This window comes from Fibrobacter sp. UWR3 (assembly GCF_900143055.1).
GTDB lineage: Bacteria > Fibrobacterota > Fibrobacteria > Fibrobacterales > Fibrobacteraceae > Fibrobacter.
In genome coordinates this window covers 1-57,671 of record NZ_FRCW01000015.1, presented here as the reverse complement: position 1 = coordinate 57,671, position 57,671 = coordinate 1, and the positions used below count along the sequence as shown (strand labels likewise).

General features: G+C 55.3%; 44 protein-coding genes and 1 pseudogene (1 of these 45 running past the window's edge). 18 read left to right on the top strand and 27 right to left on the bottom strand.

Going from position 1 to position 57,671, the window contains the following annotated elements; translation table 11 throughout:
* Positions 1-2,007 carry the beginning of a T9SS type A sorting domain-containing protein gene (locus BUA44_RS14640; RefSeq protein WP_072813521.1) on the bottom strand. It extends 4,038 nt beyond the left edge of the window, so only the first 2,007 of its 6,045 coding nucleotides appear in the window; its start codon is at positions 2,005-2,007; the stop codon falls past the left edge of the window.
* Positions 2,008-2,224: 217 nt separating this feature from the next.
* Positions 2,225-2,506: a hypothetical protein gene (locus BUA44_RS15770; protein WP_072813519.1), complete on the bottom strand. Its 282-nt coding sequence runs from the start codon at positions 2,504-2,506 to the stop codon at positions 2,225-2,227.
* Here BUA44_RS15770 and BUA44_RS14630 point away from each other — a divergent pair.
* Both BUA44_RS14630 and BUA44_RS14625 read left to right on the top strand, forming a co-directional pair.
* Positions 2,499-3,329, top strand: a complete 831-nt coding sequence (locus tag BUA44_RS14630; RefSeq protein WP_072813517.1) for a transporter — start codon at positions 2,499-2,501, stop codon at positions 3,327-3,329. The two genes, BUA44_RS15770 and BUA44_RS14630, sit on opposite strands and share 8 nt — an antisense overlap.
* 184 nt (positions 3,330-3,513) lie before the next feature.
* Positions 3,514-4,092 (top strand): porin family protein, encoded by a 579-nt coding sequence (locus BUA44_RS14625; RefSeq protein ID WP_072813515.1) that lies wholly within the window; start codon positions 3,514-3,516, stop codon positions 4,090-4,092.
* A gap of 360 nt (positions 4,093-4,452) precedes the next feature.
* Here BUA44_RS14625 and BUA44_RS14620 read toward each other — a convergent pair whose 3' ends face one another.
* From BUA44_RS14620 to BUA44_RS14565, 12 genes are all read right to left on the bottom strand, one after another.
* The gene (locus tag BUA44_RS14620; protein ID WP_072813513.1) at positions 4,453-6,261 is read right to left on the bottom strand and encodes an extracellular solute-binding protein; all 1,809 of its coding nucleotides are present in this window, start codon (positions 6,259-6,261) and stop codon (positions 4,453-4,455) included.
* Between the two features lie 20 nt (positions 6,262-6,281).
* Complete coding sequence (locus BUA44_RS14615; RefSeq protein ID WP_072813511.1) at positions 6,282-6,647, bottom strand: GIY-YIG nuclease family protein; 366 nt, start codon at positions 6,645-6,647, stop codon at positions 6,282-6,284.
* A gap of 99 nt (positions 6,648-6,746) precedes the next feature.
* Positions 6,747-7,565: a ribonuclease III gene (rnc, locus tag BUA44_RS14610; protein ID WP_072813509.1), complete on the bottom strand. Its 819-nt coding sequence runs from the start codon at positions 7,563-7,565 to the stop codon at positions 6,747-6,749.
* Positions 7,566-7,636: 71 nt separating this feature from the next.
* Positions 7,637-7,876, bottom strand: a complete 240-nt coding sequence (gene acpP, locus BUA44_RS14605) for an acyl carrier protein (RefSeq protein ID WP_072813566.1) — start codon at positions 7,874-7,876, stop codon at positions 7,637-7,639.
* Positions 7,877-7,927: 51 nt separating this feature from the next.
* Positions 7,928-8,668 (bottom strand): 3-oxoacyl-[acyl-carrier-protein] reductase, encoded by a 741-nt coding sequence (gene fabG, locus BUA44_RS14600; RefSeq protein WP_072813507.1) that lies wholly within the window; start codon positions 8,666-8,668, stop codon positions 7,928-7,930.
* Between the two features lie 105 nt (positions 8,669-8,773).
* Entirely contained in the window at positions 8,774-9,694 is a 921-nt protein-coding gene (gene fabD, locus BUA44_RS14595; RefSeq protein ID WP_072813505.1) for an ACP S-malonyltransferase, read from the bottom strand.
* 375 nt (positions 9,695-10,069) lie between these two features.
* The gene (gene plsX / locus BUA44_RS14590) at positions 10,070-11,053 is read right to left on the bottom strand and encodes a phosphate acyltransferase PlsX (protein ID WP_072813564.1); all 984 of its coding nucleotides are present in this window, start codon (positions 11,051-11,053) and stop codon (positions 10,070-10,072) included.
* Between the two features lie 36 nt (positions 11,054-11,089).
* Positions 11,090-11,278, bottom strand: a complete 189-nt coding sequence (gene rpmF, locus BUA44_RS14585; protein ID WP_072813504.1) for a 50S ribosomal protein L32 — start codon at positions 11,276-11,278, stop codon at positions 11,090-11,092.
* A 2-nt stretch (positions 11,279-11,280) separates the two neighbouring features.
* Complete coding sequence (locus tag BUA44_RS14580) at positions 11,281-11,811, bottom strand: YceD family protein (protein WP_072813501.1); 531 nt, start codon at positions 11,809-11,811, stop codon at positions 11,281-11,283.
* 106 nt (positions 11,812-11,917) lie between these two features.
* Positions 11,918-12,385 (bottom strand): hypothetical protein, encoded by a 468-nt coding sequence (locus BUA44_RS14575; protein ID WP_072813499.1) that lies wholly within the window; start codon positions 12,383-12,385, stop codon positions 11,918-11,920.
* On the bottom strand, positions 12,382-12,750 hold the full coding sequence (locus tag BUA44_RS14570; protein WP_072813497.1) for a hypothetical protein: 369 nt from the start codon (positions 12,748-12,750) through the stop codon (positions 12,382-12,384). Before BUA44_RS14570 ends, BUA44_RS14575 begins: the two co-directional genes overlap by 4 nt.
* A 15-nt stretch (positions 12,751-12,765) precedes the next feature.
* The gene (locus BUA44_RS14565; RefSeq protein ID WP_072813495.1) at positions 12,766-14,082 is read right to left on the bottom strand and encodes a GntR family transcriptional regulator; all 1,317 of its coding nucleotides are present in this window, start codon (positions 14,080-14,082) and stop codon (positions 12,766-12,768) included.
* A gap of 175 nt (positions 14,083-14,257) precedes the next feature.
* On the opposite strand from BUA44_RS14565, the gene BUA44_RS14560 reads away from it, so the two are divergent.
* The 6 genes from BUA44_RS14560 (at position 14,258) to BUA44_RS14535 (ending at position 21,487) form a co-directional block, all read left to right on the top strand.
* Positions 14,258-15,118 carry a glycoside hydrolase family 26 protein gene (locus BUA44_RS14560; RefSeq protein ID WP_072813492.1) on the top strand — a complete coding sequence of 287 codons (861 nt, stop codon included), beginning with the start codon at positions 14,258-14,260 and terminating at the stop codon, positions 15,116-15,118.
* A gap of 107 nt (positions 15,119-15,225) precedes the next feature.
* Positions 15,226-15,702: a preQ(1) synthase gene (gene queF / locus BUA44_RS14555; RefSeq protein ID WP_072813490.1), complete on the top strand. Its 477-nt coding sequence runs from the start codon at positions 15,226-15,228 to the stop codon at positions 15,700-15,702.
* Between the two features lie 2 nt (positions 15,703-15,704).
* Positions 15,705-16,415 (top strand): queuosine precursor transporter, encoded by a 711-nt coding sequence (locus tag BUA44_RS14550; RefSeq protein ID WP_072813488.1) that lies wholly within the window; start codon positions 15,705-15,707, stop codon positions 16,413-16,415.
* Between the two features lie 156 nt (positions 16,416-16,571).
* Entirely contained in the window at positions 16,572-17,705 is a 1,134-nt protein-coding gene (locus tag BUA44_RS14545; RefSeq protein WP_072813486.1) for a glycosyltransferase, read from the top strand.
* Between the two features lie 2 nt (positions 17,706-17,707).
* Positions 17,708-20,239 carry a DNA topoisomerase III gene (locus tag BUA44_RS14540; protein ID WP_072813484.1) on the top strand — a complete coding sequence of 844 codons (2,532 nt, stop codon included), beginning with the start codon at positions 17,708-17,710 and terminating at the stop codon, positions 20,237-20,239.
* A 162-nt stretch (positions 20,240-20,401) separates the two neighbouring features.
* Positions 20,402-21,487 (top strand): glycoside hydrolase family 3 protein, encoded by a 1,086-nt coding sequence (locus BUA44_RS14535; protein WP_178348807.1) that lies wholly within the window; start codon positions 20,402-20,404, stop codon positions 21,485-21,487.
* A gap of 94 nt (positions 21,488-21,581) precedes the next feature.
* Here BUA44_RS14535 and BUA44_RS14530 read toward each other — a convergent pair whose 3' ends face one another.
* Entirely contained in the window at positions 21,582-22,178 is a 597-nt protein-coding gene (locus tag BUA44_RS14530; protein WP_072813480.1) for a 3'-5' exonuclease, read from the bottom strand.
* A complete protein-coding gene (locus BUA44_RS14525) occupies positions 22,178-22,768 on the bottom strand; it encodes a hypothetical protein (RefSeq protein WP_072813477.1) in 591 nt (196 codons plus the stop codon). Before BUA44_RS14525 ends, BUA44_RS14530 begins: the two co-directional genes overlap by 1 nt.
* A gap of 156 nt (positions 22,769-22,924) precedes the next feature.
* Between BUA44_RS14525 and BUA44_RS14520 the strand changes: the two genes are divergently transcribed.
* Positions 22,925-23,875, top strand: a complete 951-nt coding sequence (locus BUA44_RS14520; protein WP_072813475.1) for a glutamate--tRNA ligase family protein — start codon at positions 22,925-22,927, stop codon at positions 23,873-23,875.
* A 36-nt stretch (positions 23,876-23,911) separates the two neighbouring features.
* Complete coding sequence (locus tag BUA44_RS14515) at positions 23,912-28,003, top strand: hypothetical protein (protein WP_072813473.1); 4,092 nt, start codon at positions 23,912-23,914, stop codon at positions 28,001-28,003.
* A gap of 159 nt (positions 28,004-28,162) precedes the next feature.
* Here the strand turns inward: BUA44_RS14515 and BUA44_RS14510 are convergent, their stop codons facing one another.
* The 3 genes from BUA44_RS14510 to BUA44_RS14500 form a co-directional block, all read right to left on the bottom strand.
* Positions 28,163-28,576 (bottom strand): SPOR domain-containing protein, encoded by a 414-nt coding sequence (locus tag BUA44_RS14510; protein WP_072813471.1) that lies wholly within the window; start codon positions 28,574-28,576, stop codon positions 28,163-28,165.
* 42 nt (positions 28,577-28,618) lie between these two features.
* Complete coding sequence (locus BUA44_RS14505; protein ID WP_083579656.1) at positions 28,619-32,989, bottom strand: fibro-slime domain-containing protein; 4,371 nt, start codon at positions 32,987-32,989, stop codon at positions 28,619-28,621.
* 166 nt (positions 32,990-33,155) lie between these two features.
* A complete protein-coding gene (locus tag BUA44_RS14500) occupies positions 33,156-37,715 on the bottom strand; it encodes a fibro-slime domain-containing protein (RefSeq protein WP_083579655.1) in 4,560 nt (1,519 codons plus the stop codon).
* Between the two features lie 315 nt (positions 37,716-38,030).
* Here BUA44_RS14500 and BUA44_RS14495 point away from each other — a divergent pair, with 315 nt between their 5' ends.
* Both BUA44_RS14495 and BUA44_RS14490 read left to right on the top strand, forming a co-directional pair.
* Positions 38,031-38,918 (top strand): GGDEF domain-containing protein, encoded by an 888-nt coding sequence (locus BUA44_RS14495; RefSeq protein WP_072813465.1) that lies wholly within the window; start codon positions 38,031-38,033, stop codon positions 38,916-38,918.
* 104 nt (positions 38,919-39,022) lie between these two features.
* Positions 39,023-40,408 carry an MATE family efflux transporter gene (locus BUA44_RS14490; RefSeq protein WP_072813563.1) on the top strand — a complete coding sequence of 462 codons (1,386 nt, stop codon included), beginning with the start codon at positions 39,023-39,025 and terminating at the stop codon, positions 40,406-40,408.
* On the opposite strand, the gene BUA44_RS14485 is transcribed toward BUA44_RS14490, so the two are convergent.
* The 3 genes from BUA44_RS14485 to BUA44_RS14475 all read right to left on the bottom strand — a co-directional run bounded on the left by BUA44_RS14485 (position 40,409) and on the right by BUA44_RS14475 (position 43,941).
* Entirely contained in the window at positions 40,409-42,466 is a 2,058-nt protein-coding gene (locus tag BUA44_RS14485; RefSeq protein ID WP_072813463.1) for a fibro-slime domain-containing protein, read from the bottom strand.
* 72 nt (positions 42,467-42,538) lie between these two features.
* A complete protein-coding gene (locus BUA44_RS14480) occupies positions 42,539-43,024 on the bottom strand; it encodes a hypothetical protein (protein WP_072813460.1) in 486 nt (161 codons plus the stop codon).
* A gap of 98 nt (positions 43,025-43,122) precedes the next feature.
* A complete protein-coding gene (locus tag BUA44_RS14475; protein WP_072813457.1) occupies positions 43,123-43,941 on the bottom strand; it encodes a hypothetical protein in 819 nt (272 codons plus the stop codon).
* Positions 43,942-44,052: 111 nt separating this feature from the next.
* On the opposite strand from BUA44_RS14475, the gene BUA44_RS14470 reads away from it, so the two are divergent.
* Positions 44,053-44,964 carry a hypothetical protein gene (locus BUA44_RS14470; protein ID WP_072813560.1) on the top strand — a complete coding sequence of 304 codons (912 nt, stop codon included), beginning with the start codon at positions 44,053-44,055 and terminating at the stop codon, positions 44,962-44,964.
* Here BUA44_RS14470 and BUA44_RS14465 read toward each other — a convergent pair.
* Together BUA44_RS14465 and BUA44_RS14460 are read right to left on the bottom strand one after the other, a co-directional pair.
* Positions 44,945-45,808 (bottom strand): GRP family sugar transporter, encoded by an 864-nt coding sequence (locus tag BUA44_RS14465; RefSeq protein ID WP_255370582.1) that lies wholly within the window; start codon positions 45,806-45,808, stop codon positions 44,945-44,947. The genes BUA44_RS14470 and BUA44_RS14465 overlap by 20 nt on opposite strands.
* The gene (locus BUA44_RS14460; protein ID WP_083579659.1) at positions 45,798-47,333 is read right to left on the bottom strand and encodes a tRNA modification GTPase; all 1,536 of its coding nucleotides are present in this window, start codon (positions 47,331-47,333) and stop codon (positions 45,798-45,800) included. The genes BUA44_RS14465 and BUA44_RS14460 overlap by 11 nt, the downstream gene beginning before the upstream one ends.
* 127 nt (positions 47,334-47,460) lie before the next feature.
* Here BUA44_RS14460 and BUA44_RS14455 point away from each other — a divergent pair, with 127 nt between their 5' ends.
* Positions 47,461-48,468 carry an aldose 1-epimerase gene (locus tag BUA44_RS14455; protein WP_072813453.1) on the top strand — a complete coding sequence of 336 codons (1,008 nt, stop codon included), beginning with the start codon at positions 47,461-47,463 and terminating at the stop codon, positions 48,466-48,468.
* 31 nt (positions 48,469-48,499) lie between these two features.
* Here BUA44_RS14455 and purF read toward each other — a convergent pair whose 3' ends face one another.
* The gene (purF, locus tag BUA44_RS14450) at positions 48,500-49,885 is read right to left on the bottom strand and encodes an amidophosphoribosyltransferase (RefSeq protein ID WP_072813450.1); all 1,386 of its coding nucleotides are present in this window, start codon (positions 49,883-49,885) and stop codon (positions 48,500-48,502) included.
* Positions 49,886-50,079: 194 nt separating this feature from the next.
* Between purF and BUA44_RS15450 the strand changes: the two genes are divergently transcribed.
* From BUA44_RS15450 to carB, 4 genes and pseudogenes are all read left to right on the top strand, one after another.
* Entirely contained in the window at positions 50,080-50,310 is a 231-nt protein-coding gene (locus tag BUA44_RS15450; RefSeq protein WP_143152026.1) for a hypothetical protein, read from the top strand.
* 78 nt (positions 50,311-50,388) lie between these two features.
* Positions 50,389-51,585, top strand: a complete 1,197-nt coding sequence (gene carA / locus BUA44_RS14440; RefSeq protein WP_083579653.1) for a glutamine-hydrolyzing carbamoyl-phosphate synthase small subunit — start codon at positions 50,389-50,391, stop codon at positions 51,583-51,585.
* Positions 51,578-53,251, top strand: a pseudogene (locus BUA44_RS14435) (CTP synthase); the annotation flags it as partial. The gene carA and the pseudogene BUA44_RS14435, both read left to right, overlap by 8 nt.
* A 67-nt stretch (positions 53,252-53,318) precedes the next feature.
* Positions 53,319-56,582, top strand: a complete 3,264-nt coding sequence (gene carB, locus BUA44_RS14430) for a carbamoyl-phosphate synthase large subunit (RefSeq protein WP_072813446.1) — start codon at positions 53,319-53,321, stop codon at positions 56,580-56,582.
* A gap of 128 nt (positions 56,583-56,710) precedes the next feature.
* Here carB and BUA44_RS14425 read toward each other — a convergent pair whose 3' ends face one another.
* Positions 56,711-56,899 carry a hypothetical protein gene (locus BUA44_RS14425; RefSeq protein ID WP_072813443.1) on the bottom strand — a complete coding sequence of 63 codons (189 nt, stop codon included), beginning with the start codon at positions 56,897-56,899 and terminating at the stop codon, positions 56,711-56,713.
* Positions 56,886-57,443, bottom strand: a complete 558-nt coding sequence (locus BUA44_RS14420; RefSeq protein ID WP_072813441.1) for a hypothetical protein — start codon at positions 57,441-57,443, stop codon at positions 56,886-56,888. Before BUA44_RS14420 ends, BUA44_RS14425 begins: the two co-directional genes overlap by 14 nt.
* Between the last annotated feature and the right edge of the window lie 228 nt (positions 57,444-57,671).

Genomic DNA, 57,671 nt, shown 5'->3' with positions numbered 1-57,671 from the left:
GCATACAAGACCCGTATCAAGTAAGCCCCGATCCTGTTGTGAGCAGCCAGGCATTTCGTTCATGACATACGCAAGCTGTCTCGACTTTATCGTTTTGTCATCCAGAACGCCATCGAGCAGGGATTCATCGAATGTTCCCGTAGGCTGAAGCACGATATTTCCCGATTCAATAGAATTACGGTAGTTGTAAATGACACTATACTTGAATCCCTCGAACTCAGATGGACCCTGATTCCAGTCCGTTACTTGAGTATACACCCCCTGATTAAGTATTTGCATCAAACCTAAAGGCGATTTCGCGTCCGCATCCTGCGAACCATAATGGACATTCGCAATAATTTTCATGCCATAGGTATCGTCCCTTGTACCAACGTGCCTACCCACAACAAAGCCCGTATTTTCGACATTCGAAAGCATGTCACCACGGCTTAGGTTATCATAAACGATCGTTCTCGAGGCAATTACATCGCCAATCAGCCCACCCACGGCACTAGAATCCGCATACCGTTCTGCAACAATATCTATATCGCCTTCGACCAGATACCTGCGGATTTCATTGGTAGCCTTCGGAGACACGATTTTTCCGGCGCACCCTCCAGCATAGACAAGCTTCATATTCTTGGAGGACAGCCTTATGAGATCCTTTCCGGCAGGAGCCTTGACCTGCATCGAGAACGAGCGCAGTCCGCCGATATAGTCGAGTTCCTCAGTTTCGGCATTGATATAGCCAACGACACCACCCGCATAAACGGTTCCAGAAGATGCGGCCTCCATCGAAACCGTTACACTACCCGAATCGGCATAGACGATTCCATAGTACGTACCTCCACTAGTCGTAGCAGCTGATGCCACCAATCCACCCATGGCCACTTCTATCTCGTCAGTTCCCGAACTAGCAATAGACGCATTTACATCACTTCTCACTATGGTAGGTGCATCCGAAGGAATTCCCTGAACATCGCCGATAACACCACCGAGGCGCTGGCGCCGGCTACCGGCGGCAACAAGACGCGCATCGACGGTCTCGTTTGCGAACCGCATACTTTTGGCATTTTGCGCTAATCCGAACTCGCCACCCGCTGCAACGACGCCGTCGCCTGAGCCCTTCGCAGCAATAACCGCATGAATCTTATTCAATGAATCCGTAACAGCGACATTCTCAAACGACCCCATCCCGACTAGGCCACCCGCATAGGCGATATACCCCGTCGAATTTACGGAGATGTCGATTATATTGCCCAGGTTAAGCATTTCAACAGACCGGCTCGCATCATACAGGAAATTTCCAACAAGGCCACCCGCTACAACAGTGGTTGCTCCATTCGGCATCACAAGCGTAACGGTATCGTTGCTGAACACGATATTCGCATCTCTCATGGTAAATTGCCCCGCAAAGCCACCAGCAGCTACTGAATCCTCGCCCACAGCGTATACTTCTATATCGACAGAAATATTTGAAACAGAGCTAGCCATTTCTGCACTAGCAAAAATGGCTTCCCCGAACAGGCCACCGACATGCACACCTCGCAAGACGGCATCCACATGCACAGATGTTATATCATCGTATGCAGTCTCGTAATTACCGACAAGTCCACCAGCAGTATGTGAAGCACTTATAACGGAATTAGCAACCGAGACATTGTTAAAAGCAATTCCATACGACTGTTCCGCAAGCACCGCCGCACGCGCACCATCACCCGTCGCCTTTACATAGGCCCCATCAAAATGGAGGTCGTTGAACTGAGCATTCTGAACGGCAACAATACTTTCACCAGTTCTTCCAAAGTTTTCAACCCCCTTGAAAAACGATTTATTCCCTTCACCGATATCACAATAGCCCTTGATTGTATTGCCATTGCCATTTATCTTCAAGACATAGTCTACAGGAATAAGCACCGGGTCAAAAGTGTTCACGCATACCGTATCACCGTTAGAGACTTCGAAACCGCCCAAGTCTATAGAGGTTTCAAAATCAATGCTAATGCCAGTGCAGGAATTCGGATCCATTTCACAATTCTGAGCACTAGTCACAAGGCTACCAGTCAGTTGCGCAACAAGATCACTCCACGAATCAAAGATTTCTGAATCAGTATAGTTATGGGCAACAGCTTCGTCCACATCATCGAACTGGCTAATTTTACAAATGTAGGGACCATTTTGAATATAAACAGGATCATCCGGATCAGGTTCCGGAATATATTGGGAACAGCGAAATGCCACCGGTTTAATCGCGGCAAACGATTCGACCGTTGTGGCAAAGGCAAAAAATGCCACCAATACTAAAGAACTCGAGTTCAACTTCATAGATGCCTCGCTTTTTTCTAACAAGATAAATAAAAAAAAGACAGCTCGGTAAAAATTCTTTTGCCGTTGTGCCCGAATTCACATTCAAAGCCTCCAATAAAGTGTTAAAGCGCACATTTTGCCCCGACAACCAGGCAAGGACGTCCCATTTTTCTAAATTTTCGGCGGTTTTGAACCATTTCCAAGGAGTCAGGATGTTCAAGAAAATTATTCTCGCGCTCGCAGTGCTCGCCTGTGCAAGTTTTGCCACATGGGACTACTATCCCATCCCGCAAAACAAGAACGGAGGCGCAGAAGCGGGCCTCTACTACGACAAGGACCACCGCTGGTCTCAGGCCGGCCTCAAGATGGGCGCACGCTTTACCATGATCAAGGGTCTCGAAATCGCCCTGACCAGCTGGGGCTACCAATTCTGGAACGAGGAAGACTGCTCGGGCTGCGTGAACGGCGGCGACGGACTTCGCGACCTCACCATCGGCGGGCGTTTCGAAATCGCCCCGATGATTACCGCCTTCCTCGACTTCAACCTCCCCGTAGGTGACGACGAGTACGACGGTGCGGGCACGAACCCGCCCTCCAACGGAGAATTCTCCATCTACGCAGGTGCGCAGTTCTCGGCCCCGACCAAGATGGACGGGCTCCTGTTCGGCACGGAAGCGGGCTTCCTCTGGGGTTTCGAGCACGACAACCACGAACGCGGGCTCGACATCCATGTGGGCGCCGAAGTGGGTTACACCATCCCGAAAGTCGGCCTTACTCCCTATATCGGCATGCTCCTCAAGTTCCGCCTCAGCGAGAGCGTATGGTACGATGGCAACGATACCGAACACGGCTATGCCGATCGCAGGTCCCGCCAATACAACCTCTGGATGGGCATCGCCTACGACATCACGCCGATGATTACCGTGAAGGGACAGTTTATCTTCCGCAACGAGAAGTATAAGGGCGTTTGGACTGACGGGAACCCGCACCACCTTGGCGGCGACGCCAACGGGCTCTACATGGCGGCAGTCTTCAATTTCTAGCCCTTTTCGCACAATTTAACAGCGAACTACGAATTATTTAGAAAGTATTAGGACGACGCGGGCAAAATCCGCGTCGTTTTTATTTTTGGGGAAAATCACATTTTTCGGAACCTGCACACTTTTTTGTTGCAAACGTGCGTTTTTTATATTATCTTAGTATAAAACCCTCAACAAAGGAATCACAATGTTCAAGAAAATCCTCCTGGCTGCAGTCCTCGCGGCAACAGCCTCTTTCGCACAGATTAACTTCGGTGTCCATGCTGGCGTCGACATGAACACCCTCTGGGGCGACGACGCCGAAGATTTCGGTACCAGCGTCGGTTTCAATGCCGGTGTCGGTATGAAGATTTCTCTCCCGTTGCTCCCGATTACGCTTGCCCCGGAAGTGTTGATCGACATGCGTAACTTCAGCATCGAAAGATCCGGTGAAGACCTGGGCGTGACGACCTGGGCCCTGGATATTCCGGTTCTCGTCCGTTTCTCCCTGCTCCCCATCCTCTACCTCGAAGGTGGCCCGCAGTTCGCTTTCAACCTAAGCACTGATTCCGAAAAGGTTGGTGGAACCTCTATCGCAGACTGGATGGACTTCAATACCTTCGAATTTGACCTGGTGTTCGGTGTCGGTACCGGCATCGTCCCGCTGGTCGACATCGACTTCCGCGTGGTTCTCGGCATGACCAACTTCCTTGCCGACCCGGAGATTGGCGATCCGCTCGATGTTTCGAACATGCAGTTCATGCTCGGCGCAACCTACTGGTTCTAGTCGAAACTGCTAGCGCATAGCATTTAAAAAGACGTGCAGCGATGCACGTCTCTTTTATTTGCTCATTGTCACCCTCGCGCAGGCCAATGCTGTCATCCTGGAGCCCTGTCAAGGGCGATAGGATCCATTACAATTTAAAGAACAAGTCATCCCATTCAGGATTCATCGACTGTATCAGGTCAATCTTCTTTTCTCGGAGTAAATTCTTCATTGACTTTTCACGTTCTATAGCATGCCGCATATCCGTATATCCTTTCTTCTGCATAAGCGGGAAAGTACAAAAAAGACCATTGAAAAACAATGGCTTTAAATGGCATGGATTCTATCGGCCCCGAAGGGGCCTCCAGAATGACAAGAAGGTTATCTCACGTCATACACCGGGACCGGCAAACTCTCGCCAGCCTTCATCGCGGCGTCAAGTTTTTTGGACTTCTCCGGGTCAAGCCACCAGTAGACGGGAATGGCGTCTTCGCGGTTGAAATGGTCCAACACCTTCTCGGGAGTGCCATAGCGGTTCCAGTAGAGGATGCGGTGGTGGTCGCACTGCCACATGAGCACGTACGGCACGATTTCTGCGAGGCGGTTATCGAGCGCCTTCAGGATTTCGTTGCGCTTGGCCAAATCGAATTCCGTCTTCTGCAAGTTGATTAAGCTATCGACCACCTTGTCTTGCACGCCGGCCAAGTTGTTCGTGCCCTTCTGGAGAGCGGTCGCAGAATGCCAGCTCGCTTCGGGGTCGCGGAGGCGGCCAGCGCCCCAGTTCACCCAGTAAAGGTCAAAGTCGGCATCGTCCAGACGCTTGCGCAAGGTGCTCTGGCTCATCTGCTCAATGGTCGCCACCACGCCCACCTTCTTCAGGTCTTCCTGGAACAGCGTGAGGTGGCGCAGGTCTTCCTGGCTCGTGATGAAGTTAATCGCAAACGGCTTGCCATCCTTCTCGAGCACCCCCTGGTCGTTCACCTTGTAGCCCGCCTCAGCAAAGAGGGCGCGGGCGCTATCCGGGTTGAACGTGTAGAGCGGCGCCGTCGGGTTCTTGTTGCCTTCCCACAAGTCGGGGTAGTAGCTGTTCAGCAAGAAGTACTGGCCAAACATGTACTTCTCGTTCATCGCCTCGCGGTTCAGGAGCATCGAAAGGGCGCGGCGGACGCGCACATCCTGGAACTGCGGCTTGCGCAGGTTGATGGCCATGCCCTGGAATCCGATGGGCTCCTTGTTAAAGATACGCTGCTTCACGGCCCATCCCTTCTTCACGGCGTCGAAGTCAGTCTGCTTCATCCAAATACTGCTGGTGTAGATGGCGTAGGCGTTGAAATCCTGCTTCTTGAAGGCTTCGAGCGCCTTCGTCTGGTCGTTCATGAAGCGGTAGCGGATTTTCTGGAAGTTGTACTTGCCGCGGTTCCAGTTCTTATGGAAGCCCCACCAGTCGGCGCGACGTTCCAGTTCCACATAGCGGTCTTCGCGGAAGGTCTTGATCTTGTACGGGCCCGAGACGACCGGGAACTCGTAGCGGATCTGGTTGAAGTCCTTCCCTGCCCAGGCGTGCTTCGGGAAAGCGAGCATGCCCGCGGCTTCCCAGAAGTTACCCCAGTGCGATTCCTTCGCGGTCATCTTCACCGTGAGGCTGTCGACCACCTCCGGGCGGTCGAAACGGCTAAGCCCGACCTTGAAAATCGGCGTGAGGTTCTTCTCGTCCATGATGACGTCGTAGTAGTACTGCACGTCCTCGGCGGTGACGGGCTTGCCGTCGCTCCACCGGGCCCGCGCATCTACGTGGAAGGTGAACGTCTTGCCGTCTTCCGATACGCTCCAGCTGTCGGCGAGAATGCCCACTTCGCGGTCCTCGGTGGAGTGCAGACTCACGAGCGGTTCGAACATCATGCCCATGAGCTCGGCAGAGAAGCTGTTGTAGTCTTCCCACATGTTGAACGACTTCGGCATCGCAGAGCCCCAGAGCGTAATCGTTCCGCAGGGGCGTGCATCCTTAGAAGCGACCGGGTCGAACTCGCCTGTGGCGGTGGAATCGACCGGCAGTTCCGGGCAGTTCAACTCGGCGTTCTTGCCCGCAGGCTTCGCGCCCGCAGAGCCCTGCTCGTTGCAGGCGGTAAGGAATAAAGTCAATGCCGCAGTCAAAGACACGGCGCAAATGCGAACAATAGAATACTTCTTCATGCTACGAAAGATAGATAAAACTAGCATTGTCTTCCCGGGCTTGTCCCGGGAACGCCGATTCCATTACGAGCAGACTCAATTATCTTCTTTGTAACGCCAATAGATTCCGACAGGTCATTCCATTCAGCATTCATCGACGCAATAAGATGAGCCTTCCATGTACGTGGGTAACGTTTTAGTTGCTTTTCCCTTTTGATGGCTTCATCAACATTATGAAACAGTTCATAATAAACAAGTTTTGTGATGTTGTATTTGTCTGTAAATCCCTTGTTTAAATGGACTTTATGTTCTACGATTCTACGGACAAGATCATTTGTAACTCCCGTATAAAAGACGGAATTGTCACTTGTAGTTAGAAGGTAGACATAGTAGTTATGAAACCGCATACGACGAATATACACAAAACGGCTTTAAAAAACAAATGCCTAACGCAGGCATAGAAACGACGACCCCGGCACTGGGGCCGGGGTGACATTCTGGATAATCTACGGTCTAAAATACCTTTTCGGCTTGACCGGTTTCTCGCCGGAGGGCTGCGGGGCGTTCTTCTCGCGCTCCGCCTCCTCAGCCTTGAGCATTTCGAGCGTCGTGCGGGCCGCTTCCTGTTCGGCCTTCTTCTTGTTCGGGCCCGTCCCGCGGCCGTAGACCTTGCCGTTCACATGGACCTCGGCAGTGAACACCTTCTCGTGTTCCGGCCCCGACTCGTCCACAATCTTGTATTCCGGCGCCACGTGAATAGAGCTCCCCTGGGTGTATTCCAGCAGGGCGCTCTTGTAGTTCACAAAGTCCTCGGCGCTCATGATTTCCGCCACCCGCGGGAAATGGAACCGGTTGAGAATCGCCCGGACCTCGTCGAGCCCGCCATCCAGGTAAACCGCCCCGAGAACCGCCTCGTAGGCGTCGGCCAGGATGCTTTCCTTGCCCCGACCGCCCATCTTGGCCTCGGACTTGCCTATCTTGACGTACTCGCCCAAATCCCATTCCTTCGAGGACTGCGCGCAGGCGTGCCCCGAGACGATGGCGCTCTTCCGCTTTGAGAGTTCGCCCTCCGGGTCGTTCGGGAAGGCCTTGTACAGGTACTCCGTGGTGAGCATGTTCAGCACGGAATCGCCCAAAAACTCGAGCCGTTCGTTGTTGCTCGTGTACGAGATGTCCTTCCCCATCAGGTAGGACCGGTGGACCAGGGCGTGGGCCAGCAGTTCCGGTTCGCGGAACCGGTACCCGAGCTTCGCCTCAAGCCCGTCACCGGACTTCTGGCGAAACCAGAGTTTTAAGACTTTATGCAAAAGAGTTTGATTTTCCATAGGCGGTAAAGAAAAAGGGCAACCCGTCCGGGGTCACCCTATTTAGTCCTGTTTTCGAAGAACCCGGCTAATTAAGCCTTCTTGGCTTCGATGAAGGCGACCACGTCAGCAACCTTCTGGAACTTTTCGGCGTCAGAATCGAGGATTTCGACTTCGAATTCGTCTTCGATAGCCATCACGAGTTCGACGCGATCGAGAGAGTCAGCACCGAGATCGTTGCCGAATTCGGATTCGGGCTTCACGTCTTCGGCCTTAACGCCCAGCTTGTCAACGATAACAGCGGTGACCTTCTTGAAAATTTCTTCGTTCATTGTAATCTCCATTTGGATTGATTGTTTGACTTAAAATTTAGTAAAAAACGCCTAGGCGTTCAACCCCCCGTCAACCCCCAGAATCTGGCCTGTGATGTAGCAGGCATCGTCAGAAGCCAAAAAAGCGACCGCATTGGCCACATCTTCGGGCTTTCCGATACGTCCGAGGGGGATCTGGGCTGCATATTTTTCCTTGGTGGCATCGTCCATGGCGGCAGTCATGTCCGTCCCGATAAAGCCGGGGGCGATGGCGTTCACCGTAATACCGCGGGAGGCAAATTCCCTGGAATTCGAGCGGGTCATGCCGATGATACCCGCCTTGGCGGCGGCGTAGTTCGCCTGTCCGGCCTGGCCACGCAGGGCATTGATGCTCGAAATATTGATGATTCGGCCGGTGCGCTTGCCCATCATGGTGCGGGCGACCGCGCGGGTGCAAAGGAACACGGAACGCAGGTTCGTGGCAATCACGGCGTCAAATTCCTCGTCCTTCATGCGCATCAGGAGGCCGTCACGGGTAATACCGGCGTTGTTCACCAGGATATCGACCGTACCCATGTCGGCAATAATCTGCTTGAACACGTTCTGCACCGTTTCGGAGTCGGCCACGTTGCATGCGTAGCTCTTGACCTGCACCCCAAGTTCGGCGGAAAGTTTGGCGGCCAATTCTTCCTTGACCGAGGTGGAAAGGATGGCGACGTCAGCACCTTCGCTGGCGAGCTTGGTTGCAATGGCAAGACCGATACCGCGGGAAGCGCCAGTCACGATGGCTTTTTTACCTGTAAGTTTACCCATAATAGTCCCTAGTCATTAGTTGTTAGTTATTAGTTTCATGTTTGGCGGCACAGCCGCGATTATAAAAGGCTAATGACCATTGACCAATGACCAATAGCCATTAATTTATCCCTTAAGTGCCTGGAACGCCTCGATGGTTTCTACCGGAGTGACCTTCACGTCGCGGCTAATCTTGCGCATGAGGCCCATGAGCACCTTGCCCGAGCCCACTTCCACGCCCTGGGTAACCCCGAGGGAGATGGCCTTGTTCATGCAATCGTTCCAGCGGACCGGAGACACCAGTTGGCGCACCAGCAGGTCGGCAATTTCGGAACCCTTCGTGACCGGTTCGGCAATCACGTTGGCAATGACCGGCTTTTCGACATCGTTGAACTTGGTCTTGGCAATCGCTTCGGCAAGGCCAGCCTGTGCGAACTGCATGAGCGGGCTGTGGAAGGCGCCAGACACGGCGAGCGGAATGGCCTTGATGCCTGCAGCAGCGCAGTTTTCAACGAGCTTGTTCACGCCGGCGACCGCACCGGACACCACGATCTGGCCCGGGCAGTTGATGTTTGCCGGAACCACGACACCTTCGGCCTTCACGGCTTCGCAAAGTTCAAGAATCTTGGCTTCGTCCTGGCCCATGATGGCAGCCATGGCGCCCGGGTTCTTGCTACCGGCGCTAGCCATAAGTTCGCCACGGGTACGCACCAGGCGGAGGCCGTCTTCAAAACTGAAACCGCCGGCAGCATAGATGGCGGAATATTCACCGAGGGAATGCCCTGCCACGTAGTCGAACGCGAAACCTTCGGACTTAAGGAGTTCCATCACCATTGCAGAGACTGTAAAGAGGGCCGGCTGCGTATTGTCGGTGCTCTTCAGAACTTCTTCGGGACCTTCGGCCATGAGCTTCGAGAGTGAGAAACCGAGAATTTCGTCGGCCTGCATCATGAGCTTCTTGGCCGGTTCGAACGTGGAAGCGAGGGTCTGGCCCATGCCCACGTACTGGGCGCCCTGACCCGGGAAAAGCAAAATCGTCTTAGACATTATATACATACCTCTGCGGTTAGCCCGCAATTTTTGTTTCCCCCAAATTTAAAAAAGAACGGGGGGATTTCTAGAGCCGCCGGGCAAAAACCGTGCAATCCCCGCAAATGAAAGGAAAATAGAATGTTTTTGTAACAAGGAGACGGATTGGCAGGGAGATCCCCGCCTGCGCGGGGATGACAGTAGGATCCATAATTAAGCCTTCGACATAGTGCCGAGATCCCCGCCTTGGTTCGGCGACGCTCACCACAGGTCGCGGGGATGACAGCGTGAACTCTTCCCTAGCCCTAAGCCCCTCCCTAGTCAAAAAAACAGGAACGGAACCTTGCGGTTCCGTCCCTAAAAGCCTTTTGCAGACAAACTAACGAAAGCCGATTACTTGGCTTCGGCGGGTTCGTCCTTGATGGCGAGCAAGCGTTCGTTGACGTTCTTCGAGACACCCTTCTCGGCGTACTTGGCGGCAACTTCCACAGCCTTCTCGATAGCGAGAGCGTCGGAGCGGCCGTGGGCGATGATGCCCGTACCGTTGAGGCCGAGGAGCAGGGCGCCACCCGTCATGCGGTAGTCCCACATCTCGTCGAAACGGCGTCCGTTGGGAGTATCGATGACACCGAACATCTTCTTGTGCAGTTCGTAGAAGCCTTCAAGCATCTTCAAGACAACGTTGCCCGTAAAGCCGGAGGTAACCACCACGTCGGCGACACCTTCGATAAGCGTTTCGCCTTCGATGTTGCCGATGAAGTTCACCGGGGCGGACTTCAACAGCTGGTGCGCTTCCTGGAGCACTGCCGGACCCTTGTGTTCTTCTTCGCCCATGTTGAGGAGGCCGACCTTCGGCTTCTCGTAACCGAAGTAGGTCTCGGCGAAGGCGGAACCCGCGATGGCGAAATCCACCAGCGTGGAGGCGCGTTCATCGACGTTCGCACCGGCATCGACCAAGATGATCGGACGGTCGGCGGTCGGGATGACGCAGCCGATAGGCGGACGGCTGAACTTGTCGGTCGTACGGCCCAGAAGCATGAGGCAGCTAGCCATCATGGCGCCGGAGTTACCGGCACTCACGGAAGCATCGACCATGCCCTTCTTCTGCAGGGCCACACAGGTCACCAGGCCGGAGTGCGGCTTGGTCTTGAGAACCTGAACGGGGTGTTCGTCCATGGCGACCGGATCCGGTGCATCGACCACGGAAATGCCTTTGCCAGCATAGCCAAGCTTTTCGAGCTTAGCCTTGACCACGGCCTCCGGTCCGCACAGGACCACGTGCAGGTTGGCGTTCTTATTGACTGCGTTTACCGCACCTTCAACAACGACGTCGGGGGCGAAATCGCCACCCAGAGCATCAAGAGCAACTTTTACCATGAACATCTCCTTGCAACTGAACGCTGCATCAACAAATTAGGCTTCGGCGTCCTTCATGTTGACAACTTCGACACCATTGTAGTAGCCACAAACCGGGCACACGCGGTGCGGGCGCTTTGCAGAACCGCAGTGGTCGCAGGTAGCCATCGCGGGCACTTCCATCTTCCAATGGGTGCGGCGCTTGTCACGACGGGCGGTCGAGGTTTTTCTTTTAGGTACTGCCATTTTTAACTCCTATTTTCCATTTTGCTCTTTAGAGCCTTGAGTTTCTCCCAGCGCGGGTCCATGGGCTTTGTGGCCTCGTCGGAACCTTCGTCGGGCGGATTGTTTGATACAAAGATAAAATCTTCGTCAGGATTTTTCACGGGCGCGACCGGTTCTTGCAGTAAAACCAGCTGTCGGATGCACTCGGATACATCTACGAAGTCCTGCCCCTGGGGAATCTTGTAGGCGAAGACATCTGCATCGTCCTCGTCCAGCTCCTGCTTTGCGATGGGGAGCCTCTCGACCTCCGCCACGATTTCGGTCGTAAACGGGCGGTCGAACAAGTCCAGCGTCCTGGAACAGGTCAGAGTTTGCACTCCGGAGAGCGTACCGGTCACGAGACACTTACCGGGGCCTTCGGGGCTCACCAGCACCTCGGCTACCAGATCGCCCTTGAGGTGCAGTTCGTCGAAGATTTCGGGAGCGTCGGCATGGGACCAGACTGCTCGGCGGTCTTCGGGTTCAGTAAGTTTCTGTGCGATATCGATTCTCAAAGTGGCCCAAATTTAATAAAAACTAGACTTGATTTCAATATTCTGAATGTTACATTCGGGCTTAAACAACATGCGGGAGGGGCCCCAGCTCGGAGTTTTAGCCGTTCTATTTGCTCGGGTCGGGCTGGTCCCAGGGGTACTTTTCGCCGGTTTCGGGCGGCATCACGGGTATCATGACCTCAGTCGGGAAGTATTCCGTAGTCGTGGTGATGTATTCCAGAGGCAGCAACGCTCCGGCAGCAATGCCCATCGGCGTCCCCAACGCCTTGACCGCGACCTTGGTCGCGCCCTCGGTCGTCCCCTTGCGCAAAATGGTCTGCGTGCTATACCCGCCATCGCCACGGTGTATTACCGCCTCCCCATACACGACGCCGTTCTTTTCGGCCTCGAAGTACATCTCGTCGCCTCCGGCAACCGGGACATTGCAGTTCCTAGAGTCGTCGCAAACCTTCTTGCCGTTACAGTATATGGCATACCCCTCGCGGGCATCGTCCACCTCGACCTTCACGGTCGCACAGCCGGCAAGCATCGCGGGCACAACGCCACACGCCGCCACAAGGAGAATCTTCTTCATCGGATTTTCTCCTTCGAGACGCGACTCACTATGGGGATGAATTCGTTCGGGTCGTACGCAATGTGGCGGTAAACCCATATAAGGGAATTGTCCTTCGACTTGCGCATCTCGAACACGACAACGACGCCCGCCGTATCGCGGACCAGCTGCAGTTGCAGTTTCCGGTTGCTCTGCTGTTCGTCCTCGACCAGCGTCACGTTGTCATCGATGATTACATACTGCTTGGTCAGCACGCGCAGGCGCTCGCCGTAATCCGGGTGTACTCCTTCTACTTGCACCGGGGGCATGTACACCTTGGAACACCCGCAAAGCATTGCGGCGCAAAGCAGCATAGCCATAAAACCACAGCGAACGAACAAATTCATAGACTTCAATATAAATTATTTCTCCACGACGTTGCCCGAGAGTTCGCGGAAGTCGTCCTTCTTGTAGAGCGTCACCCCGGGCGACACGATGTGGAACACCGACTGCTCGGCAAGCGTATCGAGGTTGAACCTGAAGGAATCCAGACGGATGCGGTAGCTGTCCACCGTATTGTCGAACGAGACCACATAGGGCGGGCGTGCAAGTTCCCCGCGCATGAACATGCGGTGGAGAGCATTCCCGACTTCATCGTTCACGAGCACCCAGGCATCAACATCGTGCGGGATATCCGCTATGAGGCGCGCCAGGATCTGCTCAAATTCCTCCTGCGTCTTGTCCCTGAAATCGTAAGGGCTCGCATGTTCGGCATCCACCGCCTCGAAAACATTCAGGCCCGATTTCTTGAGCCCGTTCAGGCGGTCGATGGACCAGGAACTCAAATGATAGGGAGAGATGTAGGCAACGTTCGAGCAGCCGCGTTCACGCAAGAATCGCCCCACCGCCCTTCCCGGGAACTCACCGAAGGCAAGGTTGAAGAAGGCGTACCGCGGTTCTTTCTTGAGGGCGCGCGGGATTTCAGAAAGCGGGTGTTCCCACCAGACCGATATGGGGAACCGAGTCCTTGCAAAATGCATAAAGAGGCGGCCCGGTTTAAAGACGAGCATCGTGGAAAGTATCGCCCCGAAGGCATCGCGGAACGTTTCCGGCGCAACGGCCTTGCCCGCACTGTCGAGGAACCGGCCCGAATCCTCATGGTACCCAAGAACGTGCACACGTAACTTTCGCTTCTCGGCCTCGGCGTACACCTTCTGCATAAATTCCAGTTCACGCTCCCCCAGGCAGTAGAAATCCCCCGTCGGGTTGGCGCGCATTACCAGCAATATCTCCTTCGCCTTCGGGGCATGCGCCGTACGGAAAAAGAACCGCCCGCGACCGCGGCGCGAAAGGATACCCGCCGCCTGCAATTTTTCGAGAGTGCGTCTCATGGAACCGACCGAAGTTTCGTACTGCATACAAAGTTCCTTGATGGTCGGGAGAGGGGCGTCCGCCGAAAGCCTGCCGGATTTCCAGTCTTCCTGGAGCAATCGTTCCAGCCGTTCAACCACCTGTTCTCGCACGGGAGGTTCCGGCAAGGCGACCTTGACGGCACCCCAGAAATAGCCGTTGCCCTGCTCGCCATAAACCTTCTTCTTGTCGATGAGCTTGCGGTAGGCACGGAACACCGTGCAGGTAGACGTCGAAAGCTGTTCCGACACGCTGCGCACCGATGGGAGCCTATCGCCATCCCTGAAGTTCGAGGACTCCAGCCACTTGCAGATTTCTTCTACTGTCATTTCAACCTCCCGGGACTCGAAACGTGTACGGAGATCCCCGCCTTCGCGGGGATGACAAAAGTGCGTCGCATCACACCGGTGTAAAACACTAGATACACTTTGGAAAATAATAAAAAAACGCGTCCTTCGCCAACAGCAAACGAAAAAATATCTTTACCCTAACACCGGAGGTTACATGCAAAAAACAATCCAGATAGGGGCATGGGTTGGCGGAAACGGACAGTATCCGCAACCCACGGCAGGCAACATCCAGGCATTTCAGGCTCTCCAGGGAGGTCGTGCAGAACTCTTGAGCCTGTTCGCACTGTTCGATATAAACACATGGGACTGGGTAGAGCCATTCGCCGAAACGGCACGCAAGAACGGTTCAACGCTCGTTATCACGTGGATGCCGAACGGCTACAGTGCACGCAAAATCATCTACGGGGAAGCCGACCCCTACATACGCCATTTCGCAAAGGGCGTAAAGAACTACGGCTACGAAATCTGGCTCCGCCCGCTGCACGAGGCGAACGGGGACTGGTACGACTGGGGCGTGGGCAAGCTCGGCGCAGGCAACACCGACGCGGACGTCGCCGAAGCCTTCCGGCACATCGTAAGGATATTCCGCGAGGAATCCGTCAAGAACGTCAAGTGGGTGTGGACGACAAATTCCTCGAACGTGGGAGAAAACACGACCTTCACGGGAACCTACCCCGGCGACAATTTCGTGGACTACATCTCCATCGACGGCTACAACTGGGGCGACAAGAAATGCTGGTCCCGCTGGAAGAGCTTCTCGGAGGTATTCCGGAAGTCGTACAACGCGCTCGCGGGCATCGACAAGCCGATGTTTATCGCCGAGACGTCGTGCACGGAATCGGGCGGGAACAAGGCTGAATGGATAACCGACATGTTCAGGGTGCTGCCCGTGGAATTCCCGAGGATTTCCGCCGTCATGTGGTTCAACCAGAGCAAGAGCTTCGAGGCGGACTGGGCGCTCGACACGTCGAGTGCGGCAGTGGATGCCTGGAGGGCAGGCATCGGCACGCTTTAATTTTCTATCTTTGGGCCAGTCAGTTCGAAATTCCATCCTGACTTTAGGCGGCAACATCAGTATACAAGATGCCTCGCCAGCCTATAAACCAAAACTAGGAGATTTGCATGCGTTCTGAAGCAGAACTCGAGGGCGTCACGCTGCTCGGCAACAACAAGACACAGTACAAGACCACATACAGCCCCGAAGTGCTCGAGAAGTTCCCGAACAAGCACCCGGGAAACGACTACATGGTCACCTTCAACTGCCCGGAATTCACGAGCCTGTGTCCCAAGACGGGCCAGCCCGACTTTGCCGAGATCAAGATAAACTACATCCCGGACCAGTTCCTGGTGGAATCCAAGTCCCTCAAGCTGTATCTGTTCTCGTTCCGCAATCACGGCGATTTCCACGAGGACTGCGTGAACATCATCATGAAGGACCTAGTGAAGTTGCTCGACCCCAAGTACCTTGAAGTCGAAGGCATCTTCATGCCGCGCGGGGGCATCTCGCTCTACCCGTTCGCGAACTACGGCAAGCCCGGCACCGAATTCGAATCGCTCGCCAAGACCCGCCTGTTCACTGCCATCGACAGGAGGAAATAAGCATGCAGAACGAAATCATTCTCGTCGCCTCCATCTTCGCGTTCTTCGGCGGCCTCGTCGGCTTTTTCCGCTTCTTCGGTAAGCAGGGCATCTTCGCCTGGACCGTCATCTGCACCATCGCGGCAAACATCGAGGTGCTTATCCTGGTGCACGCCTTCGGGCTCGACACCACGCTCGGTAACGTCATTTTCGCCTCGACCTTCCTCGCGACCGACATCATGAGCGAGATCTTCGGCAAAAAAGAGGCCAGCCGCTGCGTGAAAATCGGCATCCTCGCGAACATCACATTCATTTTGATTTCACAGAGCTGGTTCCTGTACATTCCCGCCGAGGGCGACACGATGGCCGAACCCATCCGCACCGTGTTCGCGAATACCCCGCGCGTGATGCTCGCAAGCCTGTTCGCCTATGCCGTCTGCGAGATGTTCGACGTGTGGGCCTACCACGCCTGGTGGAAATGGACCGAAAAGAAGTTCGGTGACAAGCACGGGTTCCTGTGGCTCCGCAACAACGGTTCCACCCTCGTAAGCCAGCTTATCAACGTGGTGGTGTTCAACCTGCTTGCCTTCGCGGGCGTATTCCCGTGGAACACCATCGGCGAAATCCTCGTCTTCGGGTACGGTATCTTCATCGTGACCTCCCTGATGGATACACCGTTCGTGTACCTCGCCCGACGCATCGCCGACAAGCACCCCGAACTCGTGAAAGAATAGCGTCCACCCCCAAAAAAACGCGTTTTTTCACCGAATTCGCGAAATTTCGCTTCCATCCGATACATTAACATATATATATGTATCGAAAAATCACCGCCCCGTTCCGGCACCCGCAGTCCAAGATTCAGATTCGATGAACTAAATTTTGCCCGAAAAATGATCTTTACTGTGCTCACATACCTGGTAATCGGCCTCATTGCCATTTTCGGGCTATTCTACATAGCCCTGGAGGCGCGTTTTTACCGCGCGCTGGGCACGGTGCGCCTCGGGCAGTCCGACGTGGAACCAAAACCGCGCGTGAGCGTGCTGATTTCCGCCCGCAACGAGTCGGCGGGTATCCGGGCGACGCTCGATTCCGTTCTCGCCCAGGACTACGCCGGCAAGTGGGACGTGTGGGTCGCCGACGACCGGAGCGACGACGATACGCCGAAAATCCTCGAGGAATACGCCGCCAAGAACCCGCGGCTGCACATTTTGACCATCCGGGAGATTCCCGAAGGGGTAAGCCCCAAGAAGCACGCCCTCAGCCAGCTTATCGACGCCTGCGAGGGCGAGATTCTCTGCCTTACCGACGCCGACTGCATCGTGAAGCCCACCTGGGTCGCCGGAATCGTGGCAGAATTTGAACCGGGCATCGAGCTCGTGGCGGGGCATTCGTACATTCCGACCGTTCCCGGCAAGTCGAGCGTGCTTATCTGCATGCAGGCCGTAGAGACCCTCATCTACCGCGTCGCGGGTACCGCAGGCCTCGCCATGCACCTGCCGCTCACGAGCACCGGCAACAACCTCGCCTACCGCAAGAGTTTCTTCAAGAGCGTGCACGGGTTCGAAAGCGTGCTCAAGATCCAGAGCGGCGATGACGACCTGCTGATGCAGAAACTCGCCGCCGACCGCCCCTGGGCCATGCGCTACTGCATCGCCGAATCGACCTTCGTGACGACGAACGGCAAGGAAACCCTCAAGGAACTCTGGGAACAGCGCAAGCGCTGGGCTTCGAAGACCATCTACTACACGCCAAAAATCGTGTTCGTGCTCAGCATGGTGTTCCTGTTCCTCGTGATGCAGTGCGTCGCGGCGGCACTCTCGCCCTTCAGTTTCGAAATTTTCATAGCCTTCGCGGCCACATTCGTGGCAAAGTGCGTCGGCGACCTGGTTTTAATACTCCGCGGGCTTAGGATATTCCGGCAGGAGCACCTGCTAAAGTGGTGCATCCCTGTGGAATTCATCCACGCCCCCTTCACCGTGCTGGCCGTACTCTTCGGCCTGTTCGGACGCTTCAAGTGGAAATAACGATGGCAACTACGACAAAGAAAACGACAAAGACAGAATCTACAGCAAAGACTGCGGCAAAGACCGCCACGACAAAGAAGGCGACAAAACCCGCCAGCGAGGGCATAACCCTCATCATCGCAGAAAAACCGAGCGTTGCGGCCGACCTCGTGAAGGTACTCGGCGCCAAGTCGTTCAAGAAGAATAACGGTTATTACGAAAGCGACACGACCATCGTGAGCCACGCCATCGGCCACCTGGTAACCATCGCCGACCCCAAGGATATCGACGAGCGCTACAAGGCATGGGACATGAAGACGCTCCCGATGCTCCCCGAAAAATTCCCGCTCGTTGCCACCCCCGCCACCAAGTCGCAGCTTTCCATCGTCAGCAAGCTCATCAAGCGTAAGGACGTGACGACCATCGTGAACGCATGCGATGCGGGCCGCGAAGGTGAACTGATTTTCTTCTACATCCTCGACTACGTACTCAAGGGCAAGTTCACGGGCAAGACCATCAAGCGCCTGTGGATGCAGAGCATGACCCCTACCGCCATCAAGGACGCGTTCGAGCACCTGCGCACCGCCGAAGAGATGGAAAACCTGAAAAACGCTGCCCTCTGCCGCAGCGAAGCCGACTGGCTCGTGGGCATGAACGGGAGCCGCGGGCTCACCGCCTACAACAGCAGCATGGGCGGGTTCCAGATTACGCCGTGCGGGCGCGTGCAGACCCCGACGCTCGCCATCATCGTGAAGCGCGAGGAAGAACGCCAGCAGTTCAAGCCCGAAAAGTTCTGGACCATCGATGCGGACTTCGACAACGGCGGCGTGAACTACCAGGGCAAATGGTTCGAGGGCGACGGCAAGGACCGCAAGAAGCAGATTTTTGACGAGAAGAAGGCGAACGAGATTCTCAAGAAGTGCAAGGGCAAGCCCGGCAAGATTGAGGAATCGACCGCGCCCTCCCAGCAGAAGTGCGGGCAGCTCTACGACCTCACCACGCTCCAGCGCGAAGCGAACAACCGCTTCGGCTTTAGCGCTAAGACTACGCTCTCGATTGCGCAGGCCCTGTACGAACGCCACAAGGTAACGACCTACCCGCGTACCGACAGCCGCTGCCTGCCCGAAGACTACGTGGCCCCCGTGAAGGCTACCCTCGGGAAAATCGAAGGCCCGCTCGCCAAGTTCGCGCAGGAGGCGCTCGACAAGAACTACGTGAAGCGCACCCCGAAGGTCTTTGACAACACGAAGATTTCGGACCACTTCGCCATCATCCCTACGGGAGTCACCCCGAAGGGACTCTCCGAAGCCGAAGAGAAAATCTACACGATGGTGTGCCAGCGTTTTATCGCGGTATTCTTCCCGCCGGCACAGTACCTGAACACGACGCGCATCACGACCGTCGAAGGTGAGACGTTCATTACCGAAGGCAAGATTCTCGTGGACCCGGGTTTCAAGGCGGTCTACGGCAAGGACAGCGATGACGAATCGAACGTGCCGCCCCTGAAGGGAGCCGACGCGAAGACGCTTGATATGCGCAGCAACGAGGACTTTACCAAGCCGCCTGCGCACTACACCGAAAGCACGCTCCTTTCCATGATGGAAAGCGCAGGCAAGCTCGTCGAGGACGACGAGCTGCGCGACGCCATGAAGGAGCGCGGGCTTGGTACGCCTGCGACACGCGCCGCCATTATCGAGAAACTGGTGAGCGACAAGTATGTTGTCCGTGACGGGAAGGAAATGATCCCGACGGCGAAGGCATTCGACCTTATCAAGGTGCTCTCGGCCATGAACTGCGAGGCGCTCACGAGCCCGGAACTCACCGGCGAGTGGGAATACAAGATGGACCTCATCAGCAAGGGCAAGGAATCCCGCGAGAACTTCATGAAGGGCATCGTCGACATGACGAAGGCCATGGTCAAAAACATCAAGGGATTCAAGGAAGAGAACACCACCGGCGAGGCAAAGTTTAGCCCGGTAAACGGCAAGAAGGTGTTCGAGACCGTGAGCCGCTACACTACCGAAGATGGTATCGTCATCCGCAAGATGATTGGCGGCAAGCACCTCTCCGACGAAGAAATCGTGGAACTCCTCACCAAGCGTAAGATTGGCCCGCTGCCCGGGTTCCGCAGCAAGCGCGGCGCGGAATTCACCGCGGTGCTCATCATCAACGACCAGAACAAAATCGAGTTCAAGTTCGAGGAAAAACCCGAGGAAATCGAAATCGGCGAGAAGGTGGGCAAGTCGCCCATCGACAACACCGACGTGTTCGAGACGCTCACCGGCTACGTGAGCCAGAGCTACATCGACAAGAAGCCCTCGGGCCTGAACCTGCCCAAGGTGCTGCTCGGCAAGGAAATCCCGATGGAAGCCATCCAGAAGCTCCTCGCGGGCGAAAAGACCGAACTCATCAAGGGCTTCCGCAGCAACAAGACGCGCAGGCTATTTGACGCCTACCTCACGCTCGAAAAGGGCAAGCTCAAGTTCGACTTCCCGCCGCGCGAGTTCAAGCCGCGCAGGTTCTTCAAGAAGAGTGCCGCAAAAAGCGAAGGGTAGTTGGTTGATCATTGGTCATTGGTCATTGGTCATTGGTCATTGGTCATTGGTCAATAGTTATTAGTTATTAGTTATTAGTTGCTGGTTATTAGTTATTGGTTGCTGGTTGGCTAGGGTTGCGAGATGTTTGTTGCGAGAAAAAGAATCCTCTTTATCGTTGCAATGGCATTGATGCACTGCGGGCTTGCGACGGCAGCACCACAGGGACTCCCCCAAGAACTCCAGCCGCTGTGGGATTCAATGACTCTCGAAGAAAAGGTCGGGCAGATGATCATGGTGTACATGTCGCCCCCGGATTTTGTCATCGAGAATAACCTTGGCGGCGTACTCGTGATGGGCGCGCATCTCTCGACCAGGAACCAGCTCCAGAAGAACCTCAAGAACATCGCCTCGAGGGCAAAAATTCCGCTTCTTGTTACCATCGACCAAGAAGGTGGCCACGTGAACCGCATACGAAGTCTTGACCGCAAGTGGGAAAAGGCCCCGAGTGCGAAGGAAATGCGCGAGATGGCGCCCGAAAAAATCGAGCGAACCGCACGTGAAATCGGCGCCACCCTCAAGAAGACGGGAATCAACCTGAACCTCGCCCCGGCTATCGACCCGCCCTCCGATATAAACGGCAGGGAAACCTTCATGGAACTCCATGGACGTTCCTGGGGTGGCATCGAGAATATCGAGAAGGCCCGCGCGTTCGTGAAGGGAATGAAGGCTAGCGGAATCATCAGCGCCGCAAAGCATTTCCCGGGCTATGACAGCGAAACCAATAGCGACCTGCAGATGGCAGAAAGCGATGCGACCGAAGATAAAATCCGCGAGAATGTGGCGCCATTCAAGGCGCTCGCCCCGGATGCCCCCGTCATCATGATGAGCAGCGTGCGATACACGAAAATTTCTGATGCACCCGCGGTCTTTGAACCGAAAATCGTGAAGATGGCCCACGACATCGACGACGATATCGTGGTGCTTACCGACGACCTCTGGGGAACGAATCTGCGCGCATGGATAAGCGGTCCCGAAGCTCCGCTCCCGAACCCCTACCCCGCATCGGAATTCAAGAAGGTGGTGAAGGCGGCACTCGATGCCGGCAACGATATGTTCATGACGACCTACCCCACAAAAGCGGTAGACATGAAGAACACCCTGCTTGAACTCGCCCGGCAAAGCGACGATTACCTTGTACGTATCGAGAAGTCTGTCGCCCGCATATTGAAGATGAAGTTCCGGGCCAGACTATTGACTAGTCATTAGTTATTGGTCATTAGTCATTAGTTGTTGGTTGTTAGTTATTAGTCAATGGTTATTGGTTGCTGGTTGGTTCGGGTTGGGCAATGTTTATTGCAAATTAGACTTTGGGGCTCAAGACACGCGCCTTCTTGGGGGTGGAAAGGTTCTTCACCTCTTTCAAAATACGTTCCGGCCCGACCTTCCTGTAGGCAAGTTTCAGGATTTCTGCACAGGCAAGTGTATCGTCCATCGCGCGGTGATGCCTAAAGTCGCTCAGCCCGAGCGATTCCGTCAGGTTGTGCAGGCTGTAGCTAGGCAATCCCGGGAAAAACTTGCGCGAAGTCTTCACGGTGCATAGCCTCGGCGGGTCAAACTTCACACAGCAACGCTTGAGTTCCGTGCGCACCATCCGGCAATCGAACTGCACGTTGTGCGCCACGAAGATGCGCCCGTCCAGGAGTTCCGCAATCTTTTCGGCAAGCGCCTGGAACTGCGGCTGACCGCTTACCATCTCGTCGGTAATGCCGGTCAGGTTCTTGACAAACGGCGTTATGGGCACGCCCGGGTCCACAAGGCTATGGAACTCCCCTACCTGCTCGTCGCCATCCAGCAGGGCAATCCCTATTTCGGTAATGCGGTTCGCATCTCCCGCACCGCCGGTCGTTTCCACATCCACGACTGCGAATTTCAGTAATTCAGGCTGCGGGGCGGTCATCAGCGTATCGGGATTTCGATATCGAGCGTGGCGTGGTTCGCGCGGTCCTCGACCTTCGCCTGCATCACCTTCGACTTCGGGCGACCGTAAACAGGCACCACCAGCAGGTTCGATATACCGGCATCCTCGCTCGGGGTTGCCTCGGAATCACGGACCGTCTTCGTGAATATCGCCTTCTTGCCGCCATCGTACAGCGAGTACGTGAGTTCACGCGTAAGCCCGGGCTTGATCTGCTTCGTGGGTACCTGGAAGTACACGTAGCCGCCCTTCGGCACCTTGCGGAGGCTGTCCTTGATTTCTTCTTCGGTAGCGAAGTCCGCCTCCATCGCCATGCGCACGTTCTTCTTTACCTTGTCCGGACTCTCGTACAGCACGGAAACCTCGAAGCGGGCGTCCTTCGGTACGGCGGATTCGCGCACGTCACGAATGTTTGCATTGTTCTGGTAGTATTCCCAGCGGCCGTTGTCGTGCAGAATCACGGTCGAGCCGTTCGAGGTCTTCGCGACGATATCTTCTGCAAAGGAGAACACCATGCAGACCGCCACTGCGACGACGGCAATCCTAAAAGCGCGCGTAAAATTCATTTGCATTACCCAAAATCCTGTTTGCGGGCACAAACGCCCTCACGTTCTGAATATAAATAAAAAAAGTGGATTCTGCGCCGTTTTTGACGCCTTAAAAGCACAAAAAAGTAAAAATTGCATTTATCGCCCCCTAAAACCGCCACATTTGTTACATTTCCCTGCATGGAAGGAAAAATACGATTTGCGCCGAGCCCCACGGGCTACCTGCACGAAGGCCACCTGCTTTCGGCACTCTATGTGTGGGCGGCCGCTCGCAAATGGGGCCTGCAAATACACCTGCGCATCGAGGACCACGACCGGGGTCGCGCCCGCCCCGAATACATCGACAGCATTTACGAAGACCTGGAATGGTTTGGATTCCAGTGGGATTCCCAAAGTATCCAGAGTGCGCGAACAGCCCTCTACGAAGCCGCGCTCGAAGGCCTGCAGAAAAGGGGACTCGTGTACCCGTGCTACTGCAGCCGCAAGCAGCTGGAAGCAGAAAACCCCAAGAGCGAGACCGGCGAAATCGTTTATCGCGGGAAGTGTTTCCTGCGTCATACCGAAGCCTTGCGCAGCAAGGCAAAAAACTCCATGGACACACTTGTCGCTTCGCGACTGCGGTGTGACGATCTCCGGCAAGACTTTCTACGGTGTGACGAGCAACCGCACAACCTGCGCATCGTAATTCCTGACAAAGTAATACACTGGCACGACATGCGCCTCGGCGACTTCAATGAGAATCCGAAACTGCAATGCGGCGACTTCCCCATCCGTGACCGCGAGGGGCAATGGACATACCAGTTCGCCGTCTGCGTCGACGACATCGAGGAAGGAATCACCCATATCGTGCGCGGCGAGGACATTCGCAGTTCAACCGCAAGGCAAATCGCCCTCATGCGCCTGCTCGGGCGCGAAACCCCACCGCTGTACCTGCACCACCCGCTTATCGTGGACCCCGCAGGCAAAAAACTTTCCAAGCGGGAACGCGCCCACAGCCTGCGCCAAGACCGCGATGCGGGCATTACCGCCAGCGAACTGCTGGGCAGGGTGTGCCACAAGGCGGGTTTTCTGCCGAACAGCACCCCCCTGAACCTTGAAAATGCCATTTCGATTGTAGAACAATCCCTGTAAACTTGCCTAAACAGCAAAAAATCTTATATTCTTAATATGCCGCAAGCAACACAAGTGTCTACCGTGAAGAAGATATGCGAGGAAGCCGCCCTTTTCGAAAACAAGGACAGGCTGTTGCATTTTTCTATCAAGAACGAATTCCAGACACCCCTGCTGCTTGAAGCCGGAGACGCCTTCTACGACAGGTGGCTCCATTCCGGTACGCCTATCCCGCTGGATACGTTCCTTCCCGAATCGCAGACATTCACCGCGAAGCAGAAACAGGAACGCGAGCAAATCCTTTCCTCCGTGTTCCGGGAAAAGCGCCAGGATTTCGGGAAGTCCGACCTCTACCTGCTCCTCGGGTTCCTCAAGTGGGACGGCAACGCGCTCGCACCGAGCCTGCTTGTCCCTATCGATGTGGATGCCAAAGGCAAGTCGCTCACGCTTTCCAAGACGCTCCCGATGGAAAACATCGTGTTGCGCGAACGCATGCCCGATATCGGGCTCCCGAGCGCCGAAGACGCGATAGTCAACGGGCAGTTCAGCATATCGCTCTACTTTTCGCTTTTCGAAAAGGCCGTCTCGACCGAGCGCAACTGGAAATTCACCCGCCACGGCATCTGCCTTGCCTTCCTCAACTCGAGCAGGCTCAGGCTCAAGAAATGCATGGAGGATTTCCACAGCGAAAAACGCATTGCGGCGAACTCCTTCCTGAATTCCCTCCTCAACGACGAAGGGTTCCAGATCAAGGAATCCGTATTCGACGATGCAGATTTTGACCAGATATTCAACCCGACCGAGCACCACTTCCTCTACACGACGGACTCGCATACCACGAAGGTAACGATAGACGCCCTGCAAGAAAGCACGCTCGGCTATGCCATACAGACGCTGCCCGGCACGCAAAAGATGCGAGTCGCCGCGAACATCGTCGCCGAAACACTCGCACAGGGCAAGAGCACGCTGGTCGTTACCCGCCGCAACCTGAGCAGGCAGGCATTCTTGCAGGAATGGGACCCGCAGTTCCGCCAGTTCAGCGGACCGGAACGCGACACGCTGGTCGAACAGGTGAACGAGGCGAGGAACTACTTCCGCTCTTACTACAAGTCCATAAACCAGGTTGTCGAGCCCAGCAATACGAGCCTCACGAACGTGCTCAAGGAATTCGCCTTCACGCCGAAAGTGCGGGCCAAGTTCGTTGATTCCATATTCCAGGAATCGAGCGCGCTCGACTACGAACGCTTCAACCAGTTGCGCAACACGCTCGAACAGATTGTCGCCCTGTACTTCAGCCAGAACGGCATCACCGCGCGCAAGACTTTTGAAAACGTGAAAGTCGCAGACCTCACTCCCGAAAAGAAGGCCGAGATCGAAGCCATACTCCAGACTGCCGAAGAGAAGGCTCGCGCGCTCGGCCCGCTGATTGAACTTTTCGAGAAAGAAAAATTCTTCCCCACGGGCGTCTACCTCAACGTTCTTGCCGATGTCATCGAACTCATCCGCAACAACTTCGACGCGCAGACTCCCGAATTTGAAGACTGGGACCTCAAGTCCTCCAGCTGGAGTGCCTACCAGGATACTCTCCGCGCGCTCCCCGAAGCAGGTGACAGCTGGGTGCGCTACCACAGGCAGACATCCGACATCTACACCGAAGATGCCATCGACGAGAACATCCTCTCGTTCCGCGACGAATTTGCAGAAAGCCTGAAGACAACGCTCAAGGGGCTTTCGGACCGTTACCGCAGTTCCAGAAGGCGCCTCATGAAGGTGCTCAAGAACCCGAAAGAAGTCACGTCGGACGCGCACCTGCTCGACCTTATCGACACACTCCTCGAGCTGCAAGACAACAAGCGCGCCTACAAGGATACGGCGGTCCTCGGGAACCACCTGCTCGGCAAAGACTGGCTCTACGAGAAATCAAACTGGGTAAGCCTGAACAAGAAGATTACCTACCTCTACGAATTCCGGGAAAAATTCAAGGATGCACCGCAGTTCGACCTGATGCTCACCGTTCTCGGGCACTGGCACAAGATCAAGGCGATTCTCCCGCAATTAGACGAATACGGGAACACCCTCCAGGAACTGCTTTCTACAACGCGTTCGCTTTCGCAGGCATTGAACCTCACGACTCCGCTCGAGAGCCTCACCTTCGAAAAATGGCTTGCGCAGATTGCCACCTGGCGCGAAAACTGGAACAGCATCGATTCTCACATTGAACTTTCCGTACTGTTCCAGAAGGTCGCAGAACTCGGGTGCACGAGCCTCGTACGCTACCTGCAGAACCCGGGCGCCATCAACGAAGAAATCGTGAAGGCCTGCACCTACAACTGGGCAGGCACGCAGATACAGAAGATTGGCAAGGCGAACCCAGAACTGTTCGCGAAATCGCCCAAGGCCCATTCCCAGCTGAGCAAGCAGTACCGCTCATTGCTCGACCAGTTCTGCAACGCGAACTTCCGCGAAGTCCATGCCATTGCCGACACGGGCAAGCTCGCCATACTCAGTATCGACGAGGCGTTCTCGCTCAGCAAGGACAGGCAGTTCGATACCGTGATTCTGCTCGACGCGGACTGCATCTCGGTCGCAGAGGCAATCCCGCTCGTGCTTCTTGCAAAAAAGACCATCCTGGTCGGGAACCCGCACGTGCCCACCATCGAGCAGCACACCTACGACGCGTTCCTCGACGTGGCTCCCCCGCACACGACGTTCTTTATGGAAAATATCATGACGGCAACGCTCCGTCGCGGTATTCCCACGCGCGAACTCTGGCACTCGGAATTCTACACAAACCCCACGCTCTTCCAGTTCGCGAACTCGCATATCTACAACGGCGGCATCAAGCAGTTCCCGCTCCCGTTCAAAAGCAAGGCCAAGAACTGCCAGCTGAAGGTTACCGCAGACAAGGTTCTCGATATCGCGAAGGCAGCCGTCCAGCATGCCGAAAAGCACCCGGGCCAGACCCTCGGAATCATCGCTTTCAGCGAGGACCGCTGCCACGAAATCGAAACGGCAATCAGCACGCTCGCCGAAAAGTCCGCAAAGAAATCGTTCTTCGTGCAGTCGGAGATGCCCATCAGTTTCTACGTGAAGACTCCCGACCGCGCCGTAGACCGCTACCGCGACGTGATATTCATTTGCGCCGAAAACGAGGGCATAGACAAGATTACGGCAGACCGCAAGTTCGCCGTATGCACGACACTCGCCCGCAACGAGACGGTTACCTTCATAACGAAGCAAGACCTCGCCATGCAAAAAACGGCAAAGCCCTCGATTTTCTGGGACTGGATCAGCTACCTGCAGGGCAAATCGGATGACGCACCCGCCGAATCGCACATCGCAGATTCAGAACTCCGCGAACAGGTCATGGACTTGCTGAAGCGCGAGAACATCAATGCGGAGGAAAGTTTCTCCGAAGGCGGCATCCCGGTCGGGCCCGTCGTGGTGGACGCGAACAACGCGAACCGCTTCCTCGCCGTCATCGAGGACGACTGTACCAGCGAGCGGTTCCGCGAATCCGTGGAAGACCGCGAATACATCCGCCCGATAATACTCCGCCAGCTGGGCTGGAAGGTTATTTCTATCTGGACTCCATTCTGGTACCTCTCGTACAACGACGAGACAAGCCACATCGTAACGACCATCGCGATTGAGCAGAGCGTGGCCCCGCCGCCACCCGAAGAATCCGAAACGGGCGATGCGACAAACGACGGCAACGAGCCCGAGGTAACGGCAGTCCCGTACCAGGCCGTTCACCCGAAAAACGAAGGGACGGCACACGACAAGCCGATTGCCGAACTTGACTGCATTGCGCTTATTGTGCAGATGAAGTTCTACGTGGACCACGAGGCGCCTATTCACGAAGAGATGCTGCTTTCCCGCCTGCTGGAGCTCCACCACGTGGACCGCGCAGGCCCGAAGATTCTGCAGGCATTGAACGACGCCATCAAGCAGGGTTGCCAGAGGCACAAGTTCATCAAGACCGGCAAGTTCTTCTATTCTACGAAGAACCTGCCCGTAGTGCTACGCGACAGGAGCATGCGCCCCGATAGCGAGCGCAGGTTCACCTACGTTTCGCCCGAAGAACGCGCCCTCATACCGACGAACCTGGACGACTTCGCCGTAAAGCAGTTACTAGGATTGCTGTAGAGACCGCACGCTCGTCGTTTCAGGAGCAGAACCTCCGGTTCCTCACGTGCTCTCGCAACCACGCCTCGTCAATACGAGGCGCTTGTTGCTCACAAAGAAGCCAAACTCGCTCCGCAACATCCTTGCAAGCGAAATTCGATTGAAGCAATAAGAAGGTGACTAGCGCAGTTTAACAACCAGAGCGTTGATGTTATAAACGGAAAGTTCGCGAGCCTTGTCGTCGGCGGCCTTCTTCGTGGTCCAGCCACCGCCACGCAGCTTGTAGAACGGCGCGTCGAACACCACGTTGATGTTGTAGCCAGTCGCTGCAGAAATCTGCGCCCTGCGGCGCTGGGCGGCATCAAAGTCACCCACGGCTTCGAACTGGAGCACGTAGAGCCCATTGCCCTTCGAATCCTTCGAGTCCTTCTTGCCCGGAACCGCCGAATTCACGTTGGTCGTATCGCGGAGCGATGCGCTGAGTTCGGGCTTGTATTCCTTGCCACGGAAGAGGGAATCGATATCGGTAGGTTCGCCCGCCCACACGAGGGTAGAGAGGGCGCACGCAAACAGGCTTATAGCAATCTTTCGCATATCAATAATTTAGAAAAAAGACCCCAGCTTCGGTGTGACACTTTACTTGACCACGCCCTTGCCGCGCTTCACGCCCCAGACTTCGGTCAGTTCCTTCTTGGCCTTCTTGCCCTTGTCGGCAAGCTTCACAAACGAACTGTACTTGGTGATGTAGGCGCCGGTACCCACCAGGCGGTGCTTGTCCGAAAGCATGTTCCAGGCCACGTAGAAGTTGCGCGGGTTCTTCACGCAGTCACCCATGCCATCCGGAGTGGTCTTCGGGTCGGGCGAGAAGAACTTGTCGTTGCAGTAGAGCTTACCGCTCTGGTGTGCAACAAACGTTCCCAGGTTGGTAAAGTAGTCCACTTCGTACTGGAAGTACACTTCGCTCTTGTCCACCGAGGCATATTCATCCTTAGACCCGATAATGGAGCCCATGTCGGACTGCACAAAATGACCGAGCGTACCCGGATGGTCAGCCTTTACCTTGTCCATGTTCTCGTTCGTCTTCACGGGGAATATCTCGCCCACCGGCATGTCGGGCGTCACCCTCGACGGATCGGCAATGTTGTACGAAATCGTGGTCACAGTAATCTTGGCATCACCCACGACCTGCACCCACGGAGAAGGCAAGCGCTTGGTGGAGTTGTAGTTCGTCGGGGAATTCCAGGTCCAAGAAGCATCATCCGCAGAACGCAGCGTATCGGCACCCGGAGCAAAACCGTTCGAGGTATCGGCCCAAATCAGGGCATCGGCACGGAAGCGGATGTAGTCGCCCACGTGCGGAGTCGGGTTGTTCGGGTCGGCGTTGTAGTAGCGAAGATTGATGGTATCTTTCTTCGGCTGCGGCACGTTACCCGCCGTCGAGTGCATGTAACGGGCAGACTCGCTCGCGATATCGATGGCGGAGTTCAGGTAATAGCTGAACGCCTGCGCGCCAAAGCCCGCATCCAGTACAGTCACCGGTTCAGAAATGATAATCCTCACCTGGTCATAAACGGCGCCGTCACCTTCGTTAGACACGCGGGCCGCAAGAATCACCGGAGCCATGCGGTCAGTAAGGCCCTTCTCGAAGAAGGTCTTCACTTCCTTGCCCTTCCATTCGTACTTCGTGAACGAGGCAATCTTGTTGTCGGGGTTCACCTTGGTCTTCACGTCCTTCGTAAACGCGTCATCCACGGCAAACACGAGCGTCTGGCCACCATCCGGGCTACGGTCGTAGGCCTTCCTGACAGTCGCGGAGTCAAACTGCGTAGAACAATACATCTCGGTGTCGCGAGAGTTGTTCGAAATGCCCATATCGTACGGGTTAATCTTGTCGAGGTTGCTCTCGTCAAAATGCAGGCAGATGTACGTCGGGACGGAGTCCGCATGAATCGCACGGTCGTAGATAATCGCCATCGAATCCGCCTTACCGTCGAGGTATTCCTGGCTTTCGCTATGGAAGTCATGGTAAATGTTCATTTCGCCAAGCGGAGCGCCCTTCACGTCGAACATGTCGACAATGAGCGGCATCGGTGCAGGCGGCTTGTAGAAGTGCATGTTGCCATAGGGGGCAGCAATCGCGTTGTTGTCGAGGGCAGCAACGACCATCGAGGCCGCAGTAGTAGAATACTCCACGTTGCTACGGATACGCACGAGAGCCACGCCCTCGTTAAACGGCGACACCTGCGAAACAATACCGTTCGATGCGTCGATGACGTCAAGCACGAACGAGCATTCCTTGCACACGCTGTTGGTTATCGGGTTCATCGCGATAACGTAGAAGTCCACGTCGGCGCTTACCCAGTGGAAGTACTCATCACCGTCCGCATCCGTATCCGGGTCCTGCGTAACCGGGTTCCAGGTAAGCACGTTACCCAAGGAATCCTTGGTAGCGGGTTCCGCAAACGTGATTGTCGGTGCATAGAACGTAAGCTTAGCCGAAGTGTTGCCCACGGAAGCGGTCACCTCCTGCGTACCGCTTGCAAGGCCTGCCAGCGGGACTTCCACCCAGAGGGTATCGATACCCGTCGGATTCACCGTTCCGGAGTAGGGCGTTGTCAGCGGGGTCTGGTCGGCAGGGTCGTTCGTCTTGTAGAGCGCTGCGCCCGCAGTAAGGGATAGCGAGTAGTTCTGGCCCGGAGCCGAAATCAGGTCAACACCGCCCTGGTCATCGGGAGCGGAGATATACACCGGAATGCGCGTACCCGCCATAGCCTTGTCAATAAACTTCCACTTGGTTCCGGAATTGTAGACCGAAGCTTCCTTGTCGACGTTATCGAACACCACGTCGCGGGAAACAATACCGAGGTTACCCTTGATGCGGAAGGAGTAGTAAGTCTTCTTGCCATTGACTTCGATGACAAGGCGGTAAGAGCCGGGAGCGAGGCCGCCAATCTTATCCGGGTACACAACAGGCACCTTCGGGTTGGTCAGGTCGATACCGCCGTGGCTGATTGTACCGAGCGGGAGCGCCGCACAGTCGCTGCAGTTAGCCGGAATTTCGCCCTTGCGGGTAGAAATGGAGTAAGCAATCGGCACCGATATATCGCCACCGCATTCCTTAGTAACTTGCTGGCCCGCCTGCCCAGCGGTACCGAGAGCCACGGAGGCGCAGTCGCCACCGCCGGAGGTTTCCACGCAGATATTCATCTGCAGGCCACCCGTGCTCGTCTGCTGGGTCGAGAAGTCAAGACCGGTAGACTGCTTGATGTACATGTTCGTCTTGATGATGACGTTCGTCATCGTGGTGCGACGGTCACAGAAGAAGATATCCAGGTCATAGTCCTGGCCCGGCACAAGGAAGCCCGCACCGTAGGTCGTGTTCAAGTTCTTCAGCACCACGTGACCCGGAGCGGCAAGGTGGGCACCGCCGTTATCCACGGCAAGTTTCTTGTTGATGAACACCCAGATGTCATCGTCACCACGGAACGTGAATTCCTGGTCCTCGTTGTAGGTGAACGTCGCATGCGACTGGAAGCAGTACTGCTGGTTACGTTCCAGGGCCACATTGCTATTCATCTTCGCCCAGTCTTCACGAACACCCCAATCCCAGGCCGAAGGATTCTCGCCACTGCTGAACTCGTTCGTGGCACCGCAGTCTATACCGCCAAACCAGCCCGGAGTATTGCAGTAATGGTCAAGGTCGGCATATTCAATCTTGATACCCACCGGAGCATCGGCCTTGCGCTTCTTACGGGCTTTCGGAGTCGGACCCTGCGGCACACCGTTTATAACGACTACAGAGGCATCCGTGGAATTTTCCAGCGGGTAGAACCCGCCCGTAAAGCCACCCTTAGCAAGCTCGTTGCCATCCGCATCGTAGTGCGTGGAATCGGAATCGAACCCCCAGCGGGTATCCATGCCGTAATGACGGAAGGGCATATCGTAGCACTGCATCTCGTTAACGCCCGGCGTGTAGTTGAACAGCATATTGAAGTTCTGTGCAGTACCAAAGCATTTCACCGCATTCGGAGAACCCGAGAACACGGGCTTGCCGTCCGGGCCGAGGTCCTCGTTGACAATACCCGTATGCACGCCCACGCAGGCGCCAAACCCACTCGCATCAGGGTCAGAAGTAAACACGTTCAGCAAGTCCTGGTCGCTATCGTAGATGATTGCGGCGAGAGAGAAAGTGCACGTACCTTCCACATTGGGGTATTCCACGTACCAACCACCCGAACCGTCATCGGGCCACAAGGCGTCGTCGGGGATAAAGAACAGCTGTTCCACACCGTATGCTTCAAAAACGGTACCCAAGTCTATCGGGTCAGCTTCGCCATCATCGTCCCACAGGCCGTTGATGCCCAACTGCACATCCTTGTTGTTCTTCAGGTACAGCACAGCATCGGAAGGCGGAGTATCGAACACCATATAGTGCCAACCGCAATAGTCCGGCGAAGGAAGCATGGCAGTATCCTTCTTTACTCCCTGCGCAGTGGTATAGCTAATCATCAGGTCATCGGACTGCCATTCCTTTTCTTCGGGCAGCAATATGTAGAAGAACTTCGCATCGGGGGGAGCGGAACCCACGTAGGTCGAACCCGGATGGAGAGCGTCTTCTGCCACATACACCTGGGCTGTCGCACTGTTCGGGCACGGGATGGTAGCAAGGTTGCTAATCTGGTTGTACATGTTCTGGAAAGCCCATACAGAATCCAGCACCACGATGTTGTTCGCACCGTTGGTCGTGGAGTTCGCTATGCCGAACTTCGCCATGTAAGGTTCTTGCGTTATGGTGGAAAGGTCAACGGAGAAAAACCCGTTTTCGTCCTTGGTGGTAACGGTCTTTGGCATTGTGCCGTTTTCCACGAAGAACACCGCCTGAGTCCAGTCGCTAGGCGCCCTGAAGTAGACGTTTCCCACGCACGAAGCAAAAACGCCCTGCACCCCTGCAAGGAGCCCCATGATACCCAATACAATCCCTAAGATGGAGGTCTTATTATGTTTCATACCTTTTATCCATAACTGCTTCAAACCTATAGCATACGGGACAACCCAACATGCCACACTTGCGGGGAAATTTACTTTTTTTTCGCGCAAAAAAAAGCCTCCCTTTCGGGAGACTTAAGTAAAATCACTCAATTTCAGCGATGTAAGTTTTTTGTGTGTTTCGCGGTTACTTGACCACGCCCTTGCCGCGCTTCACGCCCCACACTTCGGTCAGTTCCTTCTTCGCGACCTTGCCCTTGTCGGCAAGCTTCACGAACGAAGTGTACTTGGTGATGTAGGCGCCGGTACCCACCAGACGGTGCTTGTCCGAAAGCATGTTCCAGGCCACGTAGAAGTTGCGCGGGTTCTTCACGCAGTCACCCATGCCATCCGGAGTGGTGCTCGGGTCGGGCGAGAAGAACTTGTCGTTGCAGTAGAGCCTGCCGCTCTGGTGAGCAACGAAGGCACCCAGGTTGGTGAAGTAGTCCACCTCGTACTGGAAGTAAACTTCGCTCTTGTCCAGCGAGGCATATTCGTCCTTGGACCCGATGATGGAACCCATGTCGGACTGCACAAAGTGACCGAGCGTACCCGGATGGTCAGCCTTCACCTTGTCCATGTTCTCGTTCGTCTTCACGGGGAATATCTCGCCCACCGGCATGTCGGGAGTCACCCTCGACGGGTCAGCAACGTTGTACGAAATCGTAGACACGTCAATCTTTGCGTCACCCACGACCTGCACCCACGGGGAAGGCAGACGGTTCGTCGCATTGTAGTTCGTCGGCGAATTCCAGTGCCAATCGGGGTCTGTCGCCTGGCGGAGCGTATCCATACCCGGAGCAACACCGTTCGAGGTATCGGCCCAAATCACGGCATCGGCACGGAAGCGGATGTAGTCGCCCACGTGCGGGGTCGGGTTGTTCGGGTCGGCGTTGTAGTAGCGAAGGTTGATGGTATCCTTCTTCGGCTGCGGCACGTTACCCGCCGTCGAGTGCATGTAACGGGCAGACTCGCTCACGATATCAATGGCGGAGTTCAGGTAGTAGCTGAACGCCTGGGCGCCATAGTTCGCATCCATCATGGTCACCGGTTCGGAAACAATAATCCTCACCTGGTCGTAAACGGCACCATCACCTTCGTTAGACGCGCGAGCCGAGAGAATCACCGGAGCCATGCGGTCGGTAAGTCCCTTCTCGAAGAAGGTACGCGCTTCCTTGCCCTTCCACTTGTACACCGTGAACGAGGCAATCTTGTTGTCCGGGTTCACGAGCGTCTTCACATCCTTACTGAGCGGTTCGTCAACAGCGAACACGAGCGTCTGGCCACCGTCCGGGCTCTTTTCGAACGCCTTACGGATAGCGACAGTATCGAACTGGGCGGAGCACTTCATCTCCGTATCCTTATTGTTGTTCGAAATGCCCATTTCATAGGGATTAATCTTCTCGAGGTTCGATTCGTCGAAATTCAAGCAGATGTAGGTCGGGATGGAATCCTTGTCAATCTTGCGGTCGTAGATAATGGCCATGGAGTCGGCCTTACCGTCGAGGTATTCCTGGCTTTCGCTATGGAAGTCATGATAGATGTTCATTTCGCCAAGCGGGGCGCCCTTCACGTCGAACAGGTCGACAATGAGCGGCATCGGTGCAGGCGGCTTGTAGAAGTGCATGTTGCCATAGGGAGCGGCAATCGCGTTGTTCTCGATAGAACCGACAACCATGGAGGCAGCCTCGACCGAGTATTCTAGATTGCTGCGGATACGCACCAGGTACACGCCATCGGCATACTTGCCTATCTGCGAAGTAATACCATTCGAGGCATCGAGTACATCGATATCAAACGTACATTCCGTGCAGAGGGCACCGGTAACCGGGTTCGAAATAATCACGAAGAAGTCCACGTCGGAACCCACCCAGTGGAAGTATTCCGTAACGCCGTCCTCCTCGAAGTCCGGGTCCTGCGTGACCGGGTTCCAGGTAAGCACATTGCCCAGGGAATCCTTCGTCGCAGGTTCGGCAAACGAGATTGCCGGAGCATAGAACGTAATGGTAGCCGAAGTGTTACCCACGGAGGCGGTGACCGGCATGGAACCGGCAGAAAGCCCTGCAAGCGGAACTTCGAGCCAGAACGTGTCGATACCCGTCGGGTTCACAGACGACGCCAGCGGGGTCACGAGCGGGATTCCGTAATTCGGATCGGCGGGGTCGTTCGTCTTGTAAAGCGTTGCACCCGCGGTAAGCGTAAGCGTGTAGCTCTGGCCCGGAGCAGAAATCAGGTCGATACCGCCCTGCTCATCGGGAGCAGACACGTATATCGGCACGCGCGTACCCGCCATACCTTCACCGACAAACTTCCAGGTAGTACCGCTAGCATAAGCGGCATCGTCGCCATCGACGTTATCGAACTTGACATCGTTAGAAACGATACCCAGGTTACCCTTCACGCGGAACTTGAACTTTTCGTTGCTGCCGTTGACTTCCACGTTCAGTAAGTAAGTACCGGGAGCAAGCCCGGTAATCTTGTCGGGGTTGACAACAGGGTTTCTCGGATCTGCGAGGTTGATACCGCCGTGTACCCAGCCGTTGTTACCGGCAGTCGGGCCGAACGGGAGCGCAGCACAGTCGGCACAGCCGGCAGGCGTTTCGCCCTTGCGGGTGGTAATAGAGTATGTAATGGGCTTGTCGATTTCGTCACCGCACTTAATAGTCTTTTCCGGCCCGGTGCCGCCACCGAGAGCCACAGAGGCACAGTCGCCGCCACCCGAGGTTTCCACGCAGATATTCACCGCGATATCACCTGAGGCAGCGTCCTTCTTCGAAGAAAGCGTAACACCCGTAGACTGCTTGATGTACATGTTCGTCTTGATAATCACGTTACTCATCGTGGTTCGGCGGTCACAGAAGAAGATGTCAATCGGGTAATCGTTGCCCGGCACAAGGAAGCCTGCACCGTAGGTGGTGTTCAGGTTCTTCAGCACCACGTGGCCCGGGGCGGCAAGGTGCGCACCGCCGTTATCCACGGCAATTTTCCTGTTGATGAACACCCAGATGTCGTCGTCACCGCGGAAGGTAAATTCCTGGGATTCATTGTAGGTGAACGTTGCATGCGATTCGAAGCAGAACTGCTGGTTTCGCATAATCGTCGGGTTAGCCCCCCAGTCATCACCTTCACCCCAGCGATTGAAGCTCGATTCGCAATAGCTACCCCAGCACCAGAAGTCTGCCGGATTGTCACCATTTTCAAACTGGTATTGGCAATCCACACCTCCAAACCAACCCGGAGTATTGCAGTAATGGTCAAAGTCGGCAATTTTGCCAACACCGGGAACAGTCATAGGGAATACCGTCGGTAACACGGGAACAGGCCCTGCAGCTTTGCGCTTTTTACGAGCCCCAGGAACAGGCTGTGGAGCGCCCCCATCCAACGAAACGAGATTGGCCAGAGCAACCGTTCCCGAAGTCCAATTGCCGGCATTATCAAATTCATCACCAAAATATTCCAGCGGAGAGAATCCACCGATTTGGCAAGTAGTCGAATTCTTATTGCCAGGACACTTGTCCAACTCCTGCCCCTTATTGCTGTAATGCGTGGAATCGGAATCGTAGCCCCAACGGGTATCATTACCATAATGGCGGAACGGCATGTCGTAGCACTGCACTTCATTCAAAGTCGGAACATGATTAAACAACGTGTTGAACTGAGCCGCGTTGCCAAAGCACTTAATTGCATCAGCAGAACCCGAGAAAACAGGCTTGTTGTCAGGTCCCAAATCCGGCAGAACAAGACCAGGGTGGACACCCACACACCCGTTCGTATGGTTCTTTACAGCATCCCCGTCCGAAGAGAACAAGCCATTAAGGTCTTGGTCAGTATCATAAATAACAGCGGCAAGGCTGAAGGAACAACGGCTGTTGTTGCCCGGTTCAGGAACACCCGGGTCGGTCACATACCAGCCACCATCATCTTCACCGGGCCAGTCGCCATCGTCAGGAATAAAGTAAAGAGTATTCGTGCCATAGGCTTCGTAAAGGAGGCTTAGGTCTACCGGAGTAGCGACATCTTCTTCACCCCACAGGCCGTTCGCACCCAATTGCATATCTGGGAAATTCTTCAGGTACATGTATACACCCGTCGGTGCCTGGCCAAACACCATGCTGTACCATCCACAGAGATTCTTTGCCGGAGTCATGGCAGTATCTTTTGCAGTCCCATTCGGCATCACATAATGAATCATCATGTCATCGGACTGCCAAGTCTTTTCTTCAGGAACAAGCACATAGAAATACTTTGCATCAGAGGGATTCTCACCGGTATAGGTGCGGCCCGGAACAAGCGGATTTTCGGAAACGTAAATGACCTTACCGTTGCCGGGACACGCAATGGACGCCTCGTTCGTAGGCCAGTTCGCATCATTCGCATTAGCTGTCGGACCATTAAACTTGGTCGATGTCACAATCTTGGTTGCAGGAGAACCATTTCCTATTGCGAAAAACAGTTTATCCTTAATACCAAGCAGGCCCAAATCATATACGTAGTAGCCCTCATCATTCTTTGTCATCGCCTTAAGCGTATTGACATTGAAGCCACCGATATAGGCAGCATCCCAATCATCAGGCGCCTTGAAAAAGACGGTTCCCTGGCACACGGGATTCTGTGCCCACGTACCCTGCACCCCTGCAAGGAACATCGCGATACCCAATACACACCCTATGAGAGAGGACTTATGTTCTTTCATAATTTTTTTATCCATTTTGGTTCTCCAGCCAATAGCATAGCAAAAAGACAGCGGCCTCTTGCGATGCCACACCGCCTTGAAATTTATCCTTTTTTTACGAAAAAGGGTAATTTTTTTTGAAAATATTTGAAAAGGGGACCTTTCTTGTGATTTTTTCGCGTATTTTGCGGGTCGTATTGTAAATTTTAGGTTACAGCCAGCCCTTTCGTTCTTTTTTAGGTCTTGATGAGCGTTTTTAGGGTCCTTTTGTTCACTATTTTTCTATAATGTCATGCAGGCGCATGCCGTAAATTTCAGACTATATTTATAATAGGCTGTGCGGAGACTTTTATGCAGGATTTAGACCAGACCATCGTTACCCCGGGCAAGACAATCAAATTCGAGAAAATCGAGCTGCGTCCGCACCTTATAATCCTGTACCCCCAGACCCAGTTCAAGCAGATTCCCCTCCCGAAGGGGACGATTACCCTCGGGCGCGGTCAAGATGCCGACGTGCGCCTCGACGACGAGCTCGTGAGCCGCAGGCATTGCGCCATCACGTTCGACGGAATCCGCGTGACCGTCAAGGACCTCGGGAGCACGAACGGCACCTTCGTGGACGGGGAATTCGTGGAGGAGAAGGTCCTCGATTCCGACAACCGCCTGCAGATTGGCAAGATGGTGATGAAGGTGGAATTCAAGGACAAGAGCGAAGAGGCGATAGACAAGGCCCTCTACGAGGCGGCAACAATAGACCCGCTCACCAAGATAAGCAACCGCAGGAACTTCTTTGACCGTAGCCTCGGCGAACTCGCACTCGCACGCCGCAACAATTACTTTGTACACACCATCATGGTGGACGCGGACCATTTTAAGCGCGTGAACGACACCTGGGGCCACCAGTGCGGCGACATGGTGCTGAAAGAGATTGCGAGGATCCTGAACGAGGAAAAGCGGGAGGCCGACCTGCTCGCCCGTTACGGCGGTGAAGAATTTTTGCTGCTGCTCGCGGGGATAAGCCCCGAAGACGCACGGAAGAGCGCCGAACGCCTCCGCAAGGCAGTAGAAAGCCACAAGTTCTCGTGGAAGGACACGGTCATTCCCGTGACGATTTCCCTCGGGTTGTGCAGCCGCCAGGGCGAAAACATCGGGAAGGTCGAGGAACTGATTGCCGAATGCGACCGCCTGCTGTATGTGGCCAAGGAAGGCGGCAGGAACCAGGTAGCTTGCGAAGTGTAACTTCGCAAATGCGGAATTAGGAAGTAAGAATTAGGAAATTCACCCCAAAAACAATTCCGACATCCGAAATCCGAATTAATAATTTTCTAAATTTGCGCGCCGAAATGTCGAAACTGAATTCCGAGCGCCTCAATTCCTTTGGTACAGCAAGCATCCCGAAACTGGTATTGCAGTTCTCGGTGCCTTCCATCGTGAGCATGCTGGTGAACGCGCTCTACAATATAGTAGACCGCCTCTTCGTGGGCCAGGAAGTCGGAAGCCTAGGCATCGCGGGCATCACGCTGTGCTTCCCCATCATGCTGTTCATCATGGCGATGTCGATGATGATTGGCGTAGGCGGCAACACGCTGTTCGCCATCCGCCTCGGGCAAAAGAAGTACATCCAGGCCAGCATCATTCTGAACAACTCGTTCTCGCTCCTGTTGCTGATGGCCGCCACCACGTTCACGCTCGGCGAGATATTCATGGAGCCCCTACTCCGCCTGTTCGGCACGAGCGACCAGACACTCCCCGTTGCCAGCAGCTACATGCGCATATTGCTTTGCGGTGCGGTATTCCAGACGGTCGCCCCGGGCATGAACCACTTTATCCGTAGCATGGGCCACCCCAAGACGGCCATGTTCCGCGAAGTCATCGGCGCCGTCACGAACATCGCGCTCGACTGGCTGTTTATAGTGCAATTCCGCTGGGGCATAGAGGGAGCCGCATGGGCGACCATCGGTTCACAGCTGGTGGCAGCATCGCTCATCACGCAGTTCTTCGTGAAGAAAGATACCCCCATCCGCATCCGCTGGCGCCACATGAAGCTGCGCTTCGCGTATGTGAGGAAGATTATCATCCTCGGCATTCCGCCTTCCATAATGCAGGTGTGCAACAGCCTGATGAACGCCATCCTCAACTGGAGCCTCACCACCTACGGGGCAATCAGCCTGCACAACACGGGTGCCCTCTCGGGCGGCGACCTCGCAATTTCTGCATTCGGCATCGTGAACAGCATCGCCTCGTTCATATTGCTCCCGCTGCTCGGCTTTGTACACGGCACGCAACCGATTATCGGGTACAACTTCGGCGCGCGCCTCAACGCACGCGTGAAGGCGACCCTCAAGTTCACGTTCATCTACGCGGGGAGCTTTATGCTCGTGGCGTGGGCGATACTGATGTGGAAGACCGAAGTGTTCGTGGCCCCCTTCGCACCCACCGACCTCAAGCTGCAGGAAGTCGCCGCGTGGGCCATGCGTATTTTCGGGGCGGCATTCTTCATGATTCCGCTCGGGCTCGTTTCGGGCAGTTTTTTCCAGGGTACGGGAAAGGCGCTCAGGTCCATGTTCCTGAACGCCTGCAGGCAAGTGATTCTGCTAATTCCCTTTTTGCTCGTGCTCCCGCACTTCTTTGAACTGAAGGGCGTGTTCATGGCGCAGCCCATCGCCGACACGGGTGCGGCCATCATCGGCGTGCTCATGCTCCGGCACGAACTGAAAAAGCTGAAATAATTAGCGGACGTTCACGCGGCGGTGGCCGAGGCCGACCTTCACGATGTAGGAACCAGCGCGCAAATTCTGCACGAGAGTTTCGGTGCCGGCAATGGCTCCCCGACGCACGATGCGGCCCTGCAAATCCATAACCGCATACGTTTTCGCGGACGCATCCGAAGTAACAATGGAGAGCGTCGAGCGGAAACTGTTGCGGACAGTAAAGCCCGAAACATTTCCAGCAACACGCACGGCAGGCTTACTGACGGCATCCGTATTACCCGGCTTGTCCAACCCAGCAAGGATCAGGTTCGTCAGAATATGCAAGTTGCTCATTGTCGTACGGCGATCGCAGAGGAACATGTCGAAATCGTAAACTTCCCCCGCTACAAGCTCGCCAGAAGCACCTGCAAACTCGTCCAGGTTTACGTAAGCGGGTGCAGGCATGTGGAGACCGCCCAAGTCAATCGCCAGTTTGTTGTCGATATACACCCAGATGTCGTCGTCACCGCGAACCGCAAGGAACGCTCCCGGCCGGTAAGTGAACATCGAGTGCGTTTCCAGGCAGAAATGCTGGTTACCCTCGCTCTTGACGCGGTCATCCCACGAAAGGACATCGTAGACATTGGGCTTATCCCCATCGGCGAACTCGCCCGCCGTTACCGGATACAAGTCAATATACGGAAGCCCGGTCTTGGGTTCTGTCAGGGACCAGTCGTAAACATCGCCAAGCGCCTGCTGCGCCTTGTCGGAAATGAAATTTTTCGCGGCATCGTTGCTGCCACCCATGCCGTAACGCACTGCACCGTATTCTTCCCTCAGGGTAGCGGCTGTTGCGCACGTTCCTGTGCACTTATCGTTCTTGACAGAATCCGCAAGGTCGTTCAAGGGAGTGAATGCCTGCGAAGGATTCGTGCTCCAATAGCTGTCGTATTGCCACAGGCCGTTTTGGTTCATGTAAAAATACACACCGCGCGAACCGAGCTCGTGGACCACGTTCACATCCGGAGTCGCCTTGAACATCGCGTTGAATGCTTCCGCGCTCACGAAGCAGCCGCTTGCAGCATTGTAGGTCGGCTTCTTCGTCTGCGGGTCAAGCAGATCGGCAACGATTCCCGGAGTCACGCCAATGCAGGGGACTGTATTCTTCGCACCCTCGCCAGGATAGTTGTACTTGGCGTTTGCGGAATAGCACGCGTTGGCACCCATATTCGGGTAATCATCGCAGGTAAACGCGCCGTGCAGGCTTGCATCGGTATCGTAGAACGTCATCTGCAAGAAGTAGGAACAATTGCCACTGGCATCATTGTCAGATGTCGCAAACGATCCGCTACCTGTCGGGGATACATCAGGGTCGGCAAAGAAAAATAGCGTGTCCTTTTCGTAGACCTCGAATACCATATCCAATGCAATCGGTTCGAGGGCGGCTCCCAACCCATTCATTCCGATGGCTTCCTTCAGGGATTCATCGGATTTTTTGAAGATGATGAAATTGCTTGGAACATTTCTGTAGACCCACGACGTATAGAACCAACCGCACCTGTCTTCGGCAGGTTTGAGCGGCTTGCCACTCGCATACTTTCCGTCGCCCGACCACATGGGCGGGGTCACCCACCATTCTTCCTTATCGGGAGGCAAGAAATAGAGATACTTGATTTTCGGTTTTTCCGAGGCAACAAGGGTCTTGCCCGGCTGTTCCGGGTCCTCGAGAACAAATACGCTGTTTCCGGCCCCAGGGCACTTGATGTCTGTTTTTCCTTTGAGGTAACGGAAATCCTCATTCACAGCGTTGTTCCATTCTGCCTGGACGATATACTTCATTGGAGCATACAGATGATTCACCAAGGCAAAGGTCGAATCCATTTCACCGCTCTTCGCCTGGGCCAGGTCAACCTTAAAATAACGCGTTTCAGCATCGTAGCGAGGGCTCGCCTCGGTCGACGTGGAATCCGTCATGACGTAGAACCGACCCGTCCAGCCTTCCTGCGGCATCAGATAGAGCGTGCCTTCGCATTTTGCAAGGGCATTCTGCACGCCCGCAATCGCAACCGCAGACAACAGAATTTTCAAAAATTTCATATTTCCTCCTATCCAAAGAATTTAATTTACACTAAAAATATAGTATAAATTCTATCAACTGTTCTTTGCGGACTAGAACAGTTTCTTCGCGTCGGTCAGCTGGCCGTCCTTCTCGTGGAAGAGGATGACGGAGCCGCCCTCGAGGGTCTTGAAGACTTCGACCAGGCGGTTGACGGTCTTTGCCTCGTCAAAGCCGATTTCGTTCTTCGCGGCTTCGTTCACGACTATGCCGAAGTTCACGGCGTTCGGGGCGGAACGGCGGAGGTAGGCGATGAAGTCGGCGGCGGATGCAATCACGTCGGTACGGCCCTTCACTTCGATGTTCATCGGGTCACGGATGCTGGCCGAAAGCGGGAACAGGTCCTCGTTCACGGTCTGCTTCGCGTTCAGGAAGAACATGTTGCCCACGTAGAGGCTGATGGTATCGTCGAGCACCTTGCCCACTTCGACGGACACGTCGCACGAAGACGACATTTCCTGAATTTCTAGCTTGGAGGGACCGCAGGCAATGAGAGCTGCGGAAGCGAGGATGGCGAAAGCGGCCAGAATCTTTTTCATATAGGACTCCTTATGTTCCTGTGATGCTTAAAGATCCCCGCCTTGGTTCGGCGACGCTCACCACAGGTCGCGGGGATGACGATGAAACAAATATATACTTATTTCGAGAGGATACCAAGCGCCCTGGACACGAGTTCGGGCGAAAGCCTGAAGATTTCGCTCAATTTCTCGACCCTTTCGGGTTCGGCGATGCGTTCCATGCGGCTGCCGTTTGCGTCGCGGGTCACGAGGTTGCCCTTCTGGTAATAGTACTGCACGCCGCGCTCGCGGTCGAGGCGGTTCAACACCGGGTAGGTCATCATCTCGCGGTAGAAACTTTCGGACCAGTGCTGTTTAAATTCCTCGACGCTCACGCCTGCCACCGGGTATTCGAACCGCAACTTCATGGGCGAAGAAATCGAGCCGTCGGTACGGAGGGCGCCGCCGGTCCAGAGTTCCATGGAATCCATGTCGGGCCGCACGAGGCGCACGCTGTTCGGCACCAGCGGGAAGAGCGCCTCACCTGCACCGAAGGGCTTCGGGAGCGGAATCGGCAACGGGTCAAAAATCAGGTAGCCGGGATCGAATAAAAATTCTGAGTGGATCGCCACGCCTTCGGCTCGCGATGACGCGTTAGTATCCGCATCCGGTAAAATCAGCGCGCAGTGGATGTTCCGTTCCTTGCGCTTGTGGCCCATCACGAGCCGCGGGTTTAATCCCATGTCGCGCAGGCTCTGGTACAGGTGCCACGTCATGCTGAAGCAGGTGCCGCCACCCATCCAGGTGTCGATATCGTTCTGGTCGCTGTCGTCGAGGTTGCGCGCGGCAGTAGCGCTGCCGGTAGATTCCAGGCGTATGATTTTCGTGAGGTTCTCGTACGTGACGTTCGAGAGCCTGTTGCACAGGTCGAGAATCTTTTGCCAGAGGGCCGGTTCCATAAGGGAAAAGATAGATAATGTGGAATGTGGAATGTGAAATGTGGAATGAATAATAACCAGCAACTAATGACCAATGACTAATGACCAATGACTATTTGCTATATTATGCGCATGCTCGGTATTGAACAGAAAAAAGGAAACGACGACAGGCTCTGCGGCAGGATGATTGCCTACGCAAGGATTTTGCCCACGCCAGACGCCGAAGAAAGCAACACGCCGTTCGACGACATGATCAAGAACGGACTCTTGACGCTTGAAGGCGATTTCCGCAAGTTCAACCCGACCGTGCCCTCGCGCCGCCGCAGGAACCAGGTGATGGACGAGCGCCTGAACGAGCTCCTCGAAACGATGGAGGAGAACGGCGTCGAACTGCCCGAGAACCTTGACGTGGAAACGGTGCGCGACCGCCTGCACGAACTTTCGAACATGGAAGTCATCCCCATCCCGGCGCGCATCGGCAACTTCACCAAAGAAGAAGACATTCTCAAGGAAGAAGCCGACATTTACTTTGTCGGGGAATTCATCGGCGCGAACCAGGCGCACTTCTGCCTCACGACGCTCCCCATCTACTACCAGGCGCGTTACCGCGAGCAGACGAAGAAGCACGAGATGGAGCTCCTGAACGATATGCTCTCGCAGTTCGAGAACGGGCAGTTCCTCGACAACGAAGACATCATGAGCGACACGGTGGAGCTGTTCCCCGAAGGAGCATCGCTGAACACGTTCGTGGGCGACCTCGGGAACCTTTTGAACGTGAAGGTGATACCCTTCCTGCTCGCCTGCGAAACCGACGAGGATTACGACCGTCAGGTGAAACTGCTGTACAAGTTCATGAAGGACTACCCCGAGCCGCTGGACGTGAAGCGCATCGACGCATCGCTCCGCATGCTGCGCGAAGAGGGCAACAACGAACTTGCCCGCAAGGTGCTGGAACTGAGCACAAAAAAAATCTGCGCCCTCTACAACGAGGACGCAAAAGCTGCCGAAACATTCGAGGCTGAAATTACATCTTTGAAAGTGTAAGGAGCACCGCTCCAACCAATATGACGATGGTCGAGAGCGTAAGCTTTATGCGGCCATGACGGCTTGCGTATTCGCCGAACACGAACACGCCCCACATCTGGTTCACCACGAGATTGAGCTGCAGAAGCGGGTAGCCCACTGCGTAGCCGAACATGCCGTCGTCGGCGATGGCCCAGAAGATGGCGAGGGTACCGAGCATCCAGAGGATGCCGGACGCAAAAGCGAACAAAGTAGGAATTTTAGGATAACCGAAACTTTTCTTGCGCTTGAGCGTCATAATGGCGACAAGCAATACGCTGCCTACGCACACGCCCACCGAGAAGGGGAACAGGAATTCCATATCACCGAGGGAACTGAACTTGTACGGAATCAGGTACGTACCGAAAATCGCGCCCGAAAGGAGCGAGCGCCAGTTTTTCCACACGGACTTGGTCTTGCTTGCAGGAATCCAGATGCCGATAACCATGCAGGCAATCGCCGGAACGGAGAAGTACAGAAGGGTCGGTTCCTGGAATATGACCACGCCGCTGAAGAACGAGAGCAAGATGCTCACGCTCATGGACCGAAGCCCCGTACCCGCGAGGTCCTGTTCGGCCTGCACCGCCCAGAAGCAGAGCGCGCCGCCGATAACCCAGAGAAGCCCGCAGAAAATACCGACCGGCGCCAAGTTGAATTGCCCGGTTACTCCCGCGATAACGGTGGAACAGAAGAGCGCGCCCACCGCCATCACGGCGAGGAACGCCCACGAAGAATAGTTCGGGTACTTTTTCAGGGGAACCATGTAGGTCCCGAAAGCAAAAATCCCGATGAGGACACCGATTAAACTGAGCGTGCTACTTGCCAATGCAGAACCCCGCGAAAATAGATTGTAGAATGTCTTCGGACGAGATTTCGCCCGTTATGCTCTGGAGTGCACGACGCACCACCTGCATTTCAAAAGCCAAAAGTTCGACTGCAGGATTGTTCCGGAGCAGGTCGAGCGCGCGGTCGATACCCGCAAGGGCGTCTTCGAGGCAGGCCTTCTCGCGCTCGCTCGTAATCCAGAGGTCTTCTGCGTCCGCAGATTGTTTGAACAGGGTGGCGTTCATCGCCTGTCGGAGAGCGTCGAGCCCCTCGCCCGTCTTGGAAGAAACACTCAGTCCGCCATCGGGAATCGGGGATGCGCCGTTCCTGTCGGGGGATGCACGCAGGTCGCTCTTGGAATAAACGACAAGGTCCGCGTTATTTGCCATGTCCGCGAAGGTGGACGTTCTAAGATTCTCGCCTTCGCGAGAATGACGAGATGCTAATTCGCCTTCGCGAGAATGACGAGGTGCTAATTCACCTTCGCGAGAATGACGAGATGCTAATTCGCCGTCGCGAGAACGACGAGAAGCAATTTTGCCTTCGCGAGAATGACGAGATGCTAATTCGCCTTCGCGAGAACGACACTTCCGCAAAGCCCCGTCCAGCACGAGAATCTTCATGTCGGCTTCTTCGAGAATTTCCCTGCTCTTCTTCTGGCTGAGAGCGTCAAGCTCATCCGTCGCCTGCGCCGCGATGCCCGCGGTATCGACCAGCCGGATTTCGCCACCGGGCAAGAACAGGCGCACTTCCACAAAGTCGCGCGTAGTGCCCGGAACGTTGCTCACGAGCACGCGGTCTTCGCCCAGGAGGGCATTCACGAGGCTTGACTTGCCCGCATTCGGCGCGCCGTAGAGCACGGCCAGCGGGAGCCTGCTAAGCGAAGCCTTCCCGTGGAAGCTGTTTAAAATTTGCTGGATGGATTCGCGGACAGCAACAAACCGCGCCTCCCAGCCTGCAAAGTCCGGATCGGCCTCCTCTTCCGCGAAATCCACATCGAGTTCGAGGCGCGCCGAGATGTCCTTGACCTGCGAAGCGAGTGCCGCAATCTTTTTCGAGAGGGCGCCCCCCAGAAGGCGGTGAGCGTTCTCGAGTTCTGCGCGGTTCGCACTGTGAATCACGTCGGCCACGGATTCGGCCTGCGTCAAGTCCATCTTGCCGTTCAGGAAGGCGCGTCGCGTGAATTCCCCGGGTTCGGCAAGGCGCACGCCATCGAGCCCGCGGATTGCCTGCAGCAGGTCGCGTACGATAAGCGGGTTCCCGTGCGGGTAGAGTTCCAGCACGTCTTCGCCGGTATAGGAATTCGGGCCCTCGAAGAAGATGTACAATAGGCTATCGATAAGCTTGCCCGACTGCGGGTCACGCGCAGTCCCGAGGCACGCCTCGCGCGCCTTCAAATTCTCTAGACGCTCGTTCCCGAACAGGCGCGCGACCACGTCACGGACGTGGGCTCCGCTCACGCGGAGCGCGGCCACGGCACTCACGCCGGAGGGGGTCATCGGAGCGACTATCGTCTGGGAATCCATGCTCATAAAGATAGTTATTAGTAGTTAGTCCTTAGTCATTAGTAAAAAAAATGGCGCCTTCGGCGCGACCATAAGAACCAGCAACTATTGACCAATGACTAGTGACCTTTTTTCTATCTTAAAAAATATGAGCAACTTCAAACTGATTTCCCGCCCTATCGGCACAGTGCAGTGTTTTGTCCTCCAGCGCGACGACGGCGCTGAATTCGAAATCCTTTCGGGCTACGGCAGCGGGCTCAACGCCTGGCGCATCCCTGTCGCAAACTATGCCTCCGCGGGCAACTCACCCGAGGCTAGCGCCGGCAAAAAAACGCTCGACCTGCTCTACGGCTACCGCGAAGGCGACGACATCTTCAAGATGGGCCCCGACACCAACGCGGGCTGCAGGCTAGCCCCCTACCCCGGGCGCACCGCCTACGCGAAGTTTACCTGGAACGGCAAGACCTACCAGCTCATCAACAACGTAAGCTGGGCCCCGCACGCCCTGCACGGTTTTTTGCAGAACCAGGAATGGAAATTCGAGCGTTTTGAAGCCGACAGCAAAAGTTGCTCTGCCGTTTTTACCTGCGACTGGCCGGGTGCCTTCGCGGGATTCCCCTTCCCGTTTCGTGCTACAAACAAAATAACGTTCTCCGGGAACGCGTACATGGTCGAATCGACCGTCGAGAACATGGGCAACACGGATATGCCCTATTCCGAAGGCTGGCACCCGTACTACATGCTGGGTGAAAAAATCAACGACCTGGTAATGACACTCCCCGAATCGCTCCTTGCGGAACTTGACAGCGCCGACCTTCCGACAGGCAACTTCCATGCGGACACGCGCTTTACTGCAGGCCGCAAGATTAACGACGAGTTCATCAACGACTGTTTTTGCCTTGTTGACAACAGCAAGCCGGGAGAAACAGGAAGAGGCGTCGTTACGCTCGAAGGCAAGAACGGCAAGCTCACCATTTGGCAGGATGCACGCCTCGGGCAGTACAACGCCATCCAGATATACACGCCCCCGACCCGCGAGAGCATCGCCATCGAGCCCATGACATCGGAGCCCGACGCGCTGAATCACCACCGCGGACTCATCGTAATCCCGCCCGGCGAAAAACGCACGTTTACCTTCGGCGCGGAATACAAGTAATCCTTCGGCAAACGAAGTTTGCCTCGCACACTTACCCGCACCGGGTCTTCGTCAAATCACTTCCGATGTAGTCGGGATAGTCGTTGTCGAAACAGGCGGCGCAGTAATGCTCGCCCTCGCCGGTGCATTCCTTCATGCCTTCGACGCTCAGGTAGCCGAGGCTTTCGACGCCCAGCATCTTGGCGATTTCGTCGGGAGTCATGGAACTTGCGGCCAGTTCGCCCTGGCTCGGGAAATCCATGCCAAAGAAGCAGGGGTGCGCCACCGGAGGCGATGCTATGCGGATGTGGACTTCGAGAGCGCCCGCGTCGCGCAACATTCGGGAAAGAATCTTGAGCGTCGTGCCGCGAACGATGGAATCTTCCACCACGCACACGCGCTTGTTCTTGAGCACACCCTCTATGGGGTTGAACTTGAGTTTGACCTTCTGCTCGCGCACGTTCTGCGTGGGGTCAATGAAGGTGCGGCCCACGTAATGGTTACGGAGAAGCCCGATTTCAAAGCGGATGCCGCTGGCTTGCGAATAACCTAACGCAGCCGTGGTGGCGCTGTCGGGTACAGAAATCACGATATCCGCATCTACAGGGCATTCCTTCGCCAGTTGCTTTCCCATCTTGCGGCGAATCTTGTCACAACTTTGTTCGAAAATCTTGGAATCCGGGCGACTGAAGTAGATGTACTCGAAAATGCAATGGGCCAGCCTGTCCTTGTGGGTAAAGCGCTCGGAGTGCAGCCCGTTCTGGGTGATGGTCAGGAACTCGCCGGGCTGGATATCGCGCACGTAGTTTGCACCCAGCAGGTCAAATGCGCAGGTTTCGCTCGCGACACACCACGCCTTGCCCATCCGCGCGATAGAAAGCGGGCGGAACCCGAAGCCGTCACGGGCCACGAACATGGTGTCCTTGCTGATAAACACGAGGCAGAAACTGCCCGTGAATTTCGTGATGGCTTTCTTGATGGCCTCTCCCAGGGAGTCCGCCTCGGTGCGGGCGATTTCGTGCAGGAGAATTTCGGAATCGGAGGTGGTCTGGAAAATGTGCCCTTCGCTTTCCATTTCGGCGCGGAGTTCGGTGGCGTTGGTGATGTTTCCGTTGTGGGCCACCGCGAGCTGCCCCCACTTGCAGCTCACCAGAATCGGCTGGGCGTTGGCAAGGGTAGATGCCCCGGTAGTGCTGTAACGCACGTGGCCAATGCCAGCAAAGCCGTCAAATTCGTCGATGTTGTGTTCCCGGAGGAGGGTGGATACAAGCCCCATGGACTTGCGGACGCGAACCTTGTCTCCGTCGGTGACCGCGAATCCGGCGCTTTCCTGACCGCGGTGCTGCAGGGCGTAAAGCCCCATGGTTATATTCCTCACGACGGTATCGCCATTGTAAATGCCGATGACGCCGCATTCTTCGTGTAATTCGTCGAGCATAACGCCTCTCTGAAATTTATGTTTCCCCTACCTCGAAGGTCACAGCCCACCCGTTCGGATGCAAGCAGGGAAACGGACGTTTTTGGCATGCAAAAATCGTGCCATTTTATGGTTCGAGGGGTAAATGGCGCACGAGGTGGCATTGTTGCGCAAGAATGGATTTTGGCCCGAGAAATGGTTTTACATTTTGTGTAATGCAAAATCGCAAAACTACAAAAATTGTAAAAGAATTGCCCATTTCGGGCGAATTTCGCAAAAATTTTTCTTTTTTTATGCCTTACCAACGCCTTGGCAGAATGCTAGTTTTTGGTTCCGATGAAAAAATCGGAATCCATCGAGGCACACATGAGTACCGCCGTTGCAAGCCACTCGCAACGGAACCAGGCGACTCTCCCCGGGCATCTGATTTTCATTCCTGTCTTTAAATTTTTCAATCGTTTGGCAAAAGCTTCTGGCTTTTGCCTTTATTTTTATCTGGATTTTCATTACACAGCGAGCAATATATGACTGACAAGTTCAACTGGAAAGCGAAACGCGAGAAGAAAGCGTTCTTGGCACTGGCGGATGGCGCCGTGTTCCACGGGTATGCCTTTGGAGAGACTACCGATACCGTCGGCGAAGCGGTGTTCAACACCGGCATGGCGGGCTACAAGCAGATTTTGACGGACCCCTCCTACGCGGGGCAGTTCGTGGTATTCACCACGGCAGAAGTGGGCGCGTACGCCGCAAACCTCGAGAAGTCCGAATCCCGCGACGTGTTCCTGAACGGGATTGTCGTGAACTCGCTGGATGACGTGAGCAAGGAAATCGGCGAAGAGAGCCTGCACGACTATATGCTCGCCCACAAGAAGCCGGGCATCGCGGGCGTGGATACGCGCGCTCTCACCATCCACCTGCGTGAACACGGGGCTCAGAAAGCCTACCTGCACGTAGACGGCTCCGACATGAATGAAGCCGACGCGATCGCAAAGGCAAAAGCCTGGGAAGGCCTCGACGGCCAGGATTACGCCAGCAAGGTCAGCGACCCGAACGGCTACGAATTCAGCACCGAAGGCGACCTGAACGTTGTCGCGCTGGATTTCGGTATCAAGACGAACATTCTGAGGAACCTCGCCGCGCAGAACATGAAGGTGACGGTGCTTCCGATCAACGCCACCTACGAACAAATTATGGCGAAGAATCCGGACGGTGTGTTCCTCTCGAACGGGCCTGCCGACCCGAACAGCCTCCCGCAAGTAGCGGCTGTCGTGAAGCAGCTTTTGGGCAAGGTCCCGCTGATGGGCATCTGCCTCGGTAACCAGCTTTTGGGTCTTGCGCTCGGCGCGAAAGTTTCCAAACTCAAATTCGGCCATCACGGCTGCAACCATCCGGTGAAAAACTTGAAGACCGGCGCCGTGGAAATCACGAGCCAGAACCACAACTACGCCATCGAAGAATCGACCCTCCCCGCGAACGTGGAAGTCTCGCACATCAACCTGAACGACAACACCGTCGAGGGCATCCGTCACAAGGAACTCCCCGCGTTCAGCGTGCAGTACCACCCGGAATCCGCTCCAGGTCCGAACGATTCCTACTACCTGTTCGGCGAATTCAGACAAATGATTCTTGACTTTAAATCTGGAAAGAACGGTGCGGGCAAGGATTGTGCTTGTATGGATGGCGCGGGTAAGGAATGCGCCGGGGAGGTGAAAAATGGCTAAGGCAACTGCAAAGAAACAGACCAAGTACATCTTCATTACCGGCGGCGTGGTCAGTTCCCTCGGTAAAGGCATCACCTCCGCATCGCTCGCACTGCTCCTCAAGAGCCGCGGCTACAAGGTGTTCATGCAGAAGCTGGACCCGTACCTGAACGTGGACCCGGGCACCATGAGCCCCTACCAGCACGGTGAAGTTTTCGTGACCGACGACGGCTACGAAACCGACCTTGATTTGGGCCACTACGAACGCTTCGCAGGCGTGCAGTGCTCCAAGGCATCGAGCTACACTTCGGGCCGCATCTATTCTTCTGTACTCGCAAAAGAACGCGCGGGCAAGTACCTCGGCGGCACCGTGCAGGTGATTCCGCACATTACCAACGAAATCAAGGACGCCTTCCGTTCTGCAGCTGAAAGCGGCGCTGACATCGTGCTCTGCGAAATCGGCGGTGTCGCTGGCGACATTGAATCCCTCCCCTTCCTGGAAGCCGCAAGACAGTTCCGCTTCGAAGTCGGCGTGGAAAACACCTGCTTTGTCCACCTGGTTTTGGTGCCTTACCTCAAGGCAGCAGGCGAACTCAAGACAAAACCTTCGCAGCACTCCGTTGCCGAACTTCGCAACATCGGTATTTTCCCGGACATTCTGGTGTGCCGTACCGAAATGACGATTCCGCAGGATCACCTCGACAAGCTCGCGCTCTTCTGCAACGTAAAACCCGAATGCGTCATCGAAGAAAAGGACGTGACGGATTCTGTATACGCCGTGCCCCGCGAACTTTCGAAGCAAGAACTCGACCTTCGCGTGCTTGAACAGCTCCGCCTGAGCGTGCATCCGATTATCCACTCCGAATGGGACAAGCTAGTAAAGAAAGCAACCCAACCGAAGTACGAATGCACCATCGCGCTGGTGGGCAAGTACATCGCCATCCGTGATGCCTACAAGTCCGTACACGAAGCCCTGCAACACGCCGGCATGGAACACAATGCCAAGGTGAAGGTGGAATGTATCGAGGCCGAAGAACTCGAAAAGAATCCGAACCTCATCAAGAACGCCGACGGCATCCTGATTCCGGGCGGCTTTGGAAGCCGCGGCGTGAACGGCAAGTGCGTTGCCATCAAGTACGCCCGCGAACACAAGGTCCCGCTGCTGGGAATTTGCCTCGGCATGCAATGCTGCGTGATTGAATTTGCACGCAACATACTCGGCTGGAAGGACGCCAACTCCACGGAATTCGACGAAAAGACGGCCCACCCGGTCATTGACCTGATGGACGAACAGAAGAACGTCACCGAAAAGGGCGGCACCATGCGCCTGGGCGCTTACCCGTGCAAGCTCATGAAGGATTCCAACGCCGCAAAACTCTACAAGAGCGAAAAAATCAGCGAGCGTCACCGTCACCGCTACGAGTTCAACTACAATAGCGAATTCCGCGTCGCCTTGGAAAAGGCCGGCCTGAAAATCGCCGGTACATCGCCCGATGGCAAGCTCGTGGAAATGGTGGAAATCAAGAACCACCCCTACTTTGAAGCCTGCCAGTTCCACCCGGAATTCAAGAGCAGGCCCACCGCGCCGCACCCGCTGTTCAGCGGGCTTGTAAAGGCAGCGCTCGCACAAAAGAAAAAAGGTTCCGCGCAGGCCAAGTCTGCGCAGGCAAAACCGGCACAAAAGAAAGATTCCCGCCTTGCTTCGACAAAGCTCAGCACAGGTCGCGGGAATGACAAGAATGGAGGCAAAAAGAATGCCTAAGCGTACCGACATCAAGAAGATTATGCTCATTGGTTCTGGCCCGATTGTGATTGGCCAGGGCTGCGAATTCGACTACTCCGGCGTGCAGGCCTGCAAGGTGCTCCGCCGTGAAGGCTACGAAGTTGTGCTCGTGAACTCCAACCCGGCCACCATCATGACCGACCCCGAAATGGCCGACCGCACCTACATCGAGCCGCTGAGCGTTGATATTCTGCACGAAATCATCCGTCGCGAACGCCCCGATGCATTGCTCCCCACACTCGGTGGCCAGACGGCTCTCAACCTCGCGATGGAACTCAACGAGCGCGGCATTTTGGACCGCTACCAGGTGGAACTTATCGGTGCAAAGGCGCAGTCCATCCAGCGCGCCGAAGACCGTCACCTGTTCAAGGAAGCCATGCTCAAGATTGGGCTTGACCTCCCCCGCTCCGGTTCCGCACACTCCATGAGCGAAGCGACCGCTATCGCCCACACCATCGGCAGCTGGCCGCTGATTATCCGTCCGGGCTTTACCCTCGGCGGCACGGGCGGCGGTATCGCCCACAATCCCGAAGAATTCGAAACCATCGTGAACCGCGGTCTTGACGCCTCGCTCAACAACGAAGTGCTTATTGAAGAATCGCTGCTTGGCTGGAAAGAATTCGAAATGGAAGTCATGCGCGACAAGAAGGGCAACGCCGTTATCGTCTGCTCCATCGAAAACCTGGACCCCATGGGCGTGCACACCGGCGACTCCATTACCGTCGCCCCGATCCAGAGCCTTGATGACCGTGCCTACCAGGCCATGCGTGACGACTCCCTGAAGGTCATGGAAGCCATCGGCGTAGAAACCGGTGGATCCAACGTTCAATGGGCAATTGAGCCCAAGACCGGCCGCCGCATCATCATCGAAATGAACCCGCGCGTGAGCCGTTCTTCTGCTCTCGCCTCCAAGGCAACGGGCTTCCCCATCGCAAAGATTGCAGCCCTCCTCGCCGTGGGCTACACGCTCGACGAACTCCGCAACGACATTACGCAGACAACCCCGAGTTGCTTTGAACCGGCTCTCGACTACGTTGTCGTGAAGGTTCCGCGCTTCACCTTCGAAAAGTTCCCGAAGGCCGATTCCACACTCGGCACTCAGATGAAGTCTGTTGGCGAAGCCATGGCCATCGGTACCAACTTCAAGCAGGCCATGCAGAAGGCCCTCCGCTCCCTCGAAACGGGATTCGGCGGATTCGGTGCCTGCGCCAAGTGCGAAAAGTTCGCCGCATTCGACGACGAAACCCTCGCCAAGGAAGTTGCCCGCCCGAGTGCCGAACGCATCTTCGTATTGCACGAAGCACTGCGCCGCAAGTGGGGTGTCGAGAAGTTGTACGAAATCACGAAAATCGACCGCTACTTCTTGCGCCACCTCGAAGAACTCGCCCTCTACGAAGACGAAATCCTTTCCGCAGGCTCTCTCGAAAACCTCGCGAAGGACCTGCCGCTCTTCCGCCAGGCCAAGGAACTCGGCTATAGCGATATCCAGATCGGTTACCTGTTCCACATGACTCCCGAAGAAGTCATGGCGGTGCGCAAGCAGATTGGCCTCGTTCCGAGTTACTACTCCGTAGATACATGCGCCGGCGAATTCGAAGCCATCACGCCGTATTATTACAGTTGCTGGGCCGAAAATTCCGAACCGGTCCGCACGATTATCGGCAACCGCGGCAAGAAGCGCATCATGGTGCTCGGCGGCGGCCCGAACAGAATCGGTCAGGGCATCGAATTTGACTACTGCTGCTGCCACGCCGCCTTTACGCTCCGCCGCGAAGGCTACGAAGTCATCATGGTGAACTCGAACCCCGAAACGGTTTCCACCGACTATGACACCTCCGACAAGCTCTACTTTGAACCGCTCACGCTCGAAGACGTGATGGGCATTTACGAACGCGAAAACTGCGCGGGCGTGATTGTGCAATTCGGTGGTCAGACTCCGCTGAACCTTGCCATGCGTCTCAAAAAGGCCGGCGCAAACGTCGTAGGTACAAGCCCCGAAGACATTGACCTCGCCGAAGACCGCGACTTCTTCAAGCAGCTGGTCGACAAGGTCGGTATCAAGCAGGCCGCATCCGGCATCGCCCACAACGTGGAAGAAGCCCTAGCCATCGTCGAAAAGATCGGCTACCCCGTTCTCGTGCGCCCGAGCTTCGTTCTCGGCGGCCGCGGCATGGTGATTGTCTACAAGGAAAAATACCTCCGCAAGTTCGTAGAAGAAGCTGCCGCCATTGGCGAAGGCAAGCCCATCCTCATCGACCGCTTCTTGGAAGACGCCACCGAACTTGACGTGGACTGCATCAGCGATGGCAAGCACACCGTGGTGGGCGCCATCATGGAACACGTGGAACCCGCAGGCATTCACTCCGGCGACTCCGCAAGCGTCATCCCTCCTATGACGCTTTCCAAGGAAATCCAGGACAAGGTCCGCGCCTACGCCAAGGAATTCGCGAAGGAACTCCACGTGGTCGGCCTCATGAACATGCAGCTCGCCGTGAAGGACGGCGAACTCTACATGATCGAAGTGAACCCGCGCGCCTCCCGCACCGTTCCGTTCGTGTCCAAGTCCATCGGCGTCCCGCTGGCCAGCTACGCCAGCCGCTGCATGCTGGGCGAAACCCTCGAACAAATTGGCTTTACCGAAGAAGTCCACGTGCCCTACGTGAGCGTCAAGGAAGCCGTCTTCCCGTTCGTCAAGTTCCCGGGTGTCGACATCACGCTTTCTCCGGAAATGAAATCTACCGGCGAAGTCATGAGCATCGATCGCGACCGCGGCCTTGCCTACCTCAAGAGCCAGCTGGCATCGGGCAACAAGGTCCCGAGTCAGGGCAACATCTTCGTCTCGCTCAAGGACGAAGACAAGCAGAAGGCCGTCCCGCTCATCAAGCGCCTCGTTGACATGGGCTACCAGATTTACGCCACCCGCGGCACCTCCACGATGCTCTACAACGAAGGCATCAAGACCCGCGCCGTGTTTCGCATCTCCCGTGGCCGCCCGAACCTGCTTGACCTCATTCACGACAAGGAAGTCCAGTGGATTGTGAACACCACCGAAAATGGTGCCGAAGCCATGGTCGATGAAATCCAGATGCGCTCCAAGGCGGTCGTCTCCGGCATTCCCATCACCACGACCATCGCCGCCCTCACCTCTACCGTGGAAGGCCTCATGGACAAGCACGACTTCGGAAGATTCGAGGTATGCAGCCTCCAAGAGTACCATCGCCACGTGAAGAAGTGACACCCATTCGACCAACTCAGGGCAGGCTCAGTGTCATCCTGAGCGGAGAGGCATAAGCCTCGAAGTCGAAGGATCTAAAGCATTAAGCGCAGACTCAATCGAGCCTGCGTTTTTTGCTTTAACTAACCTTATATCTTGAACTGGGCTATTTCTTCTTGAGAAAGACTACTGATGTCCTTGCCATTCCTGTCTGCATACCGAGCCAGTTCTAGCAGGTTCAACTTGCAGGGAGGAGCATTCCTGTACGGGTCGGGAACCGCCGAAAACGGAATCCGTACATCGGACAGAATGTCCTCAACCTTCTTAGTTCCATTCATAAGTGTACGTCTCCAACATTTTTTTTGCAGCAATCGGCCCCAAAATGAAATGATACGGATGAAGCGCGCCGATATGCGCACACCCTAATACGCCAATATAGTGATTTAGCAGTTCTTTGTTAAGGGCAAAACCGAAAATAACGCCATCGTAACCCCATTGTACAGATTTATCAACGGCAATGGCAAAAAGATGCCCACCAACGCCGCTATAGCGCTGTGAGCCATATACACGTTTATTGTTGTGCGGAGCAGTGCAGGCCCAGTGCAAGTACGCCGCCTTAGGCCCTTCATCATTTTTCACCCCGACCAGCCCCTGAATTTCGTTATTTTCCTTCAAGGCGAGAGCGAACACTTCAACATCGTTAGGGACCTCAATCCAATCGATCCCCCAGCCGTTCTTTTCGTTGAACTTTTTCAGGAACGAGCGACTCTCAATCCTGAACACCACGGTTTCCTTGATTTCTCCGGTTTCGTTGTCCTTAAGGCAAGGAACAATCTCGTCCAGCCAAATTCCGACACCACCGATTTTTGCATCGCTATACATCTTCTACTCCTTCCCGCAAACAAGCTTAAAATTGCGGGTCTTTTGAATTCACGCTTAAAATATACATTCCTCGTATGTCATATTATGACAATCGGCGATTTTCGCGGAAATTTTGGCAATTTTGAGGAAAATCGACCCCTGCAGGCGGTTGAATTCTGCGTTTTTTTGCTTTTTTCTTGCCTTCCGGGCGTGGCGTCACCTTTTGACAGCGGAATAATCTATATTTTG

What these genes read in the sequence shown, in the direction of transcription:
- BUA44_RS14630 (WP_072813517.1), top strand. Translation starts at nt 2,499, where the DNA reads ATGTTCAAGAAAATTATTCTCGCGCTCGCAGTGCTCGCCTGTGCAAGT.
- BUA44_RS14625 (WP_072813515.1), top strand. Translation starts at nt 3,514, where the DNA reads ATGTTCAAGAAAATCCTCCTGGCTGCAGTCCTCGCGGCAACAGCCTCT.
- BUA44_RS14620 (WP_072813513.1), bottom strand. Translation starts at nt 6,261, where the DNA reads ATGAAGAAGTATTCTATTGTTCGCATTTGCGCCGTGTCTTTGACTGCG.
- BUA44_RS14615 (WP_072813511.1), bottom strand. Translation starts at nt 6,647, where the DNA reads ATGCGGTTTCATAACTACTATGTCTACCTTCTAACTACAAGTGACAAT.
- rnc (WP_072813509.1), bottom strand. Translation starts at nt 7,565, where the DNA reads ATGGAAAATCAAACTCTTTTGCATAAAGTCTTAAAACTCTGGTTTCGC.
- acpP (WP_072813566.1), bottom strand. Translation starts at nt 7,876, where the DNA reads ATGAACGAAGAAATTTTCAAGAAGGTCACCGCTGTTATCGTTGACAAG.
- fabG (WP_072813507.1), bottom strand. Translation starts at nt 8,668, where the DNA reads ATGGGTAAACTTACAGGTAAAAAAGCCATCGTGACTGGCGCTTCCCGC.
- fabD (WP_072813505.1), bottom strand. Translation starts at nt 9,694, where the DNA reads ATGTCTAAGACGATTTTGCTTTTCCCGGGTCAGGGCGCCCAGTACGTG.
- plsX (WP_072813564.1), bottom strand. Translation starts at nt 11,053, where the DNA reads ATGGTAAAAGTTGCTCTTGATGCTCTGGGTGGCGATTTCGCCCCCGAC.
- rpmF (WP_072813504.1), bottom strand. Translation starts at nt 11,278, where the DNA reads ATGGCAGTACCTAAAAGAAAAACCTCGACCGCCCGTCGTGACAAGCGC.
- BUA44_RS14575 (WP_072813499.1), bottom strand. Translation starts at nt 12,385, where the DNA reads ATGAAGAAGATTCTCCTTGTGGCGGCGTGTGGCGTTGTGCCCGCGATG.
- BUA44_RS14570 (WP_072813497.1), bottom strand. Translation starts at nt 12,750, where the DNA reads ATGAATTTGTTCGTTCGCTGTGGTTTTATGGCTATGCTGCTTTGCGCC.
- BUA44_RS14565 (WP_072813495.1), bottom strand. Translation starts at nt 14,082, where the DNA reads ATGACAGTAGAAGAAATCTGCAAGTGGCTGGAGTCCTCGAACTTCAGG.
- BUA44_RS14560 (WP_072813492.1), top strand. Translation starts at nt 14,258, where the DNA reads ATGCAAAAAACAATCCAGATAGGGGCATGGGTTGGCGGAAACGGACAG.
- queF (WP_072813490.1), top strand. Translation starts at nt 15,226, where the DNA reads ATGCGTTCTGAAGCAGAACTCGAGGGCGTCACGCTGCTCGGCAACAAC.
- BUA44_RS14550 (WP_072813488.1), top strand. Translation starts at nt 15,705, where the DNA reads ATGCAGAACGAAATCATTCTCGTCGCCTCCATCTTCGCGTTCTTCGGC.
- BUA44_RS14545 (WP_072813486.1), top strand. Translation starts at nt 16,572, where the DNA reads ATGATCTTTACTGTGCTCACATACCTGGTAATCGGCCTCATTGCCATT.
- BUA44_RS14540 (WP_072813484.1), top strand. Translation starts at nt 17,708, where the DNA reads ATGGCAACTACGACAAAGAAAACGACAAAGACAGAATCTACAGCAAAG.
- BUA44_RS14535 (WP_178348807.1), top strand. Translation starts at nt 20,402, where the DNA reads ATGGCATTGATGCACTGCGGGCTTGCGACGGCAGCACCACAGGGACTC.
- BUA44_RS14530 (WP_072813480.1), bottom strand. Translation starts at nt 22,178, where the DNA reads ATGACCGCCCCGCAGCCTGAATTACTGAAATTCGCAGTCGTGGATGTG.
- BUA44_RS14525 (WP_072813477.1), bottom strand. Translation starts at nt 22,768, where the DNA reads ATGCAAATGAATTTTACGCGCGCTTTTAGGATTGCCGTCGTCGCAGTG.
- BUA44_RS14520 (WP_072813475.1), top strand. Translation starts at nt 22,925, where the DNA reads ATGGAAGGAAAAATACGATTTGCGCCGAGCCCCACGGGCTACCTGCAC.
- BUA44_RS14515 (WP_072813473.1), top strand. Translation starts at nt 23,912, where the DNA reads ATGCCGCAAGCAACACAAGTGTCTACCGTGAAGAAGATATGCGAGGAA.
- BUA44_RS14510 (WP_072813471.1), bottom strand. Translation starts at nt 28,576, where the DNA reads ATGCGAAAGATTGCTATAAGCCTGTTTGCGTGCGCCCTCTCTACCCTC.
- BUA44_RS14505 (WP_083579656.1), bottom strand. Translation starts at nt 32,989, where the DNA reads ATGAAACATAATAAGACCTCCATCTTAGGGATTGTATTGGGTATCATG.
- BUA44_RS14500 (WP_083579655.1), bottom strand. Translation starts at nt 37,715, where the DNA reads ATGGATAAAAAAATTATGAAAGAACATAAGTCCTCTCTCATAGGGTGT.
- BUA44_RS14495 (WP_072813465.1), top strand. Translation starts at nt 38,031, where the DNA reads ATGCAGGATTTAGACCAGACCATCGTTACCCCGGGCAAGACAATCAAA.
- BUA44_RS14490 (WP_072813563.1), top strand. Translation starts at nt 39,023, where the DNA reads ATGTCGAAACTGAATTCCGAGCGCCTCAATTCCTTTGGTACAGCAAGC.
- BUA44_RS14485 (WP_072813463.1), bottom strand. Translation starts at nt 42,466, where the DNA reads ATGAAATTTTTGAAAATTCTGTTGTCTGCGGTTGCGATTGCGGGCGTG.
- BUA44_RS14480 (WP_072813460.1), bottom strand. Translation starts at nt 43,024, where the DNA reads ATGAAAAAGATTCTGGCCGCTTTCGCCATCCTCGCTTCCGCAGCTCTC.
- BUA44_RS14475 (WP_072813457.1), bottom strand. Translation starts at nt 43,941, where the DNA reads ATGGAACCGGCCCTCTGGCAAAAGATTCTCGACCTGTGCAACAGGCTC.
- BUA44_RS14470 (WP_072813560.1), top strand. Translation starts at nt 44,053, where the DNA reads ATGCTCGGTATTGAACAGAAAAAAGGAAACGACGACAGGCTCTGCGGC.
- BUA44_RS14460 (WP_083579659.1), bottom strand. Translation starts at nt 47,333, where the DNA reads ATGGATTCCCAGACGATAGTCGCTCCGATGACCCCCTCCGGCGTGAGT.
- BUA44_RS14455 (WP_072813453.1), top strand. Translation starts at nt 47,461, where the DNA reads ATGAGCAACTTCAAACTGATTTCCCGCCCTATCGGCACAGTGCAGTGT.
- purF (WP_072813450.1), bottom strand. Translation starts at nt 49,885, where the DNA reads ATGCTCGACGAATTACACGAAGAATGCGGCGTCATCGGCATTTACAAT.
- BUA44_RS15450 (WP_143152026.1), top strand. Translation starts at nt 50,080, where the DNA reads ATGCAAAATCGCAAAACTACAAAAATTGTAAAAGAATTGCCCATTTCG.
- carA (WP_083579653.1), top strand. Translation starts at nt 50,389, where the DNA reads ATGACTGACAAGTTCAACTGGAAAGCGAAACGCGAGAAGAAAGCGTTC.
- carB (WP_072813446.1), top strand. Translation starts at nt 53,319, where the DNA reads ATGCCTAAGCGTACCGACATCAAGAAGATTATGCTCATTGGTTCTGGC.
- BUA44_RS14425 (WP_072813443.1), bottom strand. Translation starts at nt 56,899, where the DNA reads ATGAATGGAACTAAGAAGGTTGAGGACATTCTGTCCGATGTACGGATT.
- BUA44_RS14420 (WP_072813441.1), bottom strand. Translation starts at nt 57,443, where the DNA reads ATGTATAGCGATGCAAAAATCGGTGGTGTCGGAATTTGGCTGGACGAG.